We start from the raw sequence: 57,262 nt of genomic DNA on the forward strand, positions 1-57,262 counted from the left end.
CGAGGACGACGACCTTGGCAAAACCGTTGGACAGAAGCGCCGAGAACTTGGCGAAACTGATTTCCGACGTGAGACTTTGTTCGAACAAGTACAGCACGAACGGAAGAAGAAGGAACATCAGCGCACCACTGGCACGGTGCAGGATGGACACCTTACCGGCCCAGGGCAAGCGGTAGCGGGCGATGTCGCCCAAACCGATGTTCCTGTAGATGACCGCTCCGTTTTTTGAATCGATTGCCACGTGGTCCTCCAAACAGACTTCAAACAGACTTCAAACAGATTCCTGAGCAGATGAGATTGTTTAGTTCGACGCAACATCCTATCCCCGTAGTGCACGGCCCTCAGGGCTTAGCGCGCGCTTGCAAAACCCGAAAGCGCTAGCGACGCCGTTGCTACAAGGGTCAGTACGCTGCGTAACCGAAAATACCAGGGCGGTATTGCTCCGCCACGCGCAAACCCTGCATCCGTCAACCAGCAGATAGCCAACACGATTGCCATCCTGACAAGAGCGGCGGGCGGCTCGCTGCTGACTGCCACGGCCCATGCCGCGAGCGATGGAACAATGCTCCAGGCAAGCTGCAAGGTGTGCATTCGCGTTGCGGTTTCCGCGCGAAGGGCGAGACCCCAGTGCACTGCACCTACGAACGACGTAATGGACGTCGCGTACACCAGCAGCGAGCGTTGGTATTCACCGCGGCTCGATGTGTCCCCCAGACATAGCCCGGTCAGCACGATAAACGGTATGAGGCCGCTGATCCCGAGTAGGACTGCCAAGCCGCGTACGCTTGTCGTATGCGTACTCATGACTTTGGTGGTGTGACCAATCGCCCGTGGCCACCGTCCACGCCGATCTGTTGGCCGGTGATCCAGGATGCTGCAGGGCTGAGCAGGAATTCCGCAAGCGCCGCGGTATCGTCTCCTTGTCCGAGCCTGCCCAGCGGATTTGCCTTTGCAAGCCGCTCCGCAACTGTTGGAACACTTGTCAGTCGAGATGACATTGCTGACGAGGTCAGCCCCGGGTGAATGCAGTTCACGCGGATATTGCGATCTGCATACGTTGCAGCTGCTGACTGCGCAAGCGCCGCGACGGCTGCCTTCGCGCTGGCAATTGCCTCGTGATTCGGGAAGCCGGCAGTGGCGGCAACCGAGCCGATTAAGACCGCGCTTGCGTGCACTTTGTGGTGAACGGCTTGTTGCACAAACAAGCGCAACGCATTCCACGCCGAAAAGAAATTCGCATCGAGCGCCTGCTTGAGATCGTCCTCTGAAGTCAAATGGAGCGGCTTGACGATGATCGATCCGACGCAGTGTGCGAGGCCTGCCGGCGCGCCGAATCGGGTGACACCGGCTTCAATAGCAAGCTGAGCGCTACTGCGGTCTGTGACGTCGGCCGGGCAGACAAGAACCGAGGCCGGCTGGAGCGCGTCAGCGAGCTGTTCTAACTTCTTCTGGTCTCGCGCTGTGAGTACCAGCGGAATGCCTGAGCTGTTCAAGCGACGCGCCAGGGCGGAGCCCACAGCGCCGCTAGCTCCAGTAATCCATACAAATCCCATCATCACTTCCTGATATGTTCCCAACCGGACAGAGAAGGCACAACGGTCGTGGCCTGACTAAATTCCGCTCAAACCGCATCACGGTCACCATCGCGTGTCGCGCCGGAGCGAGTTAGCGCTTGGCACTGTTGAGCAGGTCTTCGTGACGCACGACCTCAGCCAGGGCGGTCTCAAGCAGCTGTACCGCACGATTCGCGACGTTACCGAGACGGCGATGCAGCAACGCATCGCGAGGCGAGCGGGATAGGCACGCATCGCTGTAACGTTGGAACGCACTGAGTTGGATTACGAGTTCGGCCAAGTGCCGTGGGCACTCGCACTGGATCGTTGAAGTCAGCCCCGCGAAAGCAGCGAGCGCCTTGTCGTCGAAGCGACGCGCCGCGCGCGAGCGCGTGTCAGCGTTCAAAATGTCTGCCTGGCGGAGGGCCGTAGCCCAATCGACCAGCTCTGCGATCAGCGACTCCGGCCTGACTTCAGCATCGGATTGTGGCACTACACGCAAGCCACCGAGGCTCGCCCGTTCAATTGCGCGGGGTGTGCCCGATGTGAAGATCACGCTGATCGCTTTCGCGTGCGCCGCTTCCGCCAGCGCCACAATGCGTAGGATGGTGTCCTCCGTGAGCGAAGGAACGGCGGCAAGCAACGCATCCGCCCTCAGTCCTGCTCGCGCGTCCCGAAACGCTTCTTCAAGCGATCCGGGATGTCCGCAAACATGCATGCTAGCTGAGGCCGAATTCGAGATAGCAATCGGCACTGGCCCTACCATCAAAAGCGAAATAGGCTCGACCTTTGCCGCATGAACGGTTCCAGACGATCGCACGAGAGCCCTTAGAGACTCCACGTTGAGACTCGCAACCGCACCGATAGCGTGGCCGCAATCGACAAGACCTCTGATCAGGCGCAAGCGCTCTATGTCTTCCTCTGTGTAGAGACGTTGGCCCGATGCACTTTTCGGCGGCGCGACAACAGCGTATTTGCGTTCCCAAATGCGCAAGGTGGATGCCGACATGCGAGCCAGTTTTGCCGCTTCGCCGCTTCGGTAATGTCTGGGGGCCAATGATTTATAGAGCCTTTTCACAAGTCCTCCTCGTTGCGCATCTAGGTTAATACGCTGGGGCGACTGCGAACAGAGGACTGTCCAGCAAGGAGCGGTAATGCTGGTCAATGAGTCGAAAATGCGTCGGTATGTTGCTCGGAACCTTGTATGCCAAGCGGGATTGCTCGAGCTCTTAATGTCGTGGACGCCGTTACGCGTCGTATTTCATGAGTCGAGATGGGCTATTCCCCGCGACTGGTTCGCAGACGATGCGCAGAGGATGTGCCGCTGCGCTCGCAATCGTCATTTCTGGATAGCTCCAATTTCCGAGTAGGGTCCGCATAAGGTCATCTTGGTCTTTGCACCGCCTTCACGCCGAAACCAACTCATACTCGACAACGCCAACTGCTTTCGCGGCAGCTTCTGTGCGACGTCACAGTTCCGTCATGTATCAAATCTAGTCTCCGGTGCCAGTACTAAATGTTGGTTCCAGGGGATTGAACATGAAACACATGTACGGCTTGGCAGCCGCCTTGGCTGGAAGCGTTCTCGTCGCCGCATGCGGTGGCGACTCAGTATTGAGCAATGGCACCTCTGCTGCGCAGAGCCAGCCAACGCGAACAATCGTCATGGTCTGGGACGGGCTGCGCCCCGACTCAGTCAATGCAACCGATACACCAAATCTGTATGCATTACGCCAGGCGGGTGTCAACTTCAGCGACAACCACTCGACGTACCCGACCTTCACGATGATGAACGGCTCGTCCTTTGCGACAGGCGCGTTCCCGAAGACCAGCGGGTTCTATGGCAACACCTTCTGGACGCCGCCGCAGGGAGCGACCAACAGCATTCCCGCGGGCAACCTCGGGACGCCGAATAGCACCAAAACTGCGGCTGCATCGGCAGACTATGTCGACCCGATCTTCACCGAGGACTACCAAGTCCTGACCACTCTGAACAATTACTACGGGGGGCAGCTGCTTCTGGTGAAGAGCCTCTTTGCTACGGCCCAGGCTACAGGCTTGACGACTGCGACCGTCGGCAAGTCGGGAGCTGCCTTTATTCAGGATCTGGGGCAGGGTGGGTACTTCCTTGATGAGAACACGGTACAGCCGCGTAGCCTCGTCACCGAACTGCAGAGTGCTGGCTATGCGTTGCCGTTCAATACGCAGTTTGGATACTCAGGGTCCAACGCTGTCACGCTGGCCGCGACGAACGGAGATCCGACCGCGCGCGCCGGCTACATCACCTTCAACACAACGGCCTATGACAGTGCGAGTGGCGTGACCGCCGTCGCAGCCCGCGATAGCAGTGATACCACGCAGGGGGCCCCTGAAGATGCGGCCAACAAATACATGTTGTCGGTGTTCACCAACTACATCCTGCCGAAGAAGCAGCCGATGCTTTCGCTCATCTGGTTCCGCACACCCGATAACGTCGAGCACGGCTATGGCCCGGGGTCGGCGAATGCGATTGCCGGCTTGCGCTCACAGGATCAGCGTCTCGGCGAGCTGGTCAGTGCACTGAAGGCGAACAACCTGTACGCAAGTACCAACCTGATCGTTGTCTCGGACCATGGCCATTCCAGTGTCTCTGGCCCGCTTTCGCTTTACCCACTGCGCGCCATCACGCCTTCGGGAACGGCACCCGGCGGCACGCCAGTCAATGGCGCAACCAGCGGCACGGATGCAGCTGCCATTGGTGCGGTGTCAGCCACGGGCTACTCCTTCTCTGGCGACGTTCGCTCGGCCGATTTGCTGACCTATCGGGGATTCAAGGCATACGACGGCTCGGGTTGTACAACCTCCGCCATGTACGGTCTGCAGGCAAACGGTACGCCCACCGTGCCAGTCAAGGTTGACACGACCGGCTCGCTGTGTGGCACGGCCAATACGAAGTACCAGGCAATCAGCGCAAGCCTGGCGACGCCCGTTGCCAGTTTCAAGGTGCCTGCCCCGGGCAACCTCCCGGCCAATGGCATCGTGGTGGCCGCAAACGGCGGGTCCGATTACTTCTATGTGCCAAGCCATGACGCGACCACAGTACAGAATCTTGTGAAGGTGCTGCAGCAACGCGAAGAGTATGGCGCGATCTTCGTCGATAGCCGGTATGGCGCGCTGCCTGGCACGCTGCCCATGTCCATGGTCAATCTGGAAAACGCGCAGCGGCAGAACAATGGTCAGCCTGATGTGGTGGTCAGCTTCAACTGGGATGATCAGGTCGCGATCAAGGGCATGCCCGGCATCGAGTTCGAAAGCGCGGGCGGCCAGCGTGGCATGCACGGTAGCTTCGGTACGACAGACGTGCATAACACGTTGATTGCGAGCGGCCCATCCTTCCGCTCCAGCACCGTTGTGACCAATCCCACAGGCAACGTTGACGTGGCGCCGACGGTTGCTTACCTGTTGGGCCTGTCGATGCCGCAGGCTGATGGCCGCATCCTGAACGAAGCGCTGCTCAATCCGGCAAGCCCGACTGCGCCGAGCGTCAAGGCGTCGACGGTAAATCCGGTGTCACCCGCAACGGGGCTCAGCTTTGAGGTGCCGACCGACCCGACGGGAGCGACAAAGGATGCTGCGCTGACGCAGGGCAGCTACACCATCAACCTGGCCGTGAAGGATCTGAGCGTTGACGGTAAAACCTATCGATACTTTGACTATGCCAAGGCTGTCCGTCAGTAAAGCAAGCGGTTGGGCGACAAGCGCGGCGCTGCTGTGCTCGGTATTGGCACCGGCAGCCGCGGCCGGTCGCCCGGCGGGGACGTTCGAATCGGTCTTCCAGTCCGGTGACGAACCTGCAGCGCTGTTCTATCGGGCCGAGTTCACAGGCAGCGATGGCGTGCATGTGCTGCAGGTCTGGCGCGACAGGCAAGTGCGCCTACGGCGCAAGACGGATGAGGTTCTTGACACGTATGTCGTTCGGAATTCTGTCGACCCGCTCGAATATCAGATGACGGTGGTGGACTATCGGAAGCGAATCACCACGCGAATTGATCGCAATAACTTGATTCGCCTTGGCCACTTCAGCGACTGGTTCGACCTCGCCCACGGCCTGCGCCATCCGGTCGGCGAGTATCGTCTTGCCCCAACCAGCGCGCCTGCGGGAGCGCCGATACCCGCGTCGGCATGCCGTTGGTACGTGCTGTCGCAGGGTAATACCCTGAATCGGATCTGCTGGAGCGCGCGTGAACATTTACCGATGGTGATCTGGTCTGACGCCAAGGCGTCCGCTGTCTGGCGTGTGACGCAGGTCGAGCACCGGCCAATTGGGGATGATGTCTTCGTCCTTCATGACACCGGCTTCGTGCGCAACGATGCCAACGCCGATATTGAAGGCGATTGAGCGCTGCGCCACCTGGCAAGGTGGCGATCAACCCGTCACAGATGAACGTAACAATGAGCCGACTAATCAGTCTGTGCCTCACAAAGCATTTCGACACAGTTGTACGTCTGGACCCGACGCATTTTTAGGTTCGTCGACTGCTATAACCGGACATTACAACTTGGCACCAACAGGCGAATGACGCAGAATTTGTGTTATGTAAAATTCACACGCCTGGCCTAATATTGTTCCGAATCAAAGCCTTACAGTGCTCCAACGTAATTCCGTGCACTGATACGGCTTGAATTGCTCAGATTGTTGATTATCAATCACTTTTGCAATTCCGTGCACGCCTTCTCGCAAACCGGATTTGACCCGCTCCTCGTGCGCACTTTGTCGCCATGCATGCCCCACGTCGACCAAGTACTCGATAGCACGCCTCTATTTCACTTGCATGGACCTCGATTGCAGCGCGATAGTCATAGCACATGCGCATCGTCTGGTGGACCCATCCGTTGCGATTCTTGTTACTGGGAACGCCTCTATGAAAGTCTCTGTGACTCAGTGCGAAGACATGCTCAAGGCTACGTTTGAGGATGGCAACGAATTAACGGCTAGCGACCCCGTTGTGCTGGGCTCACGTCTCAGGAATCTCGGTGTCCAGCCTGTGGATGTGACGATACCGGACTGGCGCGATGGAGATATCGCGCCGCTTACCGGCAGCAAGATCGCATTGCTGATGGCGTTGCGAGGCATGAAACCAAACTGACGGAGCTCTGGTGTTACTCAACCCGCGCAGCTTCCTCCGCGCATTTACCTGCTTCGCTTAAGCCCCCAATTTTCCGATATGCCGTCTATCAGTGACCGAGGTTCTTCCACTTCCGAGCTGGCGCCGACGTAGCCTTGGGAATACATGCGGTGGAGCCCGGTTACTTCGTCAAGCAGCAGCGTAAGGCGCTCATTCTTCGGCTGCATCAGTTCTTTTCAGGCCCAGACGCCTGCGTGACAGAGTTGCCCTGCGTCTACGCTGCGCGGGCCAACGGAGTGATGGCGCCTAGCGACTAACTGGCCCCTTGGAGCCAACATAGCGTTTGTAGGCCGCGATCCAATCGTGGGCCGTCTCCCATTGTGCTTGCGCCAAGGGAATCTTGCGGTGACACACCAGCGTGTGCAGACGGTTCTCCAGCTTCTCCTTGGCGAGGCTGCCCCAGTTACCGATCACGTGCCGAGGCTGTGGCCAAAGATTTTTTGCGCTATCCGGCGAGCCACCAATCTCCAGCGCAACGAGATGGTCTTCCTCATAGTCCCGCAGTCGCTTGTCGGCATAGCCGTACAGCCGAATCTGCCGCACTTTGAGGTCACGCTTGAATTGCTGCGGTGGACGCACGGTTTTCGTATACACTTTTACTTCGATTCCCACGTGGGTCTTGAGCCAGCTCTTCAATCGAGCGACATCTCCAGCCATCAGAACGGACCACGCATTTGGGTACCAGCGGTCATCTTGCCGGTCGTTGAATTTCATATGAAACGCCTTCGCACCTTTATCGTCGTCGGACGCGGCGCTTCGCTCAAAGCGTACCTCCGCCACTGAGGCAAGGGGCAAGACTGAATCGCGCCGGGATTCGAGGAGGCTCCAACTCTTGAGAGAATGGAGCCATGAACAAGACGAACAAGTTCTCACCCGAGGTGCGCGAGCGCGCGGTGCGCATGGTGCAGGAGCAGCGTCCCGATCTTCGGCTAAACGGTGATGAGCCTCCTGCTCAACCCCGGGTTCGCCCGGGCAGCCGTTCATCTTCTCGCACCAAAGGCCTCCCCAAGCTGCCGCGCACGCTTGATCTCATCGCTGTGCAGGTAGATCGAGGTGGTCGAGACTGAGGCGTGTCTCAAATTGTCGCGCACCGTGGTCAGTTCGGCGCCGCGCGCGAGAGCGTGGGTGGCGTGCGTATGGCGCATCCAGTGTGGGCTGGCCTTGCGCAGTTTCCCTGCCAGCACTGCATGGTCATTCTCGATGATGTCAGCCGCTGTCTCAAAAAACCGCCGCACCACGCTCCACAGCCGCGACCCCGTAATCCCACCCTCTGGATCCAACCCCAATCCCCCAACCAACGGTGTCTTCGGATTCCAGCGCGCCCGCGTGACCGGCAGCCCGCGCTCTACCAAGTAGCGATCGAGCACGTCGCGCGCCAACGGTGGCAGCGCGACCTTGCCAGCGCGACTCCCCTTCCCTACCAGGTTGAGCCAGTGGTCGCCCTGCCGATCCGTTTCGATGTCGCCAACCTTCGCAGAAACGAGTTCGCTGGCGCGCAGACCGGTCGCATAGCCAAAATCCAGCACAAAGCGCAGCCGCTGGGCCGCCGGTGCTTCCCAGCCATACGACCACTCCAAACCGTCCGCGATGGTGCGAACCAACGCCCATTCGCCCTCGGTGAAGGCGTGCGAGGCGTCCAGGGCGGCAGTCCTCCCGCCGCCACGTACCTTGATGCCAGCAAACGGGTTGGCCAGCACGTAGCGCTGCTGGATCAGCCAGTGAAACATCGCGCCCAGCACGGACAAGGCATAGGCGATCGAGCGCGCCGACAGCCCTTCCGCAAACGGACGCCATTCGACAGATGAGCGTGGCCAAGCTGGTCCAACCCACCGTTCCCGCGGCGTCGGCCGACGCAAGAAACCCCGGTAAGCAATCGCATCTTCGGTGGTCAGTGACGACAGCGGCCGACCGCGTTCGACGATCGCCCACAAGATCAGGCGCTCCGCCTCTTTGCGGTATGACCGTTGCGTCGCGGGCGATTCGTGTAGGGAAAGCCAGGCCTGAACGGCCTCGTAATCGTTGTCAGCGGTGAGCACGCAGGTCTCACGTGGCGCACGGAATTGCCCCTGCGAGCCGTCAACCTCGTTGGGCAGGCGCAATTGCTCCCACGGCACCACCACGCCGCGGACCCGCCCTGCGATCAGCGCCCGGGCTCGCTCGGTCAATCGGGGATGTTCGGCAAAGAATGCCTCGATGCGTCGCGCGCTGGCCTGCCCCAATCCGGGGATAACAGCCCACCAACGGCGCCGACGCGGTACACGGACAGTCAGATCTGCCAAGGTGTCGATGCCAGCGGCTCGCAGCGCGGCGACAGTGCGCGCATCCAGCCACAGCGCCACGTCATCGCTGATGGCCGGTTCTGGCAGAGGCAGCGTGCGGAGCAACTCGATCGCTTGGTCGGCTGCTCCGCCCTGTTTGGCGCGTTCGCTTGCTGCAATCTCAAACTGCACCGCCAGATCTTCGCGCTGCCGTCGGCGTGCGAACGCGGCGAGTTGGCGCCGGATGCGACCGAGCACGCCGCGCGAGGATTGCCCCGGAGTCTGGCGCTCGCCTAGATAGCGCTCGATGGCCTCGCGGGTGGACAAGCCGGCATGCCAGGCACGCAGCGCCGCCAGTTCGGCGGGATGCGGAAAACCAGACGGAGTGCCCACGGAGGGATCAACGGGAAGCAGACGCGTTTTCATGGAAGGCAGTTTAGTGCTTCCATGTGGCTATTGCGATAAGAATACTTATCGAAATAGACACTCTATTCGACGTTCTGTGCAAGAAATTCTTCTCCTCAGGTCTAGCGGATCTCTGAGACGAACAAAACAACGACAATTTGAGTCGGTGTTACACTGCTGCCGTCATCCTCGCACAGCCACAGCCAGAACCCATATGGCGGCCACATCTCACACGACTCACTCGACAATGGCAAAACAAACTGGTGCACACCGGCAGCTTCGCTCAGCGATGCTGGGGCTCAGTATTGCCGCGGCCGTGTATCCCTATCTTCTTAGAGGCTTTCATACCTTTCAGGAGACAGTATTTCGTTCGGCGCTATCAGCTTTACTAGAGGCTCTGTTCATGACGGCAGTATTTGCCGTTCCGGCGATCGGTTTGCTTATCGTGGCCAGGCTCTCCGGACATGCACCGAAAACGCGCGCAGAAATACGAGTCCGGCGCTTCGCCTATATGACCGTGGCATCCCCGACGATCTTCGTTTTCTTTGGCGTAGTCTGGTACATGTGTGGTACCCCGATCGAGGATATATGGGTCTGGCCAATTCTCTGGATCGCAATTGCGCTCTGGATCGTATATGCCTCCGATTCGCCCATTTCAGTTGACAAGGAAAATCCATCCCGGTGGCGAATGGCCCATGGTATCGCCGGGTCCCTCGCCCTCGTCTACGTACTGTTTCACGTGGCGAACCATCTTTTTGGACTGTCCGGCCCGGATGCGCATGCAGCCGTCATGAAGGCCGGCCGGATCGTCTACCGTTCGCCGCTGGTTCAGCCTCTTCTCGTAATGGGCATGTTGTTCCAGGTATTCACCGGGATTCGTCTTGCCCTCTTTTGGTCAACAAAACCCGCTGGCTTCCATCGCGTCTTTCAGGTCGCAACCGGCTTCTACCTCTCGTTGTTCATTGTCGGACACATGAATTCGGTCTTTATATTTGCGAGAACATTCCTGAAGATCGATACCGACTGGGCGTTTGCAAGCGGTGCGCCCGCTGGACTCGTGCATGACGTCTGGAACAACCGCCTTATTCCGCATTACGCCCTTGGGGTCTTTTTCGTTCTCTCTCATCTCGCGTCTGGTTTGCGAGTCGTCCTGCTGCATCACGGTGCCAACCAGCGATATGTCAATCGCGTCTGGAATGCAACGGTCGTCCTGAGTGCGGTTGTCGCTATAGCGGTTTCTCTCGCTCTCACGGGCCTGCGCCTGCCGCACGGTTGAACCAGGGATCCAGGTGGGCATGACGGCACCAGGCCCCCGACGTCATGCCCGTTTCCCGCTCGAACCGTCGGGCCAGCTTACCTGTTACCCGCGATTAGTACGCGAACGAGCTAGAGTCCGTTCCGAAGAGGACCTGCTCTAGGCCATCCAATTCTTGTGCTCCTGTTTGGTGGCTGAATGGTTGGTTAACAGCTCACTCATGAGTGGTCGCATCTGGCCCTGATACCGGTGTTGAATATGCCGCATACTCCAGCCACTGCAACGACCGGTTCCGAAGTTGACGAGACGCTTGAATGTCTAAATTGAAGCGCCGGCCGACGGCTGTTCGACTCCCATAGCACGCGTCCGTAGAGACAATCGAAATTTCGGAACGCCGATAGACCCTACTTCTTCAAGCCCTATCTCGATAAACTCCTTGCGCGCCAAAACTACGACTCATAGAATCGCAGTTATTGGTTAGGAAGCTGACTGCTGGAGGCGAGCGCTTTTGGCTCACGTATCCCAAGGTTCGTTTTTAGCCCAACCATCAATCACCGGAGGTAAACATGTCGAAGCGTATTGTTATTGTCGGGGCCGGCTTCGCCGGCATGTGGAGTGCGCTAAGCGCGGCTAGACTGCTCGATGAGCATGGCAGAAAAGACGTGGAAATCACGCTAGTTGCGCCGGACCCGCATCTGCATGTGCGCCCGCGACTCTACGAGGAAGGGCCTGCGAACTTCAGGGCTCCGCTTAACCAACTCTTCGACGCGGTGGGTGTGAACTTCGTGCAAGGCACAGTGGAACGCATTCACATCGAGCGTCGTGCGGTCGATGTGCTCAGCGTCGACCAGCAGCCCTTGACGCTTGCGTACGACCGCCTCGTGCTGGCGGCCGGCAGCCGGCTATACCGTCCGGCGATCCCTGGTCTGGCCGAGCACACTTTTAGCGTAGATCAGACCGACGAGGCAGTCGAGCTCGAGACGCATATCCGCGCCCTGGCATTGCGGCCGGATACACCCGCTCGCAATACAGTAGTGGTGGTAGGCGGCGGCTTCACTGGTATCGAGACGGCGGCGGAAATGCCATCACGCCTGCGCGCTGCGCTTGGCGAACAGGCGGACGTAAAGGTAATCATCGTGGAGCGTAGTGAGTCAATCGGCCCCGAGTTGGGAGCGGGCCCACGTCCGGTTATCGAAGAGGCGCTGCGCGATATCGGCGTGACGTGGCGACTGGGCACAAGCGTAACGTCGGTCGACTCCCACGGCGTCACGCTGGCAGATGGTCAGCGCATCGAATCAGGCACGGTGATCTGGACGGCCGGTCTGCGCGCGAGCCCGCTCACCGAGCAAATTCCCGGTCGTCGAGACGTGGCCGGGCGCCTCCATGTTGATCGGAACCTCGCCGTGGATGGGGTGACGGGTGTCTATGCGACAGGCGACGTGGCCTGCGCCGTTACGGACGACGAAGGCAACCAAACGATGATGTCATGTCAGCACGCTATGAACCTTGGCCGCTCAGCTGGCCATAACGTTGCTGCCGACCTGCTCGGGCTCAAGCAGATCCCGTATAGCCAACCGAAGTACGTGACGTGCCTGGACCTCGGTCCTTGGGGCGCGGTCTACACCGAAGGTTGGGAACGCGAGGTGAAGCTAAAGGGCAAGGAGGCGAAGCAACTGAAGCATCAGATCAATTCCGAGTGGATCTACCCTCCCCGCGCTGATCGCTCGGAGGCCCTAGCGGCTGCGGATCCGCTCCGGATCGTCGTTGCCTAAGCGTTTCGTTTCGGTCATGCCTGCACGCGGGAACCGTCAAGACGTCCCGCGTTTTTTTCGTCATGGACAAGCCGGCACAGCGATGAGCACCGCCAAGTCATCATTACAGACGGTCGCTGCGGCGATTAGTGGCTCGATCAGTGAACCAGTTGATAACCTGGCGCTTATAGCCGGTGGGGGCCTTCGAATACATACTGGCAGCGAGATCGGCAAGCGAATGCTTCTGAAGCTCCGCGCGCATGGCGCGCTCCGCCGCTTCCATCACGGCATGAATTGAACAGGTGCCGCGCGTGGCCCATGCGGGCGGTTCGCCATCGAACAATGCACACTGGGCACGCACCTCGCGACAGTCGAATACGCGCTTGTCGCCGTCGATGGCGTCGACGACATCCTGAACCGTAATCTCTGCGGCCGGTCGTGACAGCGCGAAGCCACCGCGAACACCCTCCGTGGACTCGACGATGCCGGCCTTCGCAAGCCGTGTGAAGAGCTTGGCCGCGTAGTCGACCGGGACACCCTGCATTTCAGCCAGATCGCGCGCGCTTGCCCCGGCCGTTGTTCCCGCAAGATACAGCAGGCAATGCAAACCGTATTCGACACCTGTACTGATGAACGACATGAAGATACGACGACTTGATATATCGGATTTAGTAGAGTACCCCAGCATGGGCATAAAGTCATGCCTGGATTTGAAGTGGCCGAGCGAACTCAGGCGCCAATTGTTGTTCGCTGAGCCTAGGTGATTTTCTTCGAACTTATCTGAACGTCCGATAGCAAGGGCGGAGCAACCTTCGCCATCGAGGGCGCCAGCGCGCGCCAGCACGACTCCGCATATTCACTCAGACTGTCGATGCTGAAGGTGGTCAAATCAAACGCCCCCTTCATGTCCCGCAGCTGCTGCATATGGAAATCCTTATTAGTGATGCGCGCCCTGGTCCATCCAAGAATAAGATATTGAGCGGACCCCGCGTAGGCCCGCTGTCTGGCTTTAGCCGTCGGTTGATTGTCCGTCCAGGCACGAACGCGAGTGACAGAAAATGGCCGATGGCGGCCGGGCGTTGAACTCCCCGGTCAAGCTGGCGGCGATATATGGGAACCCGTGGGAGCACCTAAGCGGCGTGGGTATGCAGACTGCGGCCGATTAGCGTCGCCGATCTACATTGCTGCGTCGTGCATCGGAACAAGCCCGCCTGCGCGCAGACTGACTTTGCGCGGGAATCAATGCGGATTTCGAGATTGATCGACACGGAGGCGTAAGGGTTAAGATGGAACTGATATCGTTGGCCGGGTGTGCGGCGATGCGGGCCGATGCGACTGGCGGATTCTTACACGCGGAGCTTGGCCAGAGCCTGTTGCCTGCGCCCACATTGCCGACATTGCTGTAGGCCTCTGGCTGCTTCACACTAACCGCTGCCGTTCGCATCGGGCCTGACCGCTGAGAACTACTCGCTCCCCGGGCCGCAAGAGATTTCCAGAAGCCCGACGGCAGTGACTCGGAGTTCGACCCAAGACTTCACGGTCGCGGGGGCGAAGCCGGCCAGCCGCCCGAGAAGTCGATGATGGCACCGGTCATAAAACGAGCTTTTATCGTGGCCAGGAAGGTAATCAATTCTCCGATCTCATCCGGCCGCCCAAGCCGGCCCGCAGGTACAGAGCACCTCACAAACTCACGCCCATCGGCGTCATCTACGAAACGTGCCTTTGGGTAATAGGCTTCACTGTAGAGAAAATTTGGCGCAATAGCATTGACTGCAATGTCATTTGGGGCCAACTCAATGACCAGCGATCGGACAAGGGCATCGGCTGCTGCACGCGCCATATCAGGAATCGCACCGCCAGGCATTGGCGAGCGTGTTCGACACGAGGTGATCATCACAATGTTAGCTCCGCCTTGACTCTCCAAGTGCGGTATCGCGCTTTGCAGCAACGCGAATGCTCGTACAACAAGTGCATCCAGCGTCTCGCCCAGCGCGCCGATTGGCGCCGTCTCCTTGGCGTGGTGGATCGCCGGGTGGTGGTCATTGCTAACGAGCGCGTCGATGCGGCCTGTCTCGGCCCATGTTGTCTCGAAGGCAGTGGCTGCGTCACCAGTGAGACGCCTCACGCGTTGCCCTCCTGCCGATCCTGCCCATGGATCGGATTCGGGAAAGCTCGTGTTATGCACGAAGACATTGAAGCCAGCAGCGATCAACGCTTCAACAGCCGGCAATCCTGCATAGCCGCAAGCGTTTGTGACGAAGGCAACTGGTGCGGTGCTGACCATGTCGTCTCCTACTTGCAGTCGGTACGGGGGATGGAGCCACCTGATCGCGATCTTCGCCGTCGCATTGACAGACGACGCTCAGTCGAGCTCTTCCAGCGCTTCCGAAATTTGCTTAGCGTGACCCTAGCGCTAGTTCCATCAATGCCATTTTCCTACCTGATCTGAAGCAGACAACCCCCTCAGATCTCGCGAAGGCTGTGGGGGCCAAAAGGGATTACCGCTGAGCCAGCTAAATAAAGTTGCAGGCAGCCGCCCTGTCTATGCTCTTAAGAACGCCTGTGTTGCCGAGTTCGCGCCGAAAGGCTTCAGGAGTGGTACCGGCGAAGAAGTGAAAGTCCTCGATGAGATGGGCTTGGTCGTAATAGCCGACCGCGACAGCAATACTCGCCCAGCTGGCATGATGGTTTTCGCGCGCCAAGTCAGTCGCGCGCGAAAACCGCATGAGCCGCACAAAGGTCTTTGGCCCAATGCCAACCGTTTCCAGAAACACGCGGCGCAGATGCCGTTCACTTATGCCCAGGTCGGAGGCCACGACGCCCACGTTTGCTTTAAGCATTCTCTTTGCGGCTTCGAATACCAGCGCTGAATGCCCTTGGTACAAGTTGTCAGGCGATAACCGCCCCGCAATGACTCTCTCCAGAATCACTGCCGCATCGGCGGGGCTTGTCGCAGTTAGCAGATCGTCGTATAGGCTTTGCGCGTCTGCGGCGCCCCAGACCTGATCCACAGGTACCACATATCCACGGAACGCAGAGGGGGACGCCCCCAGCACTGCCCTCGCGTGCACCAATTGGAGACGAGCCAATATGGTCCACTGCCCACCGCGAACGATCTTTCGGGTTACGCGTTGACGCGCCCCAAGTACGTGAATGTCCACGCCCCCGCTTATCGAAGAGCCGAGCCTCACTGCGAGGTGCAATTCGGGACGCGGAATCACAATCCTAGGTCCATCCTCATAGCATTCGTCGACGAACATTGCATCGATGACCGCCCGGACCGAGTTGCCTAGCGTTGACGGTTGAGTTAGGTTCGCACGAATATCCATGGACCGATTGTATTCGGGGTTCGGCCGCTGCGCGAACCATGTAGATGCTGTCCGTTTTTTCCAATTCAATCTTTCAACTTGGGAATACAGTCGCTCCGCGTCATTACTCGACTGGAGCGCTCGTATGAAGATTCTCGTAACCGGGGCAACTGGAAAAATCGGAAGCCGGCTCGTCAGAGACTTGACTCGACGTGGCTATCAGGTTCGCGCGCTGGTTCGCGATCGGCTGCACGCCGCACAACTAGAGGGGGATCACGTCGAAGTCGCCGAGGGCGATCTCCTTGATGCGGACTCCCTAGCAGCGGCTGTGCCAGGGACCGACGTAGTCGTGCACTGCGCAGCATTTTTCCGGGGCGCTACGGTGGAGCAGGCTTATAGCACTAACGATCTCGGCACGCGCAGCCTCGCCGCTGCGGCGCGTGCCGCAAGTGTGAACAGGTTCATTTTCATGAGTACAGGGTTGGTCTATGGGCCGACCAGGGGCCTTACAGCGAGCGAAGTCGACCCTTGCGCGCCGACAATGGCCTATCCAATGAGCAAGCTCGCGGCCGAGCGATTCCTGCTCGGCCTTGATGATCTAGATGTGCGAGTGCTGCGGCTGGCTTTTGTGTATGGCGACGGAGATCCACATGTTCAGGAACTGATACCACTCATGCAGGGCTGGCCCGCCAACCAGCGCATGTCGGTCGTACATCATGCAGACGTAGCTCAAGCTGTTGTTCGCGTGCTGGAGGCTTCAGCACTTTCGCACCGCATCTATAACGTGGTTGACGACGAAGCTCCCACGATTGCCGAGCTCTTTGCGTCCGTCGGAGCTGAACCTCCAAACGGCTCGACTCCAGAACGCGCAGCGGATTTCGACACGCTGCTCGAGGGTCGTCGAGTTCGCGAAGATCTCGATTTCAAGCCCAAGTTTTCGCGGTTTGCGGACGCCCTTTCCGCGCACGCCCTCTAGAGTCATTGACTCTACGCCGGAGCTAGGGCTTTCTTGCATTGGCAGGGATGTTCGTATCAGTTTTCTTGAGCGACCCGCACCGGATGTTTGGAACGCAGCTAATGATCACTCGTGGAAGAAAATCTAAGCAATGCGGGCTGCAGATTGTGTGGCCGTTTGATTGCAAGAGGTAGTTGTTTGCATGTTGTTCCTCTTGATTGGCCGCCGTCAGAAAATACGAAGCATCCGACAGCGGTAACGAATGGATCGATGGTTGCGGTGTCGATGCGCACATCGGCGATGCGTCAGTCAGACACCGCTGGATCGTATTGACCTTAGGCGAGCAGCGAAACGCCGACGCGCTGCGCCGCCTCGACCGCCGCGCGATGCAACGGCAGGCGTCCTTCCACCTCGGTGGAAGAGATGAGCAATACTTTGTTGACGTCAGCAAATGCGGTTGTAAGCGTTTCAGGCCGGGTGTAATCGGCCTCTCGCACCTTCACGCCTCGCTTGGCAAGGTCTTGTGCCTTGCCGGGGTTCCGCACCGCCGCCACGATTTGGTCAGCGGGAACAGTTTCCAGCAAAGCGTCAATGACCAATCGGCCAAGCTGGCCCGTTGCGCCTGTAATGGCATACATGTCGTGTCCTCTCTTTGATTCGATTGAAGAGATTCAAAGTGTACGGACGAACGTTTCCCTTGGAAACTATATACCTATCAGTTACCATTATTTTCAGGTTACCGGCCGGAATGCAGGTAACCATCGGGAAACCTCCATGGAAATGCAACGATGAGCCTAAAGATGCGTAAGAAGGTGGCTCCGCCGCCTGGCGGCTGCCCCATGTCGAAATGTATGGCCTTGCTCAGTGGCCTCTGGACGCCTGAACTCGTCTGGTGTCTGAGTAATGGGCCACGCCGATTTTCGGAATTGCGGCGCGACAATCCGACGATCACTGCTAAGGTACTAACCGGGAGACTGCGCGATCTGGAAGCGCGAGGCGTGCTCGAACGCAATGTCCTGGCGACTTCGCCGCCGTCTGTGGAGTACGGGTTGACGTCGCTGGGACGAGAGCTCCTGCCGGCGATCACCTCCATCGTGGAAGTCGGGTCCCGCCTGTTGCTTCGCGAGACTTCTGGCAAGAGCTCACAACGCGCGAGACCGGAGCACGTCAAGGTTCGCACCACACCGCAGCGTCCATCGCAGCAGAGTGCCGACTTTGACGTCCAGATAGAATAAAGAATGGGTGGAAAAGGCAGATTTTGGTGGGTAAGGCAAAGTCCTTTCAGTATCGAAAGATCCGGCCTCGTCGCTGAGATTCCCTCGATAGACATTCGACGTCTTAGCGCGCTGGGGAAATACCTCGCACGGAAGTCATCCGTTGCGGACACGACCGTATGCGTTCTCAACAACGGAACCTAGGTGTGCGAAATTGCGCGCTTACATTCAATTGAGGCCCGCATCGCCTGCACAGCCCGGCCTTTGTCAACGTGTGAAGATTCAGTACGGTGTAGGCAACCCTACTTGCCGCGTGAAGGGAAGGCTGTTACGCGAGAGATTGAGGCCTACTAGTCAACGCGGTGGCGAGGGCGGCCACAAACGCATCGATAGCGTCCTCATCCAGCGCAGCGGTCGTAACGCGAAACCCCGGCGCGCTCTCCAGCGTAAAACCGGCACCAGTACGGATGCGCCAGCCGCTGCTGAGCAGGCTCTGCGCGACAGAAGCCTCGTCCGAGCACGGCACCCAGATATTGAAGCCGGCGGTGCCGACTGTCTCAATACCGATGTCACGCAGTGCCCTCTGCATATAGGTATAGCGATGACGATAGATTCGCCCCGCATCCCGAACTAGCGACAGAATGGCCGGCTGTTGCAGCAAGCCACCGACGAGTCGTTGTAGCAGCAAACTGACCCAACCCATCGCATATGCCTGTGCGCGCGAAATCCGCGCCACAGTCAACGCATCACCTGCGGCGATCGCGACCCGCATGTCCGGCCCCAAAAACTTCGACACTGAACGCGTCACGAGCCAGCGCTTGGCGTTTGCCGCGAGGATGTTGCGGTAAGGCGCCAACTGCAGCAAGCTTGAGTGGTCATCATCGATAAACAGAGCGTGCTCTGCGTTGGCGACGATTGCAGCCAGTTGGCTCGCTCGCTCGGCAGAGGTGCAGATACCCGTAGGATTCTGGGCTCGAGTACTCAAGATTACTGCCTTGCAACCGGCCTTGATGGCCGCCTGCAACGCTTCTGGACGCACGCCGTGGGCGTCCAGAGCCATCGGCACGGGCTTCAAGCCTATGGATCGTGCGAGGCCAACCGTGGTTGCGTATGCAGGGTCTTCCATGGCGACCGCATCGCCCGGAGACAGGCAAACTCGCAGCACGATATCAAGCACCGCCATTGTGCCGCTTCCCACGAACAGCGCATCTGCTGGGATGCCGTCTGCTTCAAACGATTGTCGTGCCCACTCCATAAGCGGTACCGCTTCATTCGAATCCCCATACAGCATCGGATCGGTGGAGATCTTTTGGAGTTGGGCTCGCACCATCAGCGCGCTGGGCAACAACGAACGATCGGGATTGCCTCCATGGACGGGAATGACACCATCGTGCGTCTGCGTCCAACCGGTGACCGCTTCTGAGGTGATAGGGCCGCCAACTACAGAACCATTACGCCCCGAACTGAAGATCAGCCCCGCGTTCTGCAGCATGCGGTACGCCGAGGCCACTGTGTTCTTGTTGACCTGCCAGCGCTCGGCTGCGTCTCTTACCGTCGGCAATGCATCGCCGGCGCGCAGCTCTCCGCGCACGATCCGATCTTCCAGGCTTCTGAAAATCTCCGCTGCTTTCATGGGAATGATCTGTCCTGCCGGTTTGTCCCGATCTCTCTAACACGTAAAAGTATAGCTCTGGTAAGCCCCGCCGGTTGCCGAGCAGCCTCATACAAGGGGAAACACTTATATGGTCTCTTGGCTCAAGCGACTATTGTACTAGTACAACATTATTTCGATCCTGACCTTGACCTGCCAAAGGGAGAAACCATGAATCTCACCGATGACGCTGGTGTTGCCGCGCTTAACGAGTTCGAGATAGAAGCCGCACGCCACCGCCGCATGCTGACATTCCTATTCACGGCCTTCGCACTGTTTTACTTCGGTCTGTTGGTCGCCGCCGCCTACTTCCCGTCGCTGTGCGCAATTCGGCTGGTCGGCCGCATCAACGTAGGCATGCTCTTCGTTGTTTCGCAATACCTGTTCGGCTGCCTCGTCGCGTGGATTTATGTCGCACGCATGCGTAGGACCGACACTGTCATGCACTCCATTCTTTTTTGAGTTGTGAGGCCATCACCATGAACTTTCGCTATCGACCAACACGTGCGTGCGCGCGAACACTTGCGCTGGCCTCGTTGGCTGCTTTTGGGTGTTTCTCACAAAGCGCACACGCTGCCGCCGCCGGCGCGGTAGCGCCTCAATATCGCTGGCTAGCGTTTGCCGCCTTCGCCTCCATGATCGTGCTGACCCTCGTCGTCACTTACTTCTCGGCGCGCAGGGGGCAGTCGGCCGCTGAGTTTTACACCGCCGGCGGTGGAATCAGCGGCATGAAGAACGGCTTCGCTATTGCAGGGGACTATCTTTCAGCGGCTGCATTCCTAGGCGTCTCCGGCCTTATCGCGATCTACGGATTTGACGGCATGCTGTATGTGGCCGGCTTCTTCATCGCGTTCATTCCCATCCTCCTGCTAATAGCCGAGCCCTGCCGAAACCTAGGCCGTTACACGTTCGGTGACGTGCTTGCTTGCCGCAACGGATTCCGGGCCTCCAAGCTCGTCGCTGCGGTGTCCAGCGTGATCGTGTCGGTGTGCTATCTGATTCCGCAGATCGTCGGCGGCGCCGTGCTGGTACGCGCCCTTATCGGTATCGAATATGAGGTCTCCGTTATTGCCACAGGGGCGCTCATGATGGTCTATGTGGTGTTCGGTGGTATGCGTGCCACAACGTGGGTACAGATCATCAAGGCAGTGTTGCTTATCACCACATGCTTCGTCATGGTGGTGCTGTCGTGGTCGCCGTTCGGTTTCTCGGCAAACGCGCTGTTCGACGCACTGACACAGAGCACCGACATGCAGGCGCATGTCGCGCAGCTGACCGGGTCGACCACGGATGTGCAACGCTTCTTCGAGCCAGGGCTGTATCTTAAGAATCCCGTCGAGCAGATTTCCCTTGGACTTGCACTCATTCTCGGCACTGCGGGCATGCCACACATCCTGATGCGCTTCTTCACAGTACCGGACGCGCGCGCCGCGCGCTCCTCGGTTCTATGGGGCATGCTGCTGATCGGCGGCTGCCATTTGTTGATTATTGCCATAGGCTTTGCCGCGGCATATTACGTAGGCGCAGTGTCAATTACCGCACTCGACAAAGGGGGCAACCTTGCGGCGCCGCTGCTGGCGCAGATGCTCGCGGGCGGCGCGAACACGGCGATGGGCAACCTAGCCATGGCTATGGTAGCGGCGATCGCATTCGCAACGATTGTCGCGGTTGTGGCGGGGCTGACGCTTGCGGCATCTTCTGCGCTCGCCCACGACGTGTACGTCGGCGCGATCAAGGGTGGAACCGCAACGCCGCGTGAACAACTTGTCGCAGCCAAGCTGGCTGCCATTGGCGTGGGTATGATTAGCATCTGCATTGGGCTGCTGGCCAAAGGGCAGAACGTGGCGCAGTTGGTTAGTCTTGCGCTCGCGGTAGCAGCGTCCGCGAACCTTCCCGCACTGCTCCTCACTCTGTACTGGAAGCGCTGCAACACTATCGGAGTCGTGCTCGGCGTACTCGGTGGCACTATCTGCGCGATCGGATTGGTTCTGGTATCACCGAATATGTCATACCCTGTACTTCAGCAGAAGGAGGTCCAGCGTACGCTCGTTATGGCTGAGACCGAACTAGCGACGCTCTCGGGCCTGCGCGACCGGGCTCCTGCTGACGACGTCAGGATGGCCACTACGCGCAAAACTATTGACGAGGCACGCACGCGCCTAGAAGCGCTTCGCGCAGGGTCACAGACTAGCATCGTCGGCCTGTCGGCGCCGCTGATCAATTTGCGTAACCCTGGGCTGATCTCAATTCCGTTCGGATTCTTGTTAGTCATATTGGGCAGTTTTGCCACTTCCGCGGAAACGGATCCGCGTGTCTGGCAGCAACTGCGGTTGCGTCGCTACACCGGCCGTGGACGGTCGGAGGCGACGTCACACTGAAAGTGCCGAAGCAACGAAAACAAAAAGGGCCGCTAGATACAGCGGCCCTTTTTTCACGAGTAGGCACATCATGCCTCAGCTGAAAGCCCTTCTTGGTAGGCCTTCGCTGTTGCAAGACGTTGTGCGGTAATGGGCTCGGCTCGCTGCTTTACGGCTTCCAGTATGGACGCTGGTGCGGTCCGTGGCGAACCGGCGTTGAACGGGGGCTTGGGATCGTAGTTCATGTACAACTGCAGTTCTTGCGCTACGGTTTCACCACGCAGCAGCGAGACCATAATGAGCGAGCCGTCGATTCCAGACGTTACGCCGCCGGCGCTCACGTACTTACCGTCGATGACGATACGGTCTTCGCTTGGGGTTGCACCGAAGAACGGTAGGGCGTCCATAGCGGTCCAGTGCGTGGTCGCGCGTCTGCCTTGCAGCAGCCCCGCCGCGCCGCATAGCAAGGCGCCAGTGCACACGGAATAAACGTAACGGGCCGAGGCCGCTTGCCGGCGTATGAAACCGAGCACTTCCTCGTCAGACATCAACGCTTCCTGGCCGTAGCCGCCAGGCACAAGCAAGACGTCGAGTTGCGGGGCTTCGTCGAACGTCGTATCGGCGAGCAGTTGCATTCCGGCCATGTCCCGAACGGGCTGCTTGTCTTTCCAAAGCGTCATGAAGGTTGAATTGGGCACGCGCGCGAGTGCTTCAAACGGGCCGGTGAAGTCGCATTGGTCCATTTTCGGGAAAATGATGCCGCCGATCTTCAAATGAACGTCGTTCGGAATTGGGGTCATGATGTATCCAAAGAGTCGCAATATTAATGAACTATCTCAAACAATGTTTGAACTAAGACAATAGACTCTCCAAATACCGAAGTCAACCGCCGGCGGGCGATAAAAGCGCGGTGAAGGCGCGCGCTTCGTCGGCGCGGGCCAACTGCGCTTTTGAGGACCTTGTCAATACAGCGAAGTGCCGCCTGCAGCCTGGATAGCCGATAGTCCGCGATATGAGAGCAAAACTCTCCCCCTGCGGGACGTACCATGGAGATCGGTAGGCATCCGAAGTAGAACAGCGAGGCTTAATGGTCGCGATCGGCAGCGTAGCGCGGACCCCGCACCCGATCGCACCTGACTTGGCCCGTCGGCCAAAAGCCCACCCGCAAAAATTCTTAGCTCAGTGTGATGAGACGTACTGTGCGTTGGCGAACGCTGCCGGGAGGGAGAAGCCTTCACGCATGCGCTTCGTCTCCGCTGCCGGCGTCAATTTAAACAATCTCTTGAATTCCCTGCTGAACTGGGACGGACTCGTGTAGCCGACGGCATGACTTGCCGCCTCTGCTGTAACGCCCTCGCGCACCATCAATAGGCGAGCCTGATGCAGACGCGTAGTCTTAACGTATTGCATCGGCGACACCTGAGTGATTGCCTTAAAGTGGCTGTGGAACGTCGGAACACTCATTCCTGCCTCCTCGGCCAGCTGCGCTACGTCGAGGGGTTGGGTATAAGCGGTATGGATAAGGCGTAATGCCCTGCCTATCTTGCCAAACTGGCCTCGCATGGCCAGTGCCTCGCGCATCGAAGCTCCTTGAGCACCAGTCAGTACTCGGAAATAGATTTCACGAAGCAGGCTGGGCCCCAACACAGCTGCCTCAAGCGGTCGATGCATCGTTTCGAGAAAGCGCAGTACGGAAGCATGCATCGCTCCATCCATCGGTGTCGACATCATGCTGTTAGGTACCTGCGCTTGCTCGTTTCCACCCTCCCGATCTATAAGAACTAACAGTTCAGCTGCAACTGTGAAATCGAGGTGGAGGTAGAGAGCTAGCAAAGGGTGCTCTGGCGTAGCGTCGGTTTCCATGCTGAACGGCACGGGTACGGATACAGCCAAATAGTGATGCTCGTCGTATAGGTAAAGCTGGTCGCCGAAGTAACCTCGCTTGCTCCCCTGGCAGACGATTACGATGCCCGGATCGTATAGAACCGGCGTACGAGCTAACGCGCGGTTCGAGCGCAGAATGCGTACGCTTGGCATTGCAGTGAGGTTATAGCCCTCCTCCGGAGCCAAGACTCTGAGCAAGTTAACCATCCGTTGTTTGCTTCTAGACGATAGGGCGGAGCCAAAGGCTGAGTTCCGATCCAGATTCATAGCTTTAGGCAAGAAAAATACGGAAACGTGAATTAGCGGAATCAAGTCGTCAGACTAGCATGCACTCTCCCTTCAACCTCTAGGAGAGTCTCCAGTGGCATCCAAGAAGATCCTGCTTATCACCGGCGTCAGCAGCGGATTTGGCCGGGCACTTGCGCAAGAGGCCGTCGCAGCCGGCCACACAGTGGTAGGCACTGTCAGAAGTCAGGAAGCAAAGCGTGATTTCGAGTCGCAGTTTGGGCATGCGGCCTTCGGGCGGATACTCGACGTAACCGAATTTGGGACAATCAATAGCGTGGTCGCGGAAGTGGAAGCGAACGTAGGCGCCATCGACGTCCTGGTCAACAACGCCGGCTACGGACAGGAAGGCGTTATGGAGGAGTCGCCTTTGTCAGAGATGCGACGGCAGTTTGACGTAAACGTCTTCGGTGCTGTCGCAATGATGAAGGCCGTACTGCCATATATGCGCAAACGTCGGCGAGGCCGCATCCTTAACATTACTTCCATGGGCGGATACATCACCATGCCGGGAATTGCTTACTACTGTGGCAGCAAGTTTGCGCTTGAGGGCATCTCTGAGGTGGTGGGCAAAGAGGTCAAATCTTTGGGCATCGCCGTGACCGCCGTCGCGCCAGGCTCATTCCGCACTGATTGGGCAGGCCGCTCGATGACACGTACGCCCCGCTCGATATCCGACTACGACGCAATCTTCGATCCAGTTCGCAAAGCACGCGCCGAGAAAAGTGGCAAGCAATTGGGAGATCCCGCAAAAGCAGCACGCGCAATGTTAGCAGTCATTACGTCGGATCGTCCGCCTGCACATCTCCTGCTTGGTAGCGACGCACTTGGACTCGTGCGGGAGAAATTGTCTGCTCTCGCGGATGAGATTCGTGAGTGGGAAACCTTAACGCTATCGACGGACGGCTGAGAACTCTCTGTGATAAGAAATGAGCCTGCGAACGTGCCTTTTGCTTGAAGTGCGGCAGGCCTCCCTTTCGATAGCCGCTGACGCAACGACTCCAAACTGTGAGCGTCGCCACTCAATGAGATATCCGCATGAGACGTGCGGCAGATTCCTCTGGCGCTCGTACAAAACGCTATTCCGCCGACAAGCTGCGTGGCAACTGTGAAAACCCAAGCTCACGCTTGTCGACCCCGTTACGAAGCTCGTGGATGTATTGACGCGGCGCGAAACCCATGACTCTCTTGAAAGCGGCACCGAAAGCGCTCTCCGATTCGTAACCGAGAGCTGGCGCAAGGGCAGATATTTTTTCACGGCCCTTGGCCAAGCGGTCGGCCGCTATCAGCATGCGCCAAAGGGTGAGGTATTCGAGTGCTGGCATCCCCACCCTTGCTTTGAAGTGAGCAGCAAAGCTGGACCGCGACATGCCGGCCTCCTTCGCCAGGCTGTCCAGCGTCCAACGTTTTCCGGGCTCAGAATGCATCGCACTTAAGACGGCATTCATTCGGTTATCAGCCAACGCAAGCAGCCAGCCCGGCCCTGCTGTTGAACCTTGTACGAGATGCAACCTGAGGGCTTCGACAAGCAATGTCTGCGCAACATGCTCAGCGATCAATGCGCTCCCTGGAGCAGGCTCCCGCAATTCGCGCATGAGCCGCTCGATAGACGTTCGCAATGTCGCTTTATCAGTCTCGCTGGTGAAGTGGAGTACCGGCCGTGAATACCAAGAGATCCAGGCCACCAAGCACCGCTACCAGGGCGCCGATCTCGCGGACGATCCGGCGCACGTAGAGCGCAAGCGCTGCCTGCGCACGCGGGTTGTCGGCCTCGCGCGGAATCAGGTCGCGCGGGTCGGAAGACAGCCCTGACACGCCAAGCAGACCCGATTCGTGATACAGCACGTGCCCGACCTGTGCTGGGGAAAGATGCTCCGTCTCCATCATGTAGAGCACTGCCCCCGGATCGAGCGAGCCACATCGCGTCCCCATCATCAGGCCTTCGAGCGCGGAAAACCCCATCGTAGTGGCCACGCTCTTCAGCCCGTGCATTGCACACAGGCTGGCGCCGCTGCCCAGGTGCGCGACGATGGTTCGCCCGCGGGCGATGTCGCCATGCCGTTCGGGCAAGGCCATCGACATGTACTCGTACGACAGCCCATGAAAGCCATAACGCCGCAGGCCACGCTCCCATGCACTGTAAGGCAACGGCAGCATCGTCTCGACCTGTGGCAGCGTGTTGTGGAACGCGGTATCGAAGCAAGCAACTTGCGGCACGTCGGGCAAGCCCGACAGAAGCGCCTCGATGGCTTCCAATGCAAACGGCTGATGCAGCGGCGCCAGCGGAATGTAGCTGCGCAGATCGGAAAGCACCTCCGCGTTCACGCGTACCGGCGCAAAGTACTTGGCGCCGCCATGCACCACCCGATGGGCCACGGCCTTCAGCCGGCGGCCTTCCAGCCTTTGCTCGACACGCTGGCGAATGTGCATGAGCGCGGCGTGATACGGCTGTACACCGTCAAGCTCCAGCGCCTGTGTCGGCGCGCCAGCCTCTGTCGCCGTGGGGTGTTCAGTGCCGATCCCCTCCACTTTGCCGTTCCACATGGGCGCAAGCGGCAACGGGTCCAAGGTGGCATCGAACAACGCAAACTTGATGCTCGATGAGCCGCAATTCAGTACGACGATGCAATCGTTCATGGCGGCAAGCTGCGGTAGCGGTGAGCCAGCAAGGTGGCAAGCGCGCACGACGCGATGCGCGATTCACGCGAGTCGGCACGGCTGGTCAACACAATGGGCACGCGGGCGCCGAGCACAATGCCCGCGCTGGCAGCCCCGCCAAGGTATTCCAACTGTTTGGCGAGCATGTTGCCGCTTTCCAGATCGGGCACCACCAGCACATCGGCCTGCCCTGCCACTTCCGAGACGATGCCCTTGATGCGCGCGGCAGCGGCAGATACCGCGTTATCGAAAGCCAGTGGCCCGTCCAGCACACCGCCTTCAATCTGGCCGCGGTCCGCCATCTTGCACAGTGCGGCCGCATCGAGCGTGGCCGGCATGCGCGGGTTCACGGTCTCGACCGCCGCAAGGATCGCCACCCGGGGGCGTTCCACGCCAATCGCATGGGCCAGATCGATGGCGTTGCGGACGATGTCCGCCTTCTGATCGAGGGTCGGCGCGATGTTGATGGCGGCGTCCGTCACGATAAACGGCCGCGGATACACGGGCGACTGCATCAGGAAACAATGGCTGATCCGGCGCTTCGTACGCAGCCCCGCTTCGTCGCGCACGACCGCTGCCATCAATTCATCGGTATGCAGGCTGCCCTTCATGAGCGCCTCTGCCCTGCCCTGCGTGACAAGCTCCACCGCGCGGGTGGCAGCGGCGCTGCTGTGCGGCACGTCTTCAATCTCTATGCCACGGAGGTCAAGGCCGGCATCGGCGGCTACGCGCATCAGCTTGGCGTATGGCGCGACGAGGCAAGGCACGATCAGGCCTTCAGCGTGCGCGTCCATCACGGCTGTCAGGCTCAGCGCATCGCACGGATGGACGATGGCCATGCGGACTGCACCAAGAGGTCGCACATGGTCGAGCAGCCGGTGCATACCGTCACTGCCGGTGGTGATACGCACATCCGGCAGTGTGGTGCGCGGACGCTCGATCCGCTCGGTGGGCGCGATGACCTCGGCCTCGCCCGTGATGGCCACCGTGCCGCTGTCGTTTGTACACGTGCATGCCAGCGTGACCCGCTTTCTTTCGTCCTCTTTGCTGACCACCGTCACGCGGATGGTCAACGTGTCGCCCACGCGCACCGGTGCAAGGAATTGCAGGGTCTGCCCAAGGTAGATCGTTCCCGGGCCGGGCAAACGGGTCCCGAGCAAGGCGGAAATGAGTGCTCCGCCCAGCATGCCGTGGGCGATCACGCCGTGAAAGCGCGTGGATGCGGCAAATTCGGGGTCGAGGTGCTGCGGGTTGACGTCCCCGGACAGCACGGCAAAGAGCTGGATGTCCTCCGCCGTGAGGGTGCGCAGGATGGCCGCAGTGTCGCCAACGGCAATTTCGTCAAAGGTGCGATTGCGCACCACGCTAAGGTCGCTGCCCGGCAGCAGCGCCGGCGGTGCAGGCAAATGATCGGGGCCCATGTGCGCTCGTCAGGAAGTTTTGCGGAGTTGACCGTTGCCCTTGCCGGAGGCACGCAAAAGGGTCGGGTTCGACTGCTCGCTTGCGGAACGCGGCAATGCATCGCCCGGCAAGCCCCACGTCGACAGCATCCCCTGCAGCGCCGTGTGGATCGGCATGGCATTGCCGGCCGTGCTCAGCGCCCGGACGGAAGCCTGCTGCCATTCCAGCATGACGCGTTGGTAATCCGCCACGAAGCTCGACTGGTTCGAGATGGCGGTCTGCAGCACCCCTTGCAGCACATCCATGGCCCGCTGGCTGCTCTGCCAGAATGCGTTGGGTAGCAGCGCAGCAAACGCGTTCCAATCCTCGACGCTTTGCAGGTCGGCCAGCGCAGACTCCGTGCGGGCAACGTCTGCGGCCAGTAGCTCGGCGCCGAGTTCATACCAGCGCTGCCGCGTTGCCTTGAGCAGACCCAACGTCTGCAGTCCGAATGCAATCTGCGCCTTTTGAAGCGCGAGAGGAACGTTGGCGGGTGTATCCATGTTGGGCTCCTTAAGCCATCTGGCTGATGGTTTGGCGAAAGCGTGTCAATGATGCGAGAAACAGCACGGTGCCGATTACGCAGATGGCCAGACATTGAGGCCACACCACCAGTCCCATCGACCAGACCTTGGACCAGATCCCCGCGTTGTTTCTCCACACGCATCTATTTCTCCAGCACGTAGGTGCCGGGCGCGTCGGCCAGTGGCGGCAATCCTGGAACGCCCATCTTCGGCGGTTTGACCAGCGCGGAGCCCGATGCATGTGCAACGAGCCATGCGTGCCACGCCGGCCACCACGAACCGTCGGTGGCGGGCGCCGATGCCAGCCAGTCATCCGGCCCCGCCGATGTCTCGCCTGTGTGGCGTGTCTGCATCTGGAACCTTCGATGCGAGTTGGTGGGCGGGCTGACGATGCCGGCGTTATGACCGCCGCTGGTCAACACGAACGTCAGCTCCGCCTCGGTCAGGTGATGCAGCTTGTAGACGGAGCGCCAGGGCGCCACGTGGTCGGTCAGCGTGCCCACCACGAAGATGGGCAAATCGATCTCGTTGAGTGCCACCGGCTTGCCGTTGACGGGATAGTGGCCCTCGCTCAGGTCGTCGTTCAGGAAAAGATGCCGCAGGTACTGGCTGTGCATGCGCGCGGGCATGCGCGTGGCGTCGGCGTTCCAGGCCATCAGATCGTTCATGGGTGCGCGGTCGCCCAGCAAGTATTCGCCCACCAGGCGCGACCACAGCAAGTCGTATGAGCGCAGCATCTGGAAAGCCCCGGCCATCTGGCTGGCGCGCAGATAGCCGGTCTGCTCCATCTGCGCTTCAAGCAGGCTGACCTGTGCCTCGTCGATGAACAGGCCCAGTTCGCCCGGCTCGCAAAAGTCAGTCTGCGCGGCAAAGAGCGTCATGGACGCCAGCCGTGCATCGCCATCGCGTGCCATGGCAGCCGCAGCGATGGCCAATAACGTGCCCCCCAGGCAGTAGCCGGCGGCGTGGACGCGCTGGCCCGGCACGATGGCATTGACGGCATCGAGCGCGGCAAAGACGCCGAGCTTGAGGTAGTCATCCATGTCGAGGGCGCGATCCGCCTCGTCGGGGTTCTTCCAGGAGATGCAGAACACGGTATGGCCCTGCTCGACCAGATAGCGGATCAGCGAGTTCTGCGGCGACAGATCCAGGATGTAGTACTTCATGATCCAGGCCGGCACGATCAGGATGGGCTCGGCCTGGACCTTGCCCGTAGCCGGTGCGTACTGGATCAACTCGATCAGGCGGTTGCGCAAGACCACCTTGCCGGGCGTGATGGCCACATCGCGGCCCACCATAAAGCGTTCGGTACCGGCAGCCGGCGCACCGCTCATGGAGCGCTCCAGATCGTCAAGCGCATTGAGCGCGCCGCGCACAAGGTTGGTGCCGTGCTGCTCAAAGGTCCGGCGCAGGACAATGGGGTTGGTTGCCAATTGGTTGCCCGGCGACATCATGTCGAGCCATTGACGCGCAGCAAAGGCGACCACGTCCTCATGGTGCTTGGCGACACCCCACACGCCGCGCGTGGCGGCCTCCCACCATTGTTCTGTCAATAGGAAGGACTGGTGCAGCACGTTGAACGGCCACAGGCGCCACTCGTCGGCCGCGAAACGACGGTCGCGGGCCGGCGGCTGGACGCAAAGACACGCGTTCTGAGGGCCGGACGCCATGCAGTTCCGGATGTAACCCTCGAGTTGTTGGGCCTGCGTTAGCGCCAATCGCCATAGATCCAGCCGCTTGCCCGGTGAGCCGGCCAGATGCAGCGCCCAATCGAACAGGGCCAGTTGCATTGATGCAATCGAAAGCGAATTGGACGCGCGGGCAAGCGCCGCGTGAAATGGTAGGTCGATCTGCTCTGCAGTCGGCGAAGACGGCACGGGGGCGGTGCGCATGGTCGGGGCGTCAAACGATTGCGAAATATGCAATCCATTAGATGCCAGGGGCTACGGCCCGGACTTGATGCACCTCAAACTGGGACAAGAGGGCCGACTCTAGGTGGTTTCACAGAAACGACATCTGCGGTTGCCTGCCAGTCGTCGCAGTGGCGGTGGCGACGGAGTTCCGCGGTTGGGAGTGGACATGAGCGCGCTGCTTTCATATCGCGCCGATGCCGCTCGGTTCGGGCTGGAACCGCGGATTCCAAGAGGCCCGGTCAACGGGCCACCGGCCTAAATGGGTGTGTTAGAGTCCGGCGGGGAAAACGCGGCGGACTGCAACATCGGGCCCAGATTTCCATCGCGCTCCAGGTTGTGCCCGCGAATCTGTCGCAACCACAGGATGCATTGAGCGCAACGCGCCGACTCCATCAGACGAGATGCAATCTCCACTGCTCGGGCCAAAATAGGCCCAGGGCAGTGCAAACTCCTGCAAATGGCGCGGCAAAGCCATTTGTGGTTGAGGTACCCATCTGGATTCATATCGGTGCACTCGCAGCCCCTGACTACCACCTCGTCATCGAGGCGCAACACAACATCCATTTAGAGAAAACCGTGTTCATTTGCATCAACCAGAGCTGCGGCACGCAGTGGCAGCTTTCCGACGTCGTGATCAAAGACGAGGGCCAAGGGCCGCTGTTCCGCTGTGCGCTGTGCGGCGCACGCAACTATGTCGAACGCTTCGAAGCTGCCGACGGCACCGTCGTCTACGAACAACTCGAAGGCAAGCCGTACAAGTGACCCAGCGCAACAACATGACCCTCGAACCGACCGCCACGCCCTTCAGCACCTTAGCGCTCGCCCCGGCTGTGCTCGCGAACCTTGCGCAGCTCGGCTATACCGACATGACGTCGATCCAGGCCGCAAGCCTGCCGATCGCCCTTGCCGGCCACGATCTGATCGCGCAGGCAAAAACGGGCAGCGGCAAAACCGCTGCGTTTGCGCTGGCCCTGCTCGCACGGCTCGACGCGCGCAGCTTCGACGTGCAGGCGATGGTGCTGTGCCCTACGCGCGAACTTGCCGATCAGGTGGCGCAGGAGATCCGCCGCCTGGCCCGTGCCGAAGAAAACGTGAAGGTGCTGACGCTGTGCGGCGGCACACCGATGCGCCCGCAGGCCGCAAGCCTGGAGCACGGCGCCCACGTCATCGTCGGCACGCCGGGCCGCATCATGGACCATCTGGAGCGCGGCAATCTCGCGCTCGGTGCACTGAAGACGCTGGTGCTGGACGAAGCAGACCGCATGCTCGACATGGGCTTCTTCGACGACATCGCAACAGTCGTGCGCCAGTGTCCAGCCGATCGGCAGACGCTGCTGTTCTCGGCGACGTACCCGGAAGGTATTGCAAAGCTGAGCCAGCGGATTCTGCGCAACCCGAAGGAAGTGAAGCTCGAAGAGCGCCACGACGACAGCAAGATCCGCCAGCGCTTCTACGAGGTGACCGACAGCCAGCGGCTGCATGCGGTGGGGCAACTGCTCAAGCACTACCGTCCGGTCAGCACGCTCGCGTTCTGCAACACGAAGCAGCAATGCCGAGACCTGCTCGATGTGTTGCGCGCGCAGGGCATTCACGCGCTTGCGCTGCATGGCGAACTCGAACAGCGTGAGCGCGACCAGGTGTTGATCCAGTTCGCGAACCGCAGTTGCTCAGTGCTGGTTGCGACCGACGTTGCCGCGCGAGGGCTCGATATCGCCCAGCTTGAAGCGGTGATCAACGTTGACGTGACGCCCGATCCCGAAGTGCACGTGCACCGGATTGGCCGCACAGGCCGCGCCGATGAGAACGGCTGGGCATTAAGCCTCGCCAGCATGGACGAGATGGGGCGCGTCGGCAATATCGAGCAGGCGCTCGGCCGCGAGGTCGAATGGCACCAGCTCGACGAGCTGGATACCGGCAATGACGCACCACTACTGCCGCCAATGGAAACGCTGCAGATTCTCGGCGGCCGCAAGGAGAAAATCCGCCCCGGCGATGTGCTCGGCGCACTGACCGGCGATGCGGGTTTTCGCGGCGACCAGATCGGCAAGATCAACGTGACCGAATTCTCGACCTACGTCGCGGTCGAGCGTGGCATCGCACGCGACGCGCTGCGCAAGCTCAACGCCGGCACGGTGAAGGGCAAGAAGGTCAGGGTCCGGCTGATGGAGGAGTGACGCCCTGCCCTGCGCCGCGAGCGGTTGCGGCTCGCAGGGCGCGTGCGACTCAACCCAGCATGGCAGCGGCAATACCCGCAGCCGCACACAACGCCACCACGATCAGCGGTGGCGTTTTCCATTGCGTCAGCAGCAGGAACGCAATCGCCGCGACGGCAACATCGCGCCATGACCGCACGGCGCTCGTCCAGACCGGCGTGTAAAGGGCAAACGCCAGCAACCCAACCACTGCGGCATTCACCCCCGCAAGCAACGCTGCCATGGACGGGCGCGCGCGCAATCCCTGCCAGTAAGGCAGCGCCGCGATGACCAACAGCAAGCCCGGCAGGAAAATACCCACCGTAGCAAGGGCAGCACCGGCCCAGTGATTGAGCCCGGGGCCGATCGTCCAACCGAGGAAAGCGGCGAAGGTGAAGAGCGGCCCCGGCACGGCCTGTGCGGCACCGTAGCCAGCCAAAAAATCGTTCGATGCCACCCAACCGGTCGCGACCGTCTGCTGCTCCAGCAACGGAAGCACGACGTGCCCGCCCCCAAAAACCAATGCACCCGAACGATAGAACGCGTCGAATACCTTCGCGGGCATCCACGGATGAAGATCCGTCAGAACCGGAAGTCCGAACAGCAGCGCGCAGAACAACGCCAGGCTGACGATGCTGGCCACGTGAGACACGCGGAATGCGGCCTCCTGCCCTGCCCTCTGGCTACCGCTGGCCGGAAGGGATGTCCGGCACAACACCAGGCCCAGCGCGGCGCCAAGCGCAATCACGACAAGTTGCGCGTAGACGGTCGTCAACGCGCCAAGCACGGCGATGCTGAGTACCGCGATGCCTGCGCGCTGCCAGTCTGGACAGAGCTTGCGCGCCATGTCCCACACGGCCTGCGCCACCACAGCAACGGCAACCAGCTTCAAACCGTGGATCAGGCCCGCGCCAAACGGGCCGCCGAGGCTCGGCGCGAGCATCGCAAATGCCAGCAGCAACAAGACGGAAGGCAGCGTAAAGCCGCACCACGCCGCCAACCCGCCGCGCCAGCCGGCCCGGAGCAGGCCGACGGAAAACCCGACCTGGCTGCTGGCAGGCCCCGGCAGAAACTGGCACAGCCCGACCAGATCGGTGAATGTTGCGTCGTCCAGCCAACGGCGGCGCTCCACGAACTCGCGGCGGAAGTAGCCGATATGCGCGACAGGGCCGCCGAAGCTCGTGAGGCCCAGCTTGAGAAAGACCGCCAGCACTTCCATGGCAGAGCCCGCTTGATGTGTACGGAACGGTGTGGCGGAAGCGGTCATTGGCGCGGGATATCGACGTTTGAGAAACCCGTATTAGAACATTGCCGCCATGGCTTGGAAGGCAACTAAAGTGGCAGGATAGGCATCGCCGTCACCGCCATTGGACTCTGCCGGGTATCCCATCATGCACTTTGCCCACACCATTGGCGCACAGCGCCATGTGTTCAACGATCTCAAGACGCTGCTGGCCAAGGCCAGCCCGTCGCGTTCGGGCGACTATCTGGCTGGCTTGGCAGCCGCCAGCGAAGGCGAACGCATGGCCGCGCGCACGGCGCTGGCGGATGTGCCGCTGTCGGTGTTTCTCAACGAAGCGCTGGTGCCCTATGAAGACGACGAGGTCACGCGCCTGATTCTTGATCGGCACGACGCGCAGGCCTTCCAGCCGATCGCCTCGCTCACAGTGGGGGAATTCCGCAACTGGCTGCTCCTGCATGAGACCGACAGCCAGACACTGGCAAGCGTCGCGCCCGGCATCACGCCGGAAATGGCCGCCGCGGTCAGCAAGCTGATGCGCAACCAGGATCTGGTCGCCGTGGCGCGCAAGTGCCGCGTGGTCACGCGCTTTCGCAACACCATCGGTTTGCCCGGCCGGTTGTCGGTCCGGCTGCAGCCCAACCACCCGACGGATGACCCCAAAGGCATTGCTGCATCGATCATCGATGGCCTGCTCTATGGCTGCGGCGACGCGACCATCGGCATCAACCCGGCCGGCGACAATCTCGGCGCCATCGTTTCGCTGCTGCAATTGGTTGACGAACTGCGCAATCGCTACGCCATTCCCACGCAGTCTTGCGTACTGACGCACGTGACGAACACGGTGCGCGCCATTGACCAAGGTGCGCCGGTAGACCTGGTGTTCCAGTCGGTGGCGGGCAGCGAACAGGCCAACGCGCGATTCGGCATCAGCCTCGCCTTGCTGGCCGAGGCCCATGACGCCGCGCAGAGCCTGGCGCGCGGCACGGTCGGCAACAACGTGATGTATTTCGAGACCGGCCAGGGCAGCGCGCTGTCGGCCAACGCACACTACGGTGTGGATCAGCAGACCATGGAAGCGCGCGCGTATGCGGTGGCGCGGGCGTTCTCGCCGCTGCTGGTCAATACGGTGGTCGGCTTTATCGGGCCGGAGTATCTGTACGACGGCAAGCAGATCATCCGCGCTGGATTGGAAGACCACTTCTGCGGCAAGCTGATGGGCCTGCCGATGGGCTGCGACGTCTGCTACACCAACCACGCAGAAGCGGACCAGGACGACATGGACACGCTGCTGACGCTCTTTGGCGTGGCGGGCATCCATTTCATCATCGGCGTGCCGGGCGCTGACGACATCATGCTGAACTACCAGAGCACGTCGTTCCATGACGCGCTCTATCTGCGCGACACGCTCGGCCTGCGGCCCGCACCGGAGTTCGAGGCGTGGCTACAAAGCATGGGCATCGTCGATGCTGCCGGCCGCCTGCAAGACGCCACGGCGCGGCAACCGCTGCTGCAGTTGGCTCACGCACTGTGAATTCCGTGGGGAAGCCAGACATGCCGAAACACACCCTCGTCCAGCTGAATCCGTGGGCGCACCTGCGCGCCTTTACCGACGCCCGTATCGCGCTGGGCCGCGCCGGCAACAGCCAGACGACCGACGCCGTGCTGGCGTTTGGCGTGGCGCATGCCCAGGCGCGCGACGCCGTGCACCTGCCGCTCGATAGCGCAGCGGTGGCGACCGCACTGGGCGAAGCGGGCTTCACGGCGGTGACGGCGCACAGCGCGGCAGCCGATCGCGCGGAATACCTGCGCCGTCCCGACCTTGGCCGCCGCCTTGACGAGGCCAGCCGCGCAAGACTTGGCGCGTTGCGGCCAGCGCAGCCGTTCGACGTTGTCTTCGTGATTGCCGATGGGCTCTCCGCATTGGCGGTGCAAAGCCATGCAGTGCCGCTGCTATGCAGCGTGCGTGAGCGTCTGCCGGCCGGATGGTCGATCGGGCCAGTCGCCATCGCCGAGCAGTCCCGGGTTGCGCTGGGGGATGAGATCGGTGCACTGCTGGGCGCGCGGCAGGTGGTGATGCTGATCGGTGAGCGGCCAGGGTTGAGTTCGCCTGACAGCCTAGGCATTTACCTGACCTACGCGCCGCGCGTTGGCCGCTCCGATGCGGAGCGCAATTGCATCTCCAATGTGCGGCCGGCAGGTCTGACCTATGACCAGGCAGCGACCCGGCTGGTGTTCCTGCTCAACGGCGCGCTGGCGCTGGGCCGCAGTGGCGTCGACCTGAAGGATGACACGCCGTCCGTCTCACCGGGTACAGCCCGACTTGCCGAACCTCACAACCCGTGACACACTCCCCCCCGCTGCCCACACCGGCAGCACGCAGGCGCGGCTGACGCACCAACGACAGCTGCAACACGCCGCAGGAGAGACCGGGCTCAACGCACGCACGTGCAACGCCCGGCGCCGATGGAGCAACCACCCCGGAAACTCTCAGGCAAAAGGACTGTGGCGTCGACTGCGAATCTGGAGAGAGGCGTGCACGCGCGCGCCCACCGAAGGGGAAGGCGCCAGCGCTGCTGACGCCCAAGCTCTCAGGTCCCGAGACAGATGGGGTGAGCCGACCGGATCGTCCGGTCATGACATCACTCCATAGGGACCGCCATGACGCACATCGTCATCGTCGGCGCCGGCATATCCGGCGTCACCACTGCTTACACGCTCTCGCAACTCGGTTATCAGGTCACGGTACTCGACCGCCACCTGTATCCGGCCATGGAAACATCGTTCGCCAACGGCGGGCAGCTTTCCGCCAGCAACGCTGAAGTCTGGAACAGCACTGGCACGCTGCTCAAGGGCATCAAATGGATGCTGCGCAACGATGCCCCGCTGCTGCTCAATCCCAAGCCCTCGTGGCACAAATACTCGTGGATCGGCGAGTTCGTGGCCAGCATCGCGCACTACCGCCGCAACACCATCGAAACCACACGCATGGCCATCGAGGCACGCAAGCATCTGTTTGCGATGGCGGAACGCGAGCAGATCGATTTCGACCTGCAGAAGCGCGGCATTCTGCACGTCTATCACGACAAGGCCAGCTTTGCGGCAGCAGGCAAGGCCAACGCCCTGCTCGTCGCCGGCGGCCTTGAGCGCCACGCCGTGAGCCCCGAGGAGATTGCCGCCATTGAGCCGACGCTACGCGGCAACTACTACGGCGGCTACTTCACCGAATCCGACGCCACCGGTGACATCCACAAGTTCACGCGGGGCCTCGCGCAGGCCTGCGAAAGGCGCGGCGTGCGCTTCATGCAAGGCGTGGATGTGCGCGATGTGCAAACCACTGAAGGCGGCGTCCGCCTCCTGCTGCAGACCACGCTGGATGACCGCCTTTCCACCAGTGCGGCGAATGTCGTTCAGGACCTTGCCGCCGATGCGATGGTCGTCTGCGCGGGCGTGGGCAGCCGGCATATCGCGCAACTGGTGGGCGATCGCATCAACGTGTATCCGGTCAAGGGTTATTCGATCACGGTGCACCTGGACGATGAAGCCAGCGTGCAAGGCGCGCCGTGGGTCAGCCTGCTGGATGAGAGCGCGAAGATCGTGACAAGCCGCTTGGGCACTGGCCGGTTCCGAGTGGCCGGCACGGCGGAGTTCAATGGCTACAACCGCGACATCCGCGCCGACCGCATCGAACCCCTGGTGGCCTGGACGCGCCGCAACTTTGCGATTGGCACGTCGCGCGTGGTGCCCTGGGCCGGCTTGCGCCCGATGATGCCGGACATGATGCCGCGCGTCGGCCGTGGCAGGCACGCGCGCGTGTTCTACAACACAGGCCACGGGCACCTCGGCTGGACGCTGTCCGGCGCCACTGCCGCGATGGTGGGCGACGTGATCGCGCGAGATTGCCCGGTGCATTGATCGCAGAAAACGAAAAAGCCCGCCGGGACGCTGGCGGGCTTTTTCATTGCGAGAACGATCCAAGCGATCAGAACTTGTGTCGCACGCCCAGCATCACGCCCAAGCGCGAGTTGTTGCCGTACAGGTTGCCGGAGTTGTTGAACGCGGTGGCGCTGTCCAACGCTACCCAGCTCCCCTGCAGATGCGTGTAGTCCACCTCGGCATACACATCGGTGCGCTTGCTGAAGGCGTAGTCGAGCATGCCGGCGGTGGTCAGGCGCTTGCCGCTGGAATCGAGGTGCTTCATCCAGTCGTACTGCACGGTGCCGATGAAGCTCAGTGCGCCGGAGATCGGCACCTTTGCGCCCACATAGGCGGCCTGGTTCTTGTAGTCGGCCACGTCGAGGCGGCTGTTCGTGTAGCCGAGGTACCACGTGGCAATCGAGGTATCCAGCTTGCCGCCAAAACCCCAGACCGTCTGCTTGCTGGCAAGCGCCGCCGGCACCGCGCCGAAGAACGCCGACGACACATCGCGCGTGACCTGATACACCGCGCCCACTTCAGCCGACCCCATGCTGTAGACGATCGAGCCGGCGCCGGCCGAACTCTTGCTGAAGCTGCCTGCCGCTTCACCAAAGGTCCATGCTCCGGCAAGTTGCAGGCCGCCGAACGACTTGATGTACTTGACCGTGTTGTCGTAGCGCAGGCCGGTGTAGTTGCCGCCCTGATAGCCGACGATGGAGTTGTTGGCGAACGCCATCGCTTCGTACGAAGACAGCACTTCATGCGCCAGCGTGTATTGCCGGCCGAGGTAGAGCTTGCCGTAGTCGCCTTCCAGGCCCACCACCGCGGTGCGTCCGAACAGGCGCCCGCCCTGCTGGCTGCCGCCGGTATCGGGGAAGAAGCCCGATTCCAGGATGAACATGGCCTTGGTGCCGCCACCCAGGTCTTCGGTGCCACGCAGGCCCCAGCGGCTACCGGTCAGCACGCCGTCCATCATCTGCAGATTGCTGTTGCCTGCCGCGTTTTCGTGCGTGCTGTAGCGGATGGTGGTGTCGATCAGCCCGTAGAGCGTGACACCGCCGGTGGTTTGCGCTGCCGCTGGCAGGCTCGTGGCTCCGAGCACCAATGCGGCAATCATTGTCTTGTTCATGGCTCCCTTGTCTCCTCTTTGATGTGATGGGGATGGATGTGCAACGGCTGCCCGCGCAGCCGTGGTGTTGCGTGGATAACGCCCACGGCCGCACGACCGCGAGCGCCAAAGTCTTCGTGACTCAGTGGTCAGCCATATTGGTGGTGGTGCGGCTCAGTTGCGCCTGTACGGCCATGCGCACAGCGGCGTTTGCCGCGCCGTAGCCCAGGTAGCCGTTGCGCTGGACAAGCTCGAAGAAGAAGCGCTCGCGAAAGGGCTCGGTGTAGGTGTGCAGAAAATCGCCGTGCGGGTCGCGGTCGTAGAGCAGACCATCGTCGTGCAGGCGGGTGAGCAGCGCATCGTCCAGCCCCAGGCGGGCGGCAACGTCGTCGTAGTAGTTCTCTGGCACGTGCTGCAGGTGGGCGGCGCCTCGGTCGATGGCCTCAATGGTTTCGAACAGCCGCTCGGTGCGGAAGGCAATGTGATGCACGCCCGAGCCCGCGTAGGCGGCAATGAACCGGCCGGTGGCGGTGCGCCCGCTCTCCGATACGTTGAGCGGAATCCGCACGTTGCGGTCGGGGCTCACCATCGCAAGGCTTTTGACTAGGCCGTACGGGTCGGCAATCTCCTGTTCGGCTTCGGCTTCCATGCCAAAGATGGCCCGGTAGAACAGCACGAAGCTGTCGAGCCGATGTGCGGGTAGCGCCTGCGCGACGTGGTCGATTGATGCCAATCCCGCTGCATTGTCCTGTATGCCAGGATGGAGAACGAAATCGCTTTCGTAGATGCTGCGATCGGCTTGGCGGTCGTCGATCAGATAGAGCAGCGTGCCATCGGGGGCCCGCAGCGCGGGAATGCTGCGTTCGGCAGGCCCCACCGGCCCGCGCCACTCCTGGGCGCACAGCACACGTGCGCGTGCCATGGCGCGCTCGGCGTCGTCCACCTTCAGGCCGATCGCGCAGACAGACGGCCCGTGCAGCTGGAAATGCTCCGACGCCGCGCTGTCCTGCTCCATGTTCAGGATCACGTTGACGCGGCCTTGCCGATACAGGTCAACGGCCTTGGAGCGATGGTGCCCGGCAAAGGCAAAACCCAGCGCACGCAGGCGCGTTTCAAGCTCCCGCCCTGCCGCGGCATCCACGGCAAACTCCAGGAAGTCCACGCCTTCAAATTGAGCTGCGGCCGGCAGTTCTGCGCCGCCCGCTTCGGACTCCAGCCAGAGTAGTGAACGCATGCCATCCAGCGCCGTGAGCCGCGCGGGCGCGGAGCGGAAATCGTCATTGAAGACTTCGAGCGACAAGGGCCCGGTATAGCCCGCAGCAAGCAAGTCGCGCGCAAAGTCCGTCACCGGCAGGTCGCCCTGCCCCGGGAAGTTACGGTGATGCCGGCTCCAGGACAGTACGTCCATCGACAGCCTTGGCGCATCCGCAAACTGCACGAAGAAGAGCTTGTCCGCCGGCACGTTGTGGAGGCCATCCAACGTGTCGCCCAGCGACAGCGTATGGAAACTGTCGAGAATCAGCCCGAGCGCCGGATGGTCAGCCTGCTGCACGATTTGCCACGCTTGCCGCCAGGTTCGCGTGTGCCGCCCCCATGCCAGCGCTTCATAACCCACGCGCAGCCCACGCCCGGCCGCAGCTTCCGCCATCTGGCGCAGATCGTCTGCCGCGCGCGCCGGGTCGTCGATGGCGATGTCCTGCACGTTGCTGCATACCAGCACCGTCTCGACACCCAGTTCGGCCATCACGTCGAACTTGCGCTCGGCGCGCGCCAGGTTTCGGGCGAACAACTCACGCGGCATGGCTTCGAAATCGCGGAACGGCTGGTACAGCATGATCGCAAGCCCGAGATCTGCCGCCATCTGACGCACCCGGGCCGGGGAGCCATCGAAGTTCAGCAGATCGTTTTCGAAGATCTCGATGCCATCAAAACCGGCAGCGGCCGCCGCCTCCAGCTTTTCAGGCAGCGTGCCGGACAGGCACACGGTGGCGATGCATTTGGGATAGCGCGCTGCGCGGAGCGAATTCATGGCGATGCGTTGTCTGACGATGCCCGCAGCGTAGGTGGCCACACCCCGCATTCACAAGCGGCATTCGCGCAACAGCGTGCGATCACCGTACAATCATGCGCACATATCGCTCGTTTTTAGGGTTATCGCCATGACGAAGGAACCGCTGAACCGGCGCGACTGGATCGCTGGGCTGGAAAAAGGGCTCGCGATCCTGGAAGCATTCGACCACGAGCACCCGCGGTTGACGCCCACCCAGGCCGCCGAGTTGACCGGCCTTACCCGCACAGCCGCGCGCCGTTACCTGCTGACGCTTGAACACCTGGGCTACCTCACCAGCGAAGGCACGCTGTTCAGTCTGACGCCGCGTGTGCTGAAGGTCGGCTGGTCGTACTTCGATTCGGCGCGCCTGCCGCGCACGGTGCAGCCGTTCCTGCAGCAGGTGACCGCCGCCGTGGGCGAGGTGGCATACCTCAGCGTGCTGGATGATTGGGAGCTCGTTTTCATTTCGCGCACCAGCACCAGTCGGGTCATGAGCACGGGATTCGTCCTGGGTGCACGCGTGCCCGCCCCGCTCGCGTCGGCCGGTGTGATGATGCTGGCCGCGCAACCCGAGCATAAGGTCAAGGCATGGCTGGAAACCTGTGTGCTGACGCCGTACACGCCTTACACGATCCTGCAGCGGGACCGCCTGTTCGATGAAATCCGCAAGGCCGGCAGGCAGGACTACGCCGTGGTCGAACAGCAGTTGCAGATTGGCGTGCGGGGCGTGGCCGTGCCGTTGCGTGACCGGCACGGCAACGTGATCGCCGCGCTGAGCGTGAACATGCAGGTCGGTGAAGAAACCACCGAGCACGCCTTGCAGCGGGTACTGCAGGTTCTACAGGACACTGCGCTGTCGATCATGCGGGTGCTGTAGACACCCGCCCCCTCTTTGCGGCAGGGCCGGCCGCCCCGCCGCCTGTTCAGCGATTCACCACCTTTTTCGGTACCGTCAGGACAATCGCGGCGGCCGCGATCAGCGATGCGGCCACACAGTACAAGCCCAAGTCCGTGCTATTCGTGGCGTCTTTAATCCAGCCCACCAGATATGGGCTGACAAATCCCGCCAGATTGCCCACCGAATTGATCAAGGCAATACCAGCCGCTGCAGCCGCGCCACCCAGAAATGCCGGTGGGATCGACCAGAACTGGCACAACGCGCCCAGAATTCCGATCGTCGCGAAGGTGAGCGCCAGAACAGCCATGGCGGGCTGATGCGACACGAACGTGCTGGCCGTCAGACCTACCGCGCCAACTATGGCCGGCAACGCAACGTGCCAACGGCGCTCCTTGGTGCGGTCTGAACTGCGACCAATCATCACCATCGCAACGGCAGCGGCGCCATACGGAATCATGGTGAGCAGGCCGACATCGAATGCGCTGGTCACACCGGAAGCCTTGATAAGCGTCGGCAGCCAGAAGCTGATGCCGTACAGGCCCATGATGATCCCGAAATAGCAGGCACACAGGACCCAGACTCGCGCATTTGTAAATGCACCGCTAGCGTTGTGCACTTCAATCTTGCCGGAGTCGCTCGCGAGCTCTCGCTCAAGAACGGCCTTCTCATCGGCATCAAGCCACTTCGCGTCACGAATCCTATCGTCCAGATAGAAGAACGTGACCACACCCGCCACTAGCGATGGAATCGCTTCCAACAGGAAAAGCCACTGCCATTCGTGCATGCCATTCACGTTGTGGAAGCGATCCAGAATCCAGCCGGACAGCGGCCCACCCACCACACCCGCAATTGGAATGCCCGTCATGAACAGCGCCGTGATCTTGGAGCGCCGCGAGGCCGGATACCAATACGTGAGGTAAAGAATGATCCCTGGGAAGAAACCGGCCTCCGCTACCCCCAGCAGGAAGCGCAGTACATAGAAGGCTGTGGGCGTCTTCACGAAGATCATGGCAGCGGACAAGATGCCCCAACTGATCATGATCCGGGCGATCCACTTGCGTGCGCCAAACCGATGCAGCGCCAGATTGCTGGGCACTTCCATCAGAAAGTAGCCAATGAAGAAAATGCCGGCGCCCAAGCCGTAAATCGTTTCGCTGAACTTGAGGTCCGACAGCATCTGCAGCTTGGCGAAGCCCACGTTGACGCGATCGAGGTAGGCAAACACGTAGCACAGGAACAGGAAGGGGATCAGCCGCAAGGTCACCTTGGTGTAGGCGGCTTCCTCCAAGTCGGCATGGATGGCGGCTTCACCACCATGTGCAGTCTTCAACATCGTTGTCTCCAGTCATCCTCTAGCGGGCCGTTCCGGGGGGGCCGGATCGTGTACCAAGGCCGGCCCGCTGGTCCTTGATCGCCGTTGATAAATTGCGTTGCGGTATCAGTCGAACATGTCGGGGTTGGTCTGCACCAGTTGCTCGTAGATCGGCTGGAAATGGAGCCAGCCGATGTATTCGCTGCCGACGTGTTCACGGCTGTAGCGCGAGCTGTATTCCGACACCATCACCGGCTTGGCTCCGGTGGCTTCAATCAGCAACTGTTGCTGGCAGCAGCGTTCCAGCGCGATAAACCAGAAGGCGGCCGCTTCAATGCTGTGGCGGCTTACGGTCAGCAGACCGTGGTTCTGGTGGATGGCCGCCTTCACGTTCTTGAAGTGGTCGCAGATGGACGTGCCGGCCCTCTCTTCAACAGCAACGGCACCGGCCTCGTCCTTGATGACGACGTGGTCCTCGAAAAATGCTGCGGCGTCCTGCGTGATCGGATCGAGCGGCCGGCCCAACGCCGCGAATGCGGTGCCGTAGACGGTATGCGCGTGGCACATCGCCACGATGTCTGAGTTGGCTTCATGCACCGCTGCGTGCAATACGAAGCCGGCACGGTTCAGCGCATACGAGCCTTCGATGACCTTGCCATTGTGGTCGGCAAGGATCAGGTTGGAAAGCTTGACCTGCGAGAAATGCACGGCCATCGGGTTGGTCCAGTACAACTCCGGAAACTCCGGATCGCGCACGGTCAGATGGCCGGCAAAGCCGTAATCGAGGTTGTGCAGCGCGAATGCGCGGCAGGCTGCCACCAGTCGCTCTTTGCGATGCTGGCGCTCTTCGGCAAACATGGTGAATTCGGGCAGCTTGGGGAATTTCAGGCCTTGCTGCCTGGGCTGATAGATCGACTGATTCGATGGATGTGCGGCCGTGCGGCCCAGTTCATTCAGTTTTTGAGCGAGGTTGCTCATGCTTGCTCCTATCTACGGGGGGCGTGGGAATCGGAAACTTAGTGAAGCAAAGTTTCATCCAGCAGCCGCGACCGATCTAGGCGCGCGCCGCAATAAGATTTATTGCGTCTGCATATAAATGCGCATCAGGGCACCTGCCTTTGCCAGGGTGGTTGCCGGAACACCTCGACAAAGTAGTCGACAAAGGCGCGGATACGCGGCACTAACTGGCGTTCAGGCAAATACACGGCGTAAATGGCAGTGTCGTCCTGCGCTTGGTAATCGGATAGCAGCGGCACGAGCTTGCCGCTGCGAATGGCCGGCAGTGCCAAATGTTCGGCCAGCCGCATGATGCCAATGCCAGCCACGCACAACTCGAACAGCGTGCTGCCATCGGTGCTGCGGAATCCGCCCCGCACCAGAAATTTTTCCGGCTTGCCATGCATCATGAAAGGCCACTGGTTCAAATGCTCCCGCGGGGCATCCCAAAGCAGGCACTGATGGCGATCCAGCCCTTGCGGCGTCACTGGCATGCCATGCCGGGCAAGGTAGCTAGGTGCCGCAACGACAATACGCTGCAACTCACAAAGCTTTCGGCTGCGTAGCGACGAGTCCTGCAGGCGTCCCATCCGCACCGCCACATCGAAGTTGTCCTCGATCAGGTTGACGAGTGAATCAGACAACGAAAACCGAACCGTCAACTTCGGATAGGTCGAAAGGAAACCAGGTAACGCCGGAACAATCTGATCGATGCCGAATGCCTGGGGGACGCTGACACGCAAGTCTCCCGTGGGCTCGGTTGCGCGAATCTGGGCTTCGGCCTGCTCAACGGCTTCAAGCAGGTCATGGCAGGAAGCGAGAAACCGTTCGCCCTCACTGGTCAAGCGCTGCTTGCGCGTGGAGCGATGCAAGAGTTGCACACCCAAGCGGCGCTCCAGATGGGTGATGGTCTGGCTGACAAAGGGCTGGCTGGCATTGAGTGCATGTGCCGCCGCGGTGAATCCACCGGCTTCAACCACAGCCTTGAAGATCCGCATTTCCAGCAATCGATCGTCTTTCATGAGAAGCCGCTCCTCGTGCCCCCGCAGCGTATCCGACGGGTTCTACCTGTGTGGCCGGTGCATTGCCATTGCACAGGACACGGTCACCTGCGAAGTGGGGATACCTCACGTTGTAACAGCGACTACCCAGACATTTCCTTCGGAAAAACCCTCGAGCCGTGCGTTTTTCGCACAAACTCGTGCGATGATCGACCGCCCTCAGGCGTTCTTCGCTTGTGCCACGCCGCTACAGCGGACTACGCTGCGTTGCGTGCACAGACGGCCCTTCATCGAACGAATCGCACGATAGGCCGCACAGATAAAACCGGAGACAACCATGACCGCAGCCCCTGCCCACGAGCCCTTGGGCAAGCACCAGTCGAAGAAAGCCGCCGCCAGCGGCTGGATCGGCTCGGCGCTCGAGTACTACGACTTCTTTATCTACGCCACCGCAGCGGCGCTGATCTTTCCGCAGATCTTCTTCCCCAAGGGCGACCCCAAGACGGCCATCATCGCCTCGCTGGCCACGTACGGCGTGGGTTACATCGCGCGGCCGATCGGGGCGTTCGTGCTGGGCCATCTGGGCGACACGCACGGGCGCAAGAACGTGCTGCTCTGGTGCATGTTCCTGATGGGTTTTTCGACCATTGCCGTGGGCTTGCTGCCCACGTACGACCAGGTTGGGCTGTGGGCTCCCACGTTGCTGGTCATCATGCGGTTGATCCAGGGGTTTGCCGTGGCCGGGGAAATTTCGGGCGCCAGTTCGATGATCCTGGAGCACGCACCATTTGGCCGGCGCGGGTTTTTTGCGAGCTTTACGCTGCAAGGGGTGCAGGCGGGCCAGATCCTGGCGGCTGCCGTGTTCTTGCCGCTGGCGCACTACATGCCGGCCGACCAGTTCAACAGCTGGGGCTGGCGCATTCCGTTCCTGCTGAGTTTCGTGGTCATCATCGCGGGCTACGTCATCCGCCGCGAAGTGCACGAAACACCGGCGTTTACCGCTGAGCAACAGCAACAAGGCCGCCCGCGCTCGCCCGTGATCGACGCTTTCAAATACAGCACGCCCGACATGTTGCGCGTGGTCTGCATGGCGCTGATGAACGTGATTCCGGTGGTGGCGACTATCTTTGGGGCCGCCTACGCGGTGCAGCCGGCTTACGGCATCGGCTTTGCCAAAGACATCTACCTGTGGATTCCGGTGGTGGGCAACATCGTTGCCGTGCTGGTCATTCCGTATGTTGGCGACCTGTCCGACCGCATCGGCCGCAAGCCACCGATCGTGCTGGGCTCGCTGCTCGCCGGCGTGCTTGCGTTTGCGTATCTGTATGCCATCAGCATCAAGAACGTGCCGCTGGCCTTTGGCATGTCGATCCTGATGTGGGGCGTGGTCTATCAGGGCTACAACGCGGTGTTCCCGAGCTTCTATCCGGAGCTGTTCCCGACGCGCACCCGTGTATCGGCTATGGCGATTTCGCAGAACATCGGCACCGCAATTACTGCCATGCTGCCGGCCCTCTTCACCGCCGTGGCACCGCCGGGAGCCACCAACATCTGGCTGACCGTGGGCGCCATTGCCTTTGGCGTAACGGTGATTGCCGCCGTGGCCGCCATGACCGCTCGTGAGACGTACCGCATCCACATGGACGACCTGGGTCAGCCAGCCGCCCAACCCGTCGACAAGGCAGAATATGCCCGCCAGCGGGCTGGAGCCCTCGCTGCCTGAAACACCCCTGCCCTGAACCATGATTTCTGGAAAAACCACCCTCATCGCCCACATCGGCTACCCGACCGAGACGTTCAAGTCGCCGATGATCTACAACCCCTGGTTCGAGCAAAAAGGCATCGATGCCGTTGTGATGCCCATGGGGGTCAAGGCAGAGGATTACCCGCAGAGCTTCGCGTCGATCTGCCGTTTCACCAACCTGCGGGGCGCGCTGATCACCATGCCGCACAAGGTCACCACGGTGGAGTTGGTCGATGAAGTCACGCCGGCGGTGCGCATTGCCGGCGCCTGCAATGCGGTGCTCAAGCGCGATGACGGCACGTTGCTGGGCGACCAGTTCGACGGCGCCGGCTTCGTGCGCGGCGTGCTGCGCAAGGGGCGCCAGCTGGAAGGCGCGCGCGTGCTGCTCTCGGGCGCCGGCGGTGTCGGCTCGGCGATTGCCGCGTCGCTGGCGGCGGCCGGTGTGGGCGAGTTGGCCCTGTACGACACGCGCGCAGAATCCGCTGAATCGCTGGGGCGGCGTCTGCGCGAGCACTACCCCGCGCTGGTGGTTGGCACCGGCTCGAATGATCCGGATGGCTTCGATGTGGTCGTCAACGCCACACCTGTCGGTATGAAGGACGATGATCCTCTGCCCTTCGACGTCGCCCGCATCGCACCGAGCTGCTTCGTCGGCGAGGTCGTCATGAAATCCGAGTACACGCCGCTGCTGCGCGCGGCGCGCAACAAGGGTTGCGATGTCCAGGTCGGCACCGACATGCTGTTCGAGATGATTCCCGCGTACCTGGAGTTCTTCGGCTTCGGCACCGCCACCGCAGATGAGTTGCGGCGCAGCGCTGCCATTGCCTACTGAGCCGATGACGCGTCGCCCTCTGAGCTTTGCCCTGCTGCTGCCGTTGTTGCTGTCGGCACAGCCGGTTGCGACCGACAGCTACCTCCCCGCCCTGCCAGCCATTGCCCAGGCGCTGGGATCGGCCAGCACGAGCCTCACGGTCTTCGCGCTGGCCTTTGGCATCGGGCAACTGCCGATGGGCAGCCTGGCCGATCGTTTTGGCCGGCGCCATGTGCTGCTGATCGGGCTCGCGTGCTACGCCCTGGCTGCACTGGCCGGCGCGCTGGCGACAACCGCTTCCATGCTGACCGCTGCGCGCGCGCTGCAGGGCTTCTCGATGGCCGCCATCCTCGTGTGTGCGCGTGCTGCCGTACGCGATCTGCACCCGGCACGCGATGGTCCGCACGTCATGGCACGCGGCCTCACGGGGCTGGGCTTCGTGGCGTTGATGGCACCGATTCTCGGTGCCTTTGTCGCGCAACACGCGGGTTGGCGCTGGGTGCTGGTGGGCATGAGCCTCTATGCAATCGTGCTGTGGGCGATGTGCTGGTATGGCTTTGCCGAAACCCGGCAAGAGACAAACATCCAGGCAGGCAGCGTGCGCGAGATTTTTGCCAGCGCGGATTTTCGCGCCTGGGGGCTGCTGGCGGCCACGACCTACGCCGGCATCTTCTGCTTCCTGCTGCTCTCGCCGATGGTCTATATCGCGTACCTCGGCTTATCGCCCGAGCTTTATGGTTGGATACCGGCTGGCGGCTCGCTCGTCTATATCGTGAGTACGACCGGCTGCCGGCGCCTGCTGCGCCGCCAGAGCCTCGTGCGGACGGTGCAGCAAGGCGCCACCCTCAGCCTGGTTGGCGCCGGCATCCAGGGTTTGGGCTGCTGGCTGCTTCCCGGACAAGCGTGGCCGCTGCTGCTCGGGCACGGCATCTATTGCATGGGCCACGGCATTCACCAGCCCTGCGGCCAGGCAGGCGCGGTGGGCGAGTTGCCGCACCTTGCGGGGCGCGCGGTGTCATGGTCGGGCTTCATCATGATGCTGGCGGCCTTCTGCCTGGGGCAGACCGCAGCAGCCTTTGATGACACGTTGCACAGCCTCGGCGCCTGGCCCATGGTGGTGCCGATGATGCTTGCCGGCACCGTGCTGGCGTCCATCGCCTTCCTTTGGCTGCCAAAGCTGCAGAGCCAGCCGGATCCACAAAGCGCTGCCGCATAGCGACTGCCGGATGCGCATTGCCACCCCCGTGGTACACAATGCGGTGTCCCCATTCTTTGCTTCAGCCACAGGAGTTTGACCATGAGCCGCAACGCCGACCTGCCGTTCAAGACCGCCGGCTTGGAGTTCATTGAGTTCGCCACGCAAGCGCCGGCAGCGCTCGGCCAGGTGTTCGCATCGCTCGGCTTCAAGGCCATCGCCCGGCACGTAAGCAAGGATGTCACGCTGTATCGGCAAGGCGACATGAACTTCCTCGTCAATGCTGAAGCCGATTCATTCGCACACCGCTGGGCCGAGGAATATGGCGTGGGTATCTGCGCCATCGGGATCCGCGTCGACGATGCCCAGCACGCCTATGACCGCGCCGTCGAACTGGGCGCATGGCCGGCCGAGGCAGAGCCGATCGGCCCGAGCGAACTCGTGATCCCGGCTATCCAGGGCGTGGGCGATACGCACCTGTATTTTGTCGACCGCTGGCGCGGCAAGCACGGTGCCAGGGGCGGCCTGGGCGACATCTCCATCTACGACATCGACTTCCGGCCGCTGGACGCCGCCACCGCGCATGAGGACTGGCACCACGCCGGCGTTGGACTGGCCCGCGTCGACCACCTGACGCAAACCGTCGGCCCCGGCCGCCTGCAGGATTGGATCGATTTCTATCGCAACCAGCTCGGCTTCAGCGAAATTCACGAGCTGCATGCCAACTGGCACGTGGCGGCCGATTCCCGCGTGATGGTGTCGTCGTGCGGCATGATCCGCATTCCGCTCTATGAGGAAGGCACGCACCGCGCCCACCTCATGCACGCCTACCTGCCCGACCACCCCGGCGAAGGTGTGCAGCATATCGCGCTGGCCACTGACGACATCCTGCGCACAGCAACCGCGCTGGCCGCCAACGGCCTCACCTTCGTCGAGCCACCCGAGCACTACTACGACACCGTCGACGCGCGACTGCCCGGCCATGGACTGGATCTGGACGCCTTGCGCCGATACGGCATCCTGGTCGACGGCGAGATCGTCGACGGCGTGCCCAAACTGTTCCTGCAAACCTTCGTCAAGCGCCATCCGGGCGAGATCTTCTTCGAGATCGTGCAGCGGCGCGGGCACCACGGCTTTGGCGAAGGTAACCTGCCGGTGCTGACCGCGGCAGCCTGATCCGGGAAACGCCGCAAAGAAAAAGCCCGCCAAGTTTCGGCGGGCTTTTTTCGTGCTGCGGGTGCTGCAATGCCAATCAATAACCGGCTGCCAGCCCCGTGTTGCGACGCGGATCATTCGCGCCATAGAAGCGGTTGTTGCCAACCGGCTTGCCGCCCAGCGACGGCGCCCCGACGATGATCGCCGCCAGGTGGTTGGCCGGCTGCGGCGCGCCAAGGTTGTGGCCCATCGATGTCAGGATCTTGCGCGTATCTTCCGACAGCGCATACGGCTCGACGTTGGACACATCCGGCAGCCATTGCTGGTGGAAGCGCGGCATGTCGACGGCTTCCTGCACGTTCATGCCGTAGTCGATCGCGTTGATCATGGTGAGCATGACGGCCGTGATGATGCGGCTGCCGCCCGGCGTGCCCACCACCATGACAGGCTTACCGTCCTTGGTGACGATCGTCGGGCTCATCGACGACAGCGGACGCTTGCCCGGGGCGATCGAGTTGGCCTCGCCCTGCACCAGACCGTACAGGTTCGGCACGCCGACCTTGGCGGTGAAGTCGTCCATCTCGTCGTTCAGGATCACGCCCGTCTTGGCCGCCGTGACCTTCGCACCAAACCAGTCGTTGAGCGTGTACGTGACCGACACCGCGTTGCCGTACTTGTCGGCAATCGAGTAGTGCGTCGTGTTGCTGCCTTCATGCGGCTCGACGCCCGGCTTGATGTCCTTCGACACGCCCGCCTTCTTCGGGTCGATCACGGCACGGATCTTGGCCGCGTAGTCCTTGCTCAGCAGACGGTCCAGCGGGTTCTTCACGAAATCGGGATCGCCCAGGTAGCTGTTGCGATCCACGTAGGCGTGGCGCATGGCTTCGATCTGGTAGTGCGTAGCCTGCGCGGAATGCCAGCCCAGATCTTTCAGCGGATAGCCTTCCAGGATGTTCAGCATTTCGCAGATGATCACGCCGCCCGAGCTCGGGGGCGGTGCCGACACCACGTGATAACCACGGTAGTCGCACTCGACCGGCGCCAGCTCGCGCGTCTTGTAGCTGACGAGATCATCTTGCGTAATCAGGCCACCGCCGGCCTTGCTCGATGCAGCAATGGCCTGCCCGACCCAGCCCTTGTAGAAGCCGTCGGTGCCATGTGTGCTGATCTCACGCAGCGTCTTGGCCAGATCATGCTGCACCAGCTTCTCGCCCACCTGGAAGGGCTGCCCCTTGTTCAGGAAGATCGCGCCCGATGCGGCGTCTTCCTGGAAGTCCTTGGTGGAGGTGTGCAGCATGTCGACATCGCCCTGATCGAGGACGAAGCCCTTTTCGGCCAGCGTGATGGCCGGTGCGATCAGTGCAGCGCGTTGCATGGTGCCGTACTTCTGGCGGGCGTATTCCATGCCGGACACGGTGCCCGGCACGCCCACGGCCAGATGACCCTTGGTGGACGCGCCCTTGATGACGTTGCCGTCCTTGTCCAGGTACATGTTGGCGGTGGCGGCCTTCGGGGCGACTTCACGGAAGTCGAGGAAGGTCTTGCGACCATCGGCCAGCTGGATGGTCATGAAACCACCGCCGCCCAGGTTGCCGGCTGCCGGATAGACCACGGCCAGCGCGTAGCCCACAGCCACTGCCGCGTCGACAGCATTGCCGCCGCGCTTGAGCACTTCCACGCCGACCTTGCTGGCCAGGTGCTGTGCCGCGACGACCATGCCGTTCTCTGCGGCCACGGGTGCGACGGATGCCGCGTGTGTGACGGTCGTGATGCTGATCGATGCGATTGCGGCGGCGATCCACCGCATGCCTGTTCTTGGATTCTGCATAGGAGCTCCTTTGGTACCTTCAAGGACGCCGGTCGTGCCAGCGTACGAGTTATGGCGCGCGAACCTTATCAGGCGGCGCGCTGGCGCACTATAGCCTCATCCCCGTATTGACGCGTTGCGCGGGTGGTGGGACGCAGGCAACGCTAGCCCAGTGGTACCTCAAGCCCAACCTTCACTCGGTTGAGCACCACGGCCGTGCGGTACCACTTGATGTTGTCGTTGTCGTCGAACAGGCGGCGCGCGAGGGCTTCGTATTCCGTCATCGTGGCCACGTTCAGGATGAGGACGAAATCGGCCTCGCCGGTCACGTAGTAGCACTGCTGCACCTCTGGGCCGGAGAGCGCCCTCTTGAGCGCGGCCATTGCCGCGGTATTGGTGCGCTCGGCATGCACCTCAACGATCACGGTGATGGGTTTGCCCACCCGCTCAGGGTGCACCACCGCCACGTTGCCGACGATGACGCCCGCCTCCTCCATCCGCTTGATGCGCCGCTGCACGGCTGCGGTCGATAGATTGACCTCCTCCCCGATCACACGCAGCGGCGTCGTGTAGCACCGCTGCACGGCGTTGAGGATGGCGATGTCGAAGGCGTCGAGTTCGAGCGATTTCTGTGGGGCCATGGCCGACTCGGAGCGAGAAATTTTTGCGTCTGGCTCCGCAGAATAGCTGAAATTGCTCTCCGGACGTGACATAGGATTTCATGGTCCATGTGTTCGCAGAGGCCCATCCCATGCATTGGCAATCCCGGCTCGTCAGTCCGGAAACCCTTGCCCCTGGCGGTTTTCGTTCATTGGTGACACCGGTCTTCCGTGGGTCCACCGTGCTGTTCGACAACGCAGCGCAGGTCGTGGACGACTGGCGCCACGCGCAGCACGGCTACAAGTACAGCCTGTACGGCACACCGACCGCCATTGAACTCGGCGCACGGATTGCGCAACTGGAGCGCGCTCGCCACAGCTTTATCGTCCCCGGCGGGCAGGCTGCCATCGCCCTCGTCTACTTGGCCTGCTGCGGGGCGGGCAGCCATGCACTGGTGTCTTCAGTGCGTACGGACCCAATCGCAGCATGGCCGACGGCCTGCTCAAACGCATGGGTATCGACATCGAAACCTATGACACGCTCATCGGCGCGGGCATCGCCGGGCGCATCCGCCCGAACACCGCGCTCGCTTGGACGGAGAGCCCCGGCTCGGTCACGAGGGAAGTGCAAGACGTGCCGGCAATCGTGGCTGCGGCGCACGCGCGCGGCGTGCCGGTGGCGCTCGACAACACCTACATGGCCGGCATGTATTTCGATGCCTTTGCGCATGGTGTGGGCATCAGCATGCAGACATTGACCAAGTACGTTGGCGGCCACAGCGATCTGTTGCTCGGTTCGGTATCGGTCAACTCGAAGGCGATGTTCGAACGTGTAGGCAGCGCGTTTCCCGACCTGGACATGGGCGCCTCGCCCGACGATTGCAGCCTGGCGCTGCGTGGCCTGCAAACGCTGGGGCAGCGGCTTGAGCGCCTGCAAGCCTCCACGCTGGCGGTGGCGCGCTGGCTTCATCTGCAGGATTGCATTGCCACTGTGCTGCATCCGGCGCTGCCGTCATGCCCCGGCCATGAACTCTGGAAGCGCGACTTTACCGGCGCAACGAGCGTGTTTTCAGTGGTGTTTCAGGAAAGCGTTTCCGCCGAGCAGGTCAACGCATTCATCGATGCGCTGCGGATGTTCCGGATCGGCATGAGCTGGGGCGGCACCAGCAGCCTGGTGATGCCGTATCCGGATCTGGCACGGCCTAACCGCCACTATCGCGGCCGCCTGGTGCGGCTCAATGTTGGCCTGGAGGCGCCGGAAGACCTGATTGCCGATCTGCGGCAAGCCATGGCTCGCGCAGCCATCCAGGAGCACGCCGCCGTCGCATGACCGCCGGCGCGTCAGTCAGCCGATGCAAACGGCGGCGCACGCCGCTTGACCGGCTGCGTCTTGACGATGGCGGTGTTGGTCTCGGCGTGATAGGCCACGCGATCGAGAATCTGGTCGAGCTGATCGATCGAGCGCACGTACAGCCGGGCGATGAAGCAGTCCTCGCCGGTGACCTTGTCGCACTCGCCAATCTCCGGAATCTCTTCGATCAGCTTCTGCACGATATGCAGCTTGCCCGGCATGGGCCGCACCCGGACGATGGCCTGCAGCGTGTAACCCAGCGATGCCGGGTCAATGTCGATGGTGTAATGCCGGATCACGCCGCGCTCTTCCAGCCGGCGCAGACGCTCCGACACGCTGGGGGACGACAGCCCCACCTGCTCGGCGAGTTGCTTGAGCGAGATGCGGGAATCGGTCAGCAGGACGTCAAGAATGCGTTGATCAAGCGCGTCAATCGTATTCACCGTGCCTCCTTTCGCCCATTCAGGCATTTCGCCTTATTTCATTAGAAAGAACTTTTAGTTTGCCTTAGAAAAGCAATGGAAGTCAGGCAATCCGCATGCGATCCTTTTTGCATCCAATGCTCAAGGTGGTTCGCATGAACGATAAGACGCGCGGCACGGTCGAGATGACCACCGCCATGGTCATCTCCGGGACGATCGGCTGGTTCGTCGTCCGCTCAGGCCAGCCGGTGGCCGACGTTGTGTTCTGGCGCTGCGTGTTCGGCGCGCTGACGCTGCTTGCGGTATGCGCCGGACTGGGCCTGCTGCGCGGCGCGATCACGTGGCGGCGCGCCGCGATTGCCGCGCTGGGCGGCGTGGCCATCGTCATCAATTGGCTGCTGCTGTTTGCAGCGTATCCGCGCGCGTCCATCTCGATTGCCACGGCGGTCTACAACACGCAGCCATTCATGCTGGTCGGGCTGGGCGCGATGTTTCTGTCGGAAAAGCTGACGGCCGCCAAGCTCACGTGGCTGGCCATCGCCTTTATCGGCGTCCTACTGATCGTGCAGGTGGGGCCTGCCGCCAGCGTCGGTACCGATTACCTCATGGGCATTGCGATGGCGCTGGGAGCGGCGTTTGCCTATGCGGCGGCCGCGCTCCTGATCAAGAAACTGGCCGGTACGCCGCCGCATCTGATCGCGCTCATCCAGGTGTGCGTGGGCGTGCTGATGTTGGCGCCGCTGGCCAACCTGTCGCATCCGCCCGCCGATTCGCATACGTGGGTGATGCTTGTCACGGTGGGCGTGGTGCATACGGGGTTGATGTACATCCTCCTCTATGGCGCCATCCAGCGGCTGCCGACGCATCTGACGGGGTCGTTGTCATTCATCTATCCGATTGTTGCCATCGTGGTGGACATTGTTGCGTTCGGGCATCGGCTGCAACTCGCGCAGTTTTTGGGCGCGGGGGCGATCCTGCTGGCGGCGGCGGGCATGAACCTGGGGTGGTCGCCGTATCGGTGGTTGCGGGCGCGGGCCGAATCCCCCGTTTCCAAATAACGCAATACGCGCAATAGCCCCCCGCATTCGCAACACGAATGGGCGGCCCAACTGCTGTTATTCTTGTGCGTTTTCCGCTGGCGCCCGGCGCGCCCTGCGCCTGCCTCTCTCTCCCCCTTGGCAGCCGGCGGACAGAAACCCCAAAACATACGTACAAGATGAAGGAAGGTCACCCGCCGGAGCCGGGTCGCGAAACCGCGATCGCCTGGATCCTGGAACAAATGCAAACCTACGATCTGTCTGTCGACGATTTGCAGGCGCATGGCTGCTTTGACGCGCCACCGCCGCCGCCCGCACCACCTGCGTCCATCGGCCCGGTCTACATGAGCGCCGACGGCCAGCACTGGGACGGCTCGGGCGACATGCCCGACTGGCTGCAACGCGCCGTCAATGCCGGACAGAGCATCGAACATTTCCGCGTGGGCTGACGCGCAGACAGCGCAGGTACGCCGGTTGCGTGGTTGTTGGCGTAAGCGCTGCCGGTTCGTTGATCTGTGAGTTTCCACTGCATTGCCGGCCGGCGCTCCAACCCAACGGAGGACGTCATCATGCCGGAACGCAAAACCGTAGAACGTGCGCGCGCCGACAAGCGCCACGGCAAGGCCGCCTCAACGCAGGCAGGCAACTTCGTGAAGGAAGAGATGGATCACATCCGCGAAGGCAAGCACGGTGCGAAAAATACCAAGCAGGCTATCGCGATTGGACTATCCAAGGCACGCCGCTCTGGCGTTGCCATCAAGCCGCCGGGGGAAGGCAAGGCGTCGGCTGCCACGCGCAAGAAGGCGGAACATGACGTGAAGGCGGGCAGCAAGAAGAGCAGCCACGCCAGCGCCAGCAAGGAATCCACCGCAAAGCGCAGCAAAACCACCACACGCACGCTGCAAAAGGAAGGCCATTCGGCGGCATCCAAGTCGTCGCTATCCAAGCAGGCCCATAGCGCGGCCTCCAAGCGTTCGAGCAGTGAACGCTCGGCGGCGGCCAAGAAAGGCGCCGCCACCAAGGGCGCGGCGGGACGCTCCGCTGCCGCAAAGAAGGCGGGACGCACGCGCGCTGCGCACGCCAGGTAAATCTTTCCTGTTCAGTCTGCAGGCGACCCATTGGGGTCGCCTTTTTTATTGCCATTCGCTGCCCTAAAAAAGAAATTCAAAAAATTTCCGCTCTCCGTGTCAGGAACGCAGCCATGCGTCGACGAAGGTGCACGGAACACATCTGCGCGATGCCGCAGTGCACCGTACGGCGAGGGATTTCGCCCCGTCAGCCGTTCAACGACACCTGTTCACTCAAGGAGAACACAAATGAAACAACACGCCATGATCGCCGCCGCTCTGGGCAGCCTGCTCGCGCTGGGCGCACTGTCGACGCCGGTGCACGCCGCCGACGCTGCCGGCAAGGAAAAGTGCTACGGCGTCGCCAAGGCCGGCCAGAACGATTGCGCCAGCCCCGGCAGCGCCCACGCCTGCGCCGGCCAGTCGAAGATCGACAAAGACCCGATGTCGTGGAAGTACGTGCCGGCCGGCACCTGCGCGCAGATGGGCGGCACGATGCAGACGCCGTCCAAGTAACGCGCGACGCCGGTGACCGCCATGCAGACCGCTCTGCCAACCTGCGCCGGCGCAGGCCTGCGCGCGCCGCACTTTCCTGCCCTGCTGCACGGGGAAGCCCGCTTCCCGTGGGCAGAAGTGCACAGCGAGAACTATCTGTATGGCGGCCCCGCACGTGCAGCGCTGCTGGCCGCGCGAGCGCACCAGCCGGTGAGCCTGCACGGCGTGGGCATGGGGCTTGGCAATGCGGATGGACTGGATGTCGAACACGTACGCGCCATCGCCATG

The 57,262-nt window shown here is 61.4% G+C and carries 52 protein-coding genes, 2 pseudogenes and 1 riboswitch (1 of these 55 cut by a window edge); of the genes and pseudogenes, 26 read left to right on the plus strand and 28 right to left on the minus strand.

What is annotated here, in order from left to right:
- The 4 genes from sdhC to CFE42_RS08740 all read right to left on the minus strand — a co-directional run.
- Positions 1–241 (minus strand): succinate dehydrogenase, cytochrome b556 subunit (gene sdhC, locus CFE42_RS08725; RefSeq protein ID WP_251471193.1); only part of this gene is annotated, 241 nt, incomplete at its 3' end.
- A 107-nt stretch (positions 242–348) separates the two neighbouring features.
- On the minus strand, positions 349–804 hold the full coding sequence (locus CFE42_RS08730) for a DUF3429 domain-containing protein (protein WP_037043570.1): 456 nt from the start codon (positions 802–804) through the stop codon (positions 349–351).
- The gene (locus tag CFE42_RS08735) at positions 801–1,556 is read right to left on the minus strand and encodes an SDR family oxidoreductase (protein WP_338010851.1); all 756 of its coding nucleotides are present in this window, start codon (positions 1,554–1,556) and stop codon (positions 801–803) included. Before CFE42_RS08735 ends, CFE42_RS08730 begins: the two co-directional genes overlap by 4 nt.
- A 109-nt stretch (positions 1,557–1,665) precedes the next feature.
- Positions 1,666–2,631 carry a MerR family transcriptional regulator gene (locus CFE42_RS08740; protein WP_004627185.1) on the minus strand — a complete coding sequence of 322 codons (966 nt, stop codon included), beginning with the start codon at positions 2,629–2,631 and terminating at the stop codon, positions 1,666–1,668.
- A gap of 461 nt (positions 2,632–3,092) precedes the next feature.
- On the opposite strand from CFE42_RS08740, the gene CFE42_RS08745 reads away from it, so the two are divergent.
- The 3 genes from CFE42_RS08745 (at position 3,093) to CFE42_RS08755 (ending at position 6,679) form a co-directional block, all read left to right on the plus strand.
- Complete coding sequence (locus CFE42_RS08745; RefSeq protein WP_004627186.1) at positions 3,093–5,270, plus strand: alkaline phosphatase family protein; 2,178 nt, start codon at positions 3,093–3,095, stop codon at positions 5,268–5,270.
- Entirely contained in the window at positions 5,248–5,931 is a 684-nt protein-coding gene (locus CFE42_RS08750) for a hypothetical protein (protein ID WP_004627187.1), read from the plus strand. Before CFE42_RS08745 ends, CFE42_RS08750 begins: the two co-directional genes overlap by 23 nt.
- 523 nt (positions 5,932–6,454) lie before the next feature.
- The gene (locus CFE42_RS08755) at positions 6,455–6,679 is read left to right on the plus strand and encodes a hypothetical protein (RefSeq protein WP_004627188.1); all 225 of its coding nucleotides are present in this window, start codon (positions 6,455–6,457) and stop codon (positions 6,677–6,679) included.
- Between the two features lie 285 nt (positions 6,680–6,964).
- Here the strand turns inward: CFE42_RS08755 and CFE42_RS08760 are convergent, their stop codons facing one another.
- Complete coding sequence (locus tag CFE42_RS08760) at positions 6,965–7,432, minus strand: hypothetical protein (protein WP_004627189.1); 468 nt, start codon at positions 7,430–7,432, stop codon at positions 6,965–6,967.
- Between the two features lie 266 nt (positions 7,433–7,698).
- A complete protein-coding gene (locus CFE42_RS08765) occupies positions 7,699–9,402 on the minus strand; it encodes a site-specific integrase (protein ID WP_004627190.1) in 1,704 nt (567 codons plus the stop codon).
- 226 nt (positions 9,403–9,628) lie between these two features.
- Between CFE42_RS08765 and CFE42_RS08770 the strand changes: the two genes are divergently transcribed.
- The gene (locus CFE42_RS08770; RefSeq protein WP_202959015.1) at positions 9,629–10,657 is read left to right on the plus strand and encodes a hypothetical protein; all 1,029 of its coding nucleotides are present in this window, start codon (positions 9,629–9,631) and stop codon (positions 10,655–10,657) included.
- 545 nt (positions 10,658–11,202) lie between these two features.
- On the plus strand, positions 11,203–12,408 hold the full coding sequence (locus CFE42_RS08775; protein WP_004627194.1) for an FAD-dependent oxidoreductase: 1,206 nt from the start codon (positions 11,203–11,205) through the stop codon (positions 12,406–12,408).
- A 103-nt stretch (positions 12,409–12,511) separates the two neighbouring features.
- On the opposite strand, the gene CFE42_RS08780 is transcribed toward CFE42_RS08775, so the two are convergent.
- From CFE42_RS08780 to CFE42_RS08795, 4 genes are all read right to left on the minus strand, one after another.
- Complete coding sequence (locus CFE42_RS08780; protein WP_004627196.1) at positions 12,512–13,027, minus strand: Rrf2 family transcriptional regulator; 516 nt, start codon at positions 13,025–13,027, stop codon at positions 12,512–12,514.
- A gap of 116 nt (positions 13,028–13,143) precedes the next feature.
- Positions 13,144–13,311 (minus strand): hypothetical protein, encoded by a 168-nt coding sequence (locus CFE42_RS08785; RefSeq protein WP_004627198.1) that lies wholly within the window; start codon positions 13,309–13,311, stop codon positions 13,144–13,146.
- 610 nt (positions 13,312–13,921) lie between these two features.
- On the minus strand, positions 13,922–14,671 hold the full coding sequence (locus tag CFE42_RS08790) for an SDR family oxidoreductase (protein ID WP_004627202.1): 750 nt from the start codon (positions 14,669–14,671) through the stop codon (positions 13,922–13,924).
- 229 nt (positions 14,672–14,900) lie between these two features.
- Complete coding sequence (locus tag CFE42_RS08795; RefSeq protein WP_238563716.1) at positions 14,901–15,398, minus strand: helix-turn-helix domain-containing protein; 498 nt, start codon at positions 15,396–15,398, stop codon at positions 14,901–14,903.
- A gap of 442 nt (positions 15,399–15,840) precedes the next feature.
- Here CFE42_RS08795 and CFE42_RS08800 point away from each other — a divergent pair, with 442 nt between their 5' ends.
- Positions 15,841–16,671, plus strand: coding sequence for an NAD-dependent epimerase/dehydratase family protein (locus CFE42_RS08800; protein WP_004627206.1), 831 nt, complete (start codon positions 15,841–15,843; stop codon positions 16,669–16,671).
- Between the two features lie 317 nt (positions 16,672–16,988).
- Here the strand turns inward: CFE42_RS08800 and CFE42_RS08805 are convergent.
- A pseudogene (locus CFE42_RS08805) lies at positions 16,989–17,288 on the minus strand (NAD(P)H-binding protein); the annotation flags it as partial.
- 213 nt (positions 17,289–17,501) lie between these two features.
- On the opposite strand from CFE42_RS08805, the gene CFE42_RS08810 reads away from it, so the two are divergent.
- Positions 17,502–17,885, plus strand: a complete 384-nt coding sequence (locus tag CFE42_RS08810; RefSeq protein ID WP_238563724.1) for a helix-turn-helix domain-containing protein — start codon at positions 17,502–17,504, stop codon at positions 17,883–17,885.
- A gap of 307 nt (positions 17,886–18,192) precedes the next feature.
- Here CFE42_RS08810 and CFE42_RS08815 read toward each other — a convergent pair whose 3' ends face one another.
- Positions 18,193–19,497 carry an aminotransferase class I/II-fold pyridoxal phosphate-dependent enzyme gene (locus CFE42_RS08815; RefSeq protein ID WP_004627213.1) on the minus strand — a complete coding sequence of 435 codons (1,305 nt, stop codon included), beginning with the start codon at positions 19,495–19,497 and terminating at the stop codon, positions 18,193–18,195.
- Positions 19,498–19,686: 189 nt separating this feature from the next.
- On the opposite strand from CFE42_RS08815, the gene CFE42_RS08820 reads away from it, so the two are divergent.
- Together CFE42_RS08820 and CFE42_RS08825 are read left to right on the plus strand one after the other, a co-directional pair.
- Positions 19,687–19,977, plus strand: a complete 291-nt coding sequence (locus CFE42_RS08820; protein ID WP_004627214.1) for a DUF485 domain-containing protein — start codon at positions 19,687–19,689, stop codon at positions 19,975–19,977.
- Positions 19,978–19,994: 17 nt separating this feature from the next.
- The gene (locus CFE42_RS08825) at positions 19,995–21,893 is read left to right on the plus strand and encodes a cation acetate symporter (protein ID WP_004627217.1); all 1,899 of its coding nucleotides are present in this window, start codon (positions 19,995–19,997) and stop codon (positions 21,891–21,893) included.
- A gap of 68 nt (positions 21,894–21,961) precedes the next feature.
- On the opposite strand, the gene CFE42_RS08830 is transcribed toward CFE42_RS08825, so the two are convergent.
- Positions 21,962–22,672, minus strand: coding sequence for a DJ-1/PfpI family protein (locus tag CFE42_RS08830; RefSeq protein WP_004627219.1), 711 nt, complete (start codon positions 22,670–22,672; stop codon positions 21,962–21,964).
- 379 nt (positions 22,673–23,051) lie between these two features.
- Entirely contained in the window at positions 23,052–23,963 is a 912-nt protein-coding gene (locus CFE42_RS08835; RefSeq protein WP_193747913.1) for an AraC family transcriptional regulator, read from the minus strand.
- 154 nt (positions 23,964–24,117) lie between these two features.
- Here CFE42_RS08835 and CFE42_RS08840 point away from each other — a divergent pair, with 154 nt between their 5' ends.
- Positions 24,118–24,951, plus strand: coding sequence for an oxidoreductase (locus CFE42_RS08840; protein WP_004627223.1), 834 nt, complete (start codon positions 24,118–24,120; stop codon positions 24,949–24,951).
- A 169-nt stretch (positions 24,952–25,120) separates the two neighbouring features.
- Here the strand turns inward: CFE42_RS08840 and CFE42_RS08845 are convergent, their stop codons facing one another.
- The 5 genes from CFE42_RS08845 to CFE42_RS08865 form a co-directional block, all read right to left on the minus strand.
- Positions 25,121–25,726: an AraC family transcriptional regulator gene (locus tag CFE42_RS08845; RefSeq protein ID WP_238563725.1), complete on the minus strand. Its 606-nt coding sequence runs from the start codon at positions 25,724–25,726 to the stop codon at positions 25,121–25,123.
- Positions 25,671–26,678, minus strand: a complete 1,008-nt coding sequence (locus CFE42_RS08850) for an acetate/propionate family kinase (protein ID WP_004627227.1) — start codon at positions 26,676–26,678, stop codon at positions 25,671–25,673. The genes CFE42_RS08845 and CFE42_RS08850 overlap by 56 nt, the downstream gene beginning before the upstream one ends.
- The gene (locus tag CFE42_RS08855) at positions 26,675–28,120 is read right to left on the minus strand and encodes a bifunctional enoyl-CoA hydratase/phosphate acetyltransferase (protein ID WP_004627228.1); all 1,446 of its coding nucleotides are present in this window, start codon (positions 28,118–28,120) and stop codon (positions 26,675–26,677) included. The genes CFE42_RS08850 and CFE42_RS08855 overlap by 4 nt, the downstream gene beginning before the upstream one ends.
- A 9-nt stretch (positions 28,121–28,129) precedes the next feature.
- Complete coding sequence (locus CFE42_RS08860; RefSeq protein ID WP_004627230.1) at positions 28,130–28,642, minus strand: hypothetical protein; 513 nt, start codon at positions 28,640–28,642, stop codon at positions 28,130–28,132.
- 164 nt (positions 28,643–28,806) lie between these two features.
- Positions 28,807–30,555 carry an alpha/beta fold hydrolase gene (locus CFE42_RS08865; protein WP_004627239.1) on the minus strand — a complete coding sequence of 583 codons (1,749 nt, stop codon included), beginning with the start codon at positions 30,553–30,555 and terminating at the stop codon, positions 28,807–28,809.
- 597 nt (positions 30,556–31,152) lie between these two features.
- Between CFE42_RS08865 and CFE42_RS08870 the strand changes: the two genes are divergently transcribed.
- Together CFE42_RS08870 and dbpA are read left to right on the plus strand one after the other, a co-directional pair.
- A complete protein-coding gene (locus tag CFE42_RS08870) occupies positions 31,153–31,338 on the plus strand; it encodes a hypothetical protein (protein ID WP_024542192.1) in 186 nt (61 codons plus the stop codon).
- 14 nt (positions 31,339–31,352) lie between these two features.
- Positions 31,353–32,750: an ATP-dependent RNA helicase DbpA gene (gene dbpA, locus CFE42_RS08875; RefSeq protein ID WP_004627243.1), complete on the plus strand. Its 1,398-nt coding sequence runs from the start codon at positions 31,353–31,355 to the stop codon at positions 32,748–32,750.
- Positions 32,751–32,799: 49 nt separating this feature from the next.
- On the opposite strand, the gene chrA is transcribed toward dbpA, so the two are convergent.
- The gene (chrA, locus tag CFE42_RS08880; RefSeq protein WP_037043580.1) at positions 32,800–34,035 is read right to left on the minus strand and encodes a chromate efflux transporter; all 1,236 of its coding nucleotides are present in this window, start codon (positions 34,033–34,035) and stop codon (positions 32,800–32,802) included.
- Between the two features lie 124 nt (positions 34,036–34,159).
- Here chrA and CFE42_RS08885 point away from each other — a divergent pair, with 124 nt between their 5' ends.
- From CFE42_RS08885 to CFE42_RS08895, 3 genes are all read left to right on the plus strand, one after another.
- A complete protein-coding gene (locus CFE42_RS08885; protein ID WP_004627247.1) occupies positions 34,160–35,542 on the plus strand; it encodes an ethanolamine ammonia-lyase subunit EutB in 1,383 nt (460 codons plus the stop codon).
- 20 nt (positions 35,543–35,562) lie between these two features.
- Positions 35,563–36,354, plus strand: a complete 792-nt coding sequence (gene eutC, locus CFE42_RS08890) for an ethanolamine ammonia-lyase subunit EutC (RefSeq protein ID WP_004627249.1) — start codon at positions 35,563–35,565, stop codon at positions 36,352–36,354.
- A gap of 64 nt (positions 36,355–36,418) precedes the next feature.
- Positions 36,419–36,524: riboswitch (glycine riboswitch) on the plus strand.
- A 145-nt stretch (positions 36,525–36,669) separates the two neighbouring features.
- Positions 36,670–37,923 carry a D-amino acid dehydrogenase gene (locus CFE42_RS08895; RefSeq protein WP_004627251.1) on the plus strand — a complete coding sequence of 418 codons (1,254 nt, stop codon included), beginning with the start codon at positions 36,670–36,672 and terminating at the stop codon, positions 37,921–37,923.
- A gap of 67 nt (positions 37,924–37,990) precedes the next feature.
- On the opposite strand, the gene CFE42_RS08900 is transcribed toward CFE42_RS08895, so the two are convergent.
- A complete protein-coding gene (locus CFE42_RS08900; RefSeq protein WP_004627253.1) occupies positions 37,991–39,055 on the minus strand; it encodes a porin in 1,065 nt (354 codons plus the stop codon).
- Between the two features lie 121 nt (positions 39,056–39,176).
- Positions 39,177–41,063, minus strand: coding sequence for a sugar phosphate isomerase/epimerase and 4-hydroxyphenylpyruvate domain-containing protein (locus CFE42_RS08905; protein WP_037043678.1), 1,887 nt, complete (start codon positions 41,061–41,063; stop codon positions 39,177–39,179).
- A gap of 130 nt (positions 41,064–41,193) precedes the next feature.
- Here CFE42_RS08905 and CFE42_RS08910 point away from each other — a divergent pair, with 130 nt between their 5' ends.
- Positions 41,194–41,961, plus strand: a complete 768-nt coding sequence (locus tag CFE42_RS08910; RefSeq protein ID WP_004627258.1) for an IclR family transcriptional regulator C-terminal domain-containing protein — start codon at positions 41,194–41,196, stop codon at positions 41,959–41,961.
- Between the two features lie 46 nt (positions 41,962–42,007).
- Here the strand turns inward: CFE42_RS08910 and CFE42_RS08915 are convergent, their stop codons facing one another.
- The 3 genes from CFE42_RS08915 to CFE42_RS08925 all read right to left on the minus strand — a co-directional run bounded on the left by CFE42_RS08915 (position 42,008) and on the right by CFE42_RS08925 (position 45,312).
- Positions 42,008–43,315, minus strand: coding sequence for an MFS transporter (locus CFE42_RS08915; RefSeq protein ID WP_004627260.1), 1,308 nt, complete (start codon positions 43,313–43,315; stop codon positions 42,008–42,010).
- A 105-nt stretch (positions 43,316–43,420) separates the two neighbouring features.
- Positions 43,421–44,272, minus strand: coding sequence for a class II aldolase/adducin family protein (locus CFE42_RS08920; protein WP_004627265.1), 852 nt, complete (start codon positions 44,270–44,272; stop codon positions 43,421–43,423).
- A 125-nt stretch (positions 44,273–44,397) separates the two neighbouring features.
- On the minus strand, positions 44,398–45,312 hold the full coding sequence (locus CFE42_RS08925) for a LysR family transcriptional regulator (protein WP_004627267.1): 915 nt from the start codon (positions 45,310–45,312) through the stop codon (positions 44,398–44,400).
- A 316-nt stretch (positions 45,313–45,628) separates the two neighbouring features.
- Here CFE42_RS08925 and CFE42_RS08930 point away from each other — a divergent pair, with 316 nt between their 5' ends.
- From CFE42_RS08930 to CFE42_RS08945, 4 genes are all read left to right on the plus strand, one after another.
- Positions 45,629–47,014, plus strand: a complete 1,386-nt coding sequence (locus tag CFE42_RS08930; RefSeq protein WP_004627269.1) for an MFS transporter — start codon at positions 45,629–45,631, stop codon at positions 47,012–47,014.
- A 19-nt stretch (positions 47,015–47,033) separates the two neighbouring features.
- Entirely contained in the window at positions 47,034–47,867 is an 834-nt protein-coding gene (locus CFE42_RS08935) for a ThiF family adenylyltransferase (protein ID WP_004627271.1), read from the plus strand.
- A 4-nt stretch (positions 47,868–47,871) separates the two neighbouring features.
- Positions 47,872–49,062 carry an MFS transporter gene (locus CFE42_RS08940; protein WP_004627273.1) on the plus strand — a complete coding sequence of 397 codons (1,191 nt, stop codon included), beginning with the start codon at positions 47,872–47,874 and terminating at the stop codon, positions 49,060–49,062.
- Between the two features lie 81 nt (positions 49,063–49,143).
- Positions 49,144–50,217 carry a VOC family protein gene (locus CFE42_RS08945; RefSeq protein ID WP_004627276.1) on the plus strand — a complete coding sequence of 358 codons (1,074 nt, stop codon included), beginning with the start codon at positions 49,144–49,146 and terminating at the stop codon, positions 50,215–50,217.
- A gap of 76 nt (positions 50,218–50,293) precedes the next feature.
- Here the strand turns inward: CFE42_RS08945 and ggt are convergent, their stop codons facing one another.
- Together ggt and CFE42_RS08955 are read right to left on the minus strand one after the other, a co-directional pair.
- Entirely contained in the window at positions 50,294–52,024 is a 1,731-nt protein-coding gene (ggt, locus tag CFE42_RS08950; RefSeq protein WP_004627278.1) for a gamma-glutamyltransferase, read from the minus strand.
- Positions 52,025–52,167: 143 nt separating this feature from the next.
- A complete protein-coding gene (locus CFE42_RS08955; RefSeq protein WP_004627279.1) occupies positions 52,168–52,644 on the minus strand; it encodes an Lrp/AsnC family transcriptional regulator in 477 nt (158 codons plus the stop codon).
- Between the two features lie 110 nt (positions 52,645–52,754).
- On the opposite strand from CFE42_RS08955, the pseudogene CFE42_RS08960 reads away from it, so the two are divergent.
- Positions 52,755–53,932 (plus strand): annotated as a pseudogene (locus CFE42_RS08960) (cystathionine beta-lyase).
- An 11-nt stretch (positions 53,933–53,943) separates the two neighbouring features.
- On the opposite strand, the gene CFE42_RS08965 reads toward CFE42_RS08960, so the two are convergent.
- Complete coding sequence (locus tag CFE42_RS08965) at positions 53,944–54,396, minus strand: Lrp/AsnC family transcriptional regulator (RefSeq protein ID WP_004627284.1); 453 nt, start codon at positions 54,394–54,396, stop codon at positions 53,944–53,946.
- A gap of 134 nt (positions 54,397–54,530) precedes the next feature.
- Between CFE42_RS08965 and CFE42_RS08970 the strand changes: the two genes are divergently transcribed.
- The 5 genes from CFE42_RS08970 to CFE42_RS08990 form a co-directional block, all read left to right on the plus strand.
- Positions 54,531–55,433 (plus strand): DMT family transporter, encoded by a 903-nt coding sequence (locus CFE42_RS08970; RefSeq protein WP_037043680.1) that lies wholly within the window; start codon positions 54,531–54,533, stop codon positions 55,431–55,433.
- Positions 55,434–55,591: 158 nt separating this feature from the next.
- Positions 55,592–55,861, plus strand: coding sequence for an H-NS family nucleoid-associated regulatory protein (locus CFE42_RS08975; RefSeq protein WP_012430321.1), 270 nt, complete (start codon positions 55,592–55,594; stop codon positions 55,859–55,861).
- Positions 55,862–55,981: 120 nt separating this feature from the next.
- Positions 55,982–56,500: a hypothetical protein gene (locus tag CFE42_RS08980; protein ID WP_004627289.1), complete on the plus strand. Its 519-nt coding sequence runs from the start codon at positions 55,982–55,984 to the stop codon at positions 56,498–56,500.
- A 228-nt stretch (positions 56,501–56,728) separates the two neighbouring features.
- Positions 56,729–56,995 (plus strand): DUF2282 domain-containing protein, encoded by a 267-nt coding sequence (locus CFE42_RS08985; protein WP_004627292.1) that lies wholly within the window; start codon positions 56,729–56,731, stop codon positions 56,993–56,995.
- Between the two features lie 21 nt (positions 56,996–57,016).
- Positions 57,017–57,262, plus strand: partial view of a DUF692 domain-containing protein gene (locus CFE42_RS08990; RefSeq protein WP_004627293.1) — the 5' portion only. 621 nt of this gene lie beyond the right edge of the window; 246 of the gene's 867 nt are visible here — the first part of the coding sequence; its start codon is at positions 57,017–57,019; its stop codon lies off the right edge, out of view.

Source organism: Ralstonia sp. PBBBR1 (assembly GCF_002256165.1).
Classification (GTDB): domain Bacteria; phylum Pseudomonadota; class Gammaproteobacteria; order Burkholderiales; family Burkholderiaceae; genus Ralstonia; species Ralstonia thomasii.

Bases quoted from the DNA above. Each gene is read 5' to 3' on its own strand.
- CFE42_RS08930 (WP_004627269.1), top strand. From the start codon at position 45,629: ATGACCGCAGCCCCTGCCCACGAGCCCTTGGGCAAGCACCAGTCGAAG.
- CFE42_RS08735 (WP_338010851.1), bottom strand. From the start codon at position 1,556: ATGATGGGATTTGTATGGATTACTGGAGCTAGCGGCGCTGTGGGCTCC.
- eutC (WP_004627249.1), top strand. From the start codon at position 35,563: ATGCCGAAACACACCCTCGTCCAGCTGAATCCGTGGGCGCACCTGCGC.
- CFE42_RS08790 (WP_004627202.1), bottom strand. From the start codon at position 14,671: ATGGTCAGCACCGCACCAGTTGCCTTCGTCACAAACGCTTGCGGCTAT.
- CFE42_RS08865 (WP_004627239.1), bottom strand. From the start codon at position 30,555: ATGCGCACCGCCCCCGTGCCGTCTTCGCCGACTGCAGAGCAGATCGAC.
- CFE42_RS08905 (WP_037043678.1), bottom strand. From the start codon at position 41,063: ATGAATTCGCTCCGCGCAGCGCGCTATCCCAAATGCATCGCCACCGTG.
- CFE42_RS08955 (WP_004627279.1), bottom strand. From the start codon at position 52,644: ATGGCCCCACAGAAATCGCTCGAACTCGACGCCTTCGACATCGCCATC.
- CFE42_RS08775 (WP_004627194.1), top strand. From the start codon at position 11,203: ATGTCGAAGCGTATTGTTATTGTCGGGGCCGGCTTCGCCGGCATGTGG.
- CFE42_RS08755 (WP_004627188.1), top strand. From the start codon at position 6,455: ATGAAAGTCTCTGTGACTCAGTGCGAAGACATGCTCAAGGCTACGTTT.
- CFE42_RS08970 (WP_037043680.1), top strand. From the start codon at position 54,531: ATGAACGATAAGACGCGCGGCACGGTCGAGATGACCACCGCCATGGTC.
- CFE42_RS08915 (WP_004627260.1), bottom strand. From the start codon at position 43,315: ATGTTGAAGACTGCACATGGTGGTGAAGCCGCCATCCATGCCGACTTG.
- CFE42_RS08945 (WP_004627276.1), top strand. From the start codon at position 49,144: ATGAGCCGCAACGCCGACCTGCCGTTCAAGACCGCCGGCTTGGAGTTC.
- CFE42_RS08920 (WP_004627265.1), bottom strand. From the start codon at position 44,272: ATGAGCAACCTCGCTCAAAAACTGAATGAACTGGGCCGCACGGCCGCA.
- CFE42_RS08815 (WP_004627213.1), bottom strand. From the start codon at position 19,497: ATGAAAGCAGCGGAGATTTTCAGAAGCCTGGAAGATCGGATCGTGCGC.
- CFE42_RS08900 (WP_004627253.1), bottom strand. From the start codon at position 39,055: ATGAACAAGACAATGATTGCCGCATTGGTGCTCGGAGCCACGAGCCTG.
- CFE42_RS08855 (WP_004627228.1), bottom strand. From the start codon at position 28,120: ATGGGCCCCGATCATTTGCCTGCACCGCCGGCGCTGCTGCCGGGCAGC.
- CFE42_RS08745 (WP_004627186.1), top strand. From the start codon at position 3,093: ATGAAACACATGTACGGCTTGGCAGCCGCCTTGGCTGGAAGCGTTCTC.
- CFE42_RS08985 (WP_004627292.1), top strand. From the start codon at position 56,729: ATGAAACAACACGCCATGATCGCCGCCGCTCTGGGCAGCCTGCTCGCG.
- CFE42_RS08785 (WP_004627198.1), bottom strand. From the start codon at position 13,311: ATGCAGCAGCTGCGGGACATGAAGGGGGCGTTTGATTTGACCACCTTC.
- CFE42_RS08895 (WP_004627251.1), top strand. From the start codon at position 36,670: ATGACGCACATCGTCATCGTCGGCGCCGGCATATCCGGCGTCACCACT.
- CFE42_RS08850 (WP_004627227.1), bottom strand. From the start codon at position 26,678: ATGAACGATTGCATCGTCGTACTGAATTGCGGCTCATCGAGCATCAAG.
- CFE42_RS08750 (WP_004627187.1), top strand. From the start codon at position 5,248: ATGCCAAGGCTGTCCGTCAGTAAAGCAAGCGGTTGGGCGACAAGCGCG.
- CFE42_RS08825 (WP_004627217.1), top strand. From the start codon at position 19,995: ATGAACTTTCGCTATCGACCAACACGTGCGTGCGCGCGAACACTTGCG.
- CFE42_RS08760 (WP_004627189.1), bottom strand. From the start codon at position 7,432: ATGAAATTCAACGACCGGCAAGATGACCGCTGGTACCCAAATGCGTGG.
- CFE42_RS08975 (WP_012430321.1), top strand. From the start codon at position 55,592: ATGAAGGAAGGTCACCCGCCGGAGCCGGGTCGCGAAACCGCGATCGCC.
- CFE42_RS08765 (WP_004627190.1), bottom strand. From the start codon at position 9,402: ATGAAAACGCGTCTGCTTCCCGTTGATCCCTCCGTGGGCACTCCGTCT.
- CFE42_RS08780 (WP_004627196.1), bottom strand. From the start codon at position 13,027: ATGTCGTTCATCAGTACAGGTGTCGAATACGGTTTGCATTGCCTGCTG.
- CFE42_RS08800 (WP_004627206.1), top strand. From the start codon at position 15,841: ATGAAGATTCTCGTAACCGGGGCAACTGGAAAAATCGGAAGCCGGCTC.
- CFE42_RS08770 (WP_202959015.1), top strand. From the start codon at position 9,629: ATGGCAAAACAAACTGGTGCACACCGGCAGCTTCGCTCAGCGATGCTG.
- CFE42_RS08730 (WP_037043570.1), bottom strand. From the start codon at position 804: ATGAGTACGCATACGACAAGCGTACGCGGCTTGGCAGTCCTACTCGGG.
- CFE42_RS08820 (WP_004627214.1), top strand. From the start codon at position 19,687: ATGAATCTCACCGATGACGCTGGTGTTGCCGCGCTTAACGAGTTCGAG.
- CFE42_RS08940 (WP_004627273.1), top strand. From the start codon at position 47,872: ATGACGCGTCGCCCTCTGAGCTTTGCCCTGCTGCTGCCGTTGTTGCTG.
- CFE42_RS08935 (WP_004627271.1), top strand. From the start codon at position 47,034: ATGATTTCTGGAAAAACCACCCTCATCGCCCACATCGGCTACCCGACC.
- CFE42_RS08925 (WP_004627267.1), bottom strand. From the start codon at position 45,312: ATGAAAGACGATCGATTGCTGGAAATGCGGATCTTCAAGGCTGTGGTT.
- chrA (WP_037043580.1), bottom strand. From the start codon at position 34,035: ATGACCGCTTCCGCCACACCGTTCCGTACACATCAAGCGGGCTCTGCC.
- CFE42_RS08860 (WP_004627230.1), bottom strand. From the start codon at position 28,642: ATGGATACACCCGCCAACGTTCCTCTCGCGCTTCAAAAGGCGCAGATT.
- CFE42_RS08910 (WP_004627258.1), top strand. From the start codon at position 41,194: ATGACGAAGGAACCGCTGAACCGGCGCGACTGGATCGCTGGGCTGGAA.
- CFE42_RS08810 (WP_238563724.1), top strand. From the start codon at position 17,502: ATGGCCTTGCTCAGTGGCCTCTGGACGCCTGAACTCGTCTGGTGTCTG.
- CFE42_RS08885 (WP_004627247.1), top strand. From the start codon at position 34,160: ATGCACTTTGCCCACACCATTGGCGCACAGCGCCATGTGTTCAACGAT.
- dbpA (WP_004627243.1), top strand. From the start codon at position 31,353: ATGACCCTCGAACCGACCGCCACGCCCTTCAGCACCTTAGCGCTCGCC.
- CFE42_RS08835 (WP_193747913.1), bottom strand. From the start codon at position 23,963: ATGGTTAACTTGCTCAGAGTCTTGGCTCCGGAGGAGGGCTATAACCTC.
- CFE42_RS08980 (WP_004627289.1), top strand. From the start codon at position 55,982: ATGCCGGAACGCAAAACCGTAGAACGTGCGCGCGCCGACAAGCGCCAC.
- CFE42_RS08830 (WP_004627219.1), bottom strand. From the start codon at position 22,672: ATGACCCCAATTCCGAACGACGTTCATTTGAAGATCGGCGGCATCATT.
- ggt (WP_004627278.1), bottom strand. From the start codon at position 52,024: ATGCAGAATCCAAGAACAGGCATGCGGTGGATCGCCGCCGCAATCGCA.